This is a genomic window from Listeria tempestatis (genome assembly GCF_963575625.1).
GTDB classification, from domain to species: domain Bacteria; phylum Bacillota; class Bacilli; order Lactobacillales; family Listeriaceae; genus Listeria; species Listeria tempestatis.
In genome coordinates this window covers 56,301-97,646 of the sequence record NZ_CAUYTK010000009.1, presented here as the reverse complement: position 1 = coordinate 97,646, position 41,346 = coordinate 56,301, and the positions used below count along the sequence as shown (strand labels likewise).

The following is a 41,346-nucleotide window of genomic DNA, read 5'->3' as shown; positions in this document are numbered from 1 at the left end:
GGCAATGGGGATGGGTAGATGGAATGGGAGATTGGACAATATCTATCCCAGAGTTAAAAGAAGGGGAGGAGAGTTTTAAGAACCATTACCAAGCTGTGATTGATAAGCACAATATTGGAACGGATGAGTTTGATGCGATTTTAAAAGATGTAGAAGGTGTGGATAAAGAGTATGAGTCTCACTACGTTAGTATCCTATACAAGTTGCTAGCTTTCAATGAAAGGCTAAAAAATATATCCCAACTGATTACCCCCTCTGTTGTTACGTTGTCACAAAACGATATGACATCCGTGTTAGCTGTATTAGGGGGGAAAGAGGTTAATTATTTATACGATCGTTGTATGGAAAGTAATCAATTTTGGCAAGATATTCTAAGTAAAGATGCATCGGAAATTTCAGATGAGGAATATGCAGCATTGGCTTTGTTGTATGCAACTATGGATAAGGAAGAATTAGATAAATTTTTGAAGCTTTGTATGGATAAAACAGAGGATGTGGATTATACTCTTATCCAAGAACTTATGGGACCATCTGCAGGTCTCATGAATGAAAACTACTCTAAATGGGAGCCGAATACTGAAAAATTAAATCGTGTTATAGCGAATTTGCAAGGCATGCGAGATAATTCTATTTTGCTTTTGCAATCTGTTGATTCAGAGTCAAATAATAGTTTGTATCGAGAGCTGAAAAACTATAGTAATGATATTATGCAACGAATGACGTTATTAAATGTAGTGTGTGAAACAGAAAGTTTTCATGGAGCTTATAAGGGAGGAGAGCCGGATATTAGAGTGACGAATCAAGAGGACGGATCTGTTGCGCTAGAATTCAAGGAATTTAGAAATATAGGTTCGCCTAGTGCGGCAGTATTTTCTAATTTTGCAGATTCATCTATAACTATATCTGGTACGCAGAATGGAAATATGATTGATATCTCGGTTCTTCAAGAATCAAGAGTTGGTTTTGCAAACCATTTTGGAGCGCCGTCGCTAGTGGATGCAACCACAGATTTTACCGTGGATCAAGCAAGTGGGCTAGCTATAGATGGACTCTCAGATGCAGCAGGAGCTGCACTTGAGAGGAGTGGAAAGATTGGTATGTCCAAACTTATTGGCTATGTCCCGTTTGTTGGAGATTTAGTTTCAGCAGGAATAGATTACTATACTGATGTACAAGAACACCAAGCCAACACAACCTTTATTGAAGGGCAATTATCAAATATAGAAAATGCGCAAATATATTCCAATTTTGATTGTGTTGCATCGATTGTTACGATGGATACAGCAGCTACACAAGGAAGTACGATTTATATTGAAGTTGGGCAAGAAACACACGAACGAGTAAGGAATGTTAACGAAACATGTGGAACTAATTTTACAGTAGCTGAAATTGTTCGAAATCCGCAAAAAGTAATTGATGAGGTTATAAAGTTACGGGATATCGGTTTGGGAGATGCTTTTGACGAAGCCATAGCTAAAAAATAGAAGGCGGAGAGGGATAGTATGAAAAAAACGAATAAAATGCTAGTCATCGGCGCTCTTTTTGTTTTGCTTGCAGGGGCAATTTGGTTATACATATTAAATGAAAGAAGTGAGCCTAAAGTGGAAGAAGCAGCAGTATTTACAAAGCAAGAGCTAAGTGCAGTTCAAGTAGATGTCTTGGTAAGTTACCTTTATATGTCTGCCAGTCCGAGTATCAATGCTGTGGATAGAACGATGACTAATAAATCCATGCAACTTGACCCGACTGAAGACACAAAGAAAGCAGTGACCGTGCTGAACTATTATTTGTTTGATGATTTATCAGAATACGATAAAAATGCGTTTGAAAAGGCGAAGGAATATGGTTTTGATAAAGAACATCGTTTGACGCTAGAGTGGGTAATGGCTCATAATAAAAAAACTTTTGATATTTTATATGGATTACAAGATAATGGCTCCATATTTTCTGACAAAGATGCTATTTTGAAAACCTATACCCGTATTATAGAAAAAGATAGTAACCCTAAATAATGGTAATCAAAAAGAGTTCGCCCGGGCGAACTCTTTTTGATTATTTAAAACTCGTAATCTCCGTAGCATCCAAGCGATAAGAAGGATAGCCAGCATCTTTTGCTTTCCCAATTGAGAGAATCATAATTGGTGTGTAGCGTTTTGTGTCCATGTCGAAAGCTTTAGCGACTTCTTCACGTTCAAATCCGCCGATTGGGTTAGTATCATAGCCATAAGCGCGAGCGACGAGCATGAATTGCATGGCAACTAGGCCACCATCAATGAGGGTAGTGCGTTCTAGTTCGCTTTCAGAAGCGCTTGCAAACATTGCGCTTAAAGCTGGAAGTTGCTTATCTTTGACTTCTTGCGGCATCAAACCTTTTGCGACCGCCGTACCGTAAATTTTTTCACCATTTAGAAACGCATTTTTATCCCCAAAAAGAATAATCATCGCAGAAGACGTGTCATTTTGCGTCGTGTTAAAGCGTACTAGAGGGCGAAGTTTTGCTTTTGCTTCTGCTGTGTCCGCAACGACAAAGCGCCAAGGCTGCATGTTGACAGAGCTCGGTGCGGTTGTCGCCTCGTTTATCATTTCGAGCATTTCCTCATGGGTAATCTTCACATTTTCGTCGTAAGCGCGAATCGAACGGCGATTCTTCATCAAGTCTTGAAAATCATTATTTTTGTACATCTATATGCCTCCAAAGTTCTAATTTTATCGAACTATTGTACTTTAGCACAGAATGTTTTTATCGGCAAATAAATCGTCCTATGATAAGATAGTTTTATGAAAACTTTATCTGAGGAAAAATTATTAATAATTTTACAAGCACTCGCTGATCCAATTCGCTTAAATATATTTCGTTGCCTACTAAAAAACGGGGAACGCTCCGTAAATTGCAGCGAATATCAAATCGCCAAATCCACCTTATCGCACCATATTAAAATTTTGAAAGATGCCGATTTAATTCAGCTACGAAAGGAAGGAACGACGCATATTTATTCGGTCAACGCGGAACTAATTGCTGGCGCACAATCGTTTTTTGATGTTTTAAAGTAGAGGAGACGAAAAATGAATTATTTAGCCGATTTAGAAGAAGCGTATGCGCTAGGCTGTTTTGATGCGCGAATTATTGCCATTTTAGACCGTATCATTTTAAGCGCTGACCTCTACCAAGACCAAGATGCCGTCTTAGAAGCCCAAACTTTACTGTTCGAAGCAGCGACTTGCCAACAATTGCGCGCCAAGCAATGGCAGGCGTATGAATGGCTACGCTCAGAATATCAAAATGGCAATTTAGAAATCGACCACGATGAATTGGTCAAACAATTAATTGAAAAACACCCGTAACTTTTCCACAAGGCGAAAAGTTACGGGTGTTTTTATCCACAAGTATAAAATAGGGTGCGTCAAGCAATTGGATAAGCATTTGTGGATAATGTGGATAACTATGTGTATAAGTAGGCTAGCGGAAGCGATAAAATCCTTCTCCAATTCGAAATTCCGTTTGACTAATAACATCTGATGTAGCATCAAACACAAGTGCATGTAAGCGATTAGCTGATCCTTTTGTAAAATGTACAGCAATATCACCAAAAAATAGCGAATTGTGGATAACCTGTAGATTAAAAAGCTCTGCCCAGTATTTTAGCGCAAATTTGGGGTTATCCACACGAATGCGGATTTCTTTAAGTGTATGAAAATTTTTCGATGGTACCGCCGCTTCTTTTTTCTGGATAAGTGGATAAGCTAGGCCGTTTAATGAGCCTGAAATAGCGTAAATTGGTCCAGTCTCTTCTGCCGCTGAGATGGGTATTAGTTCATGCCCTTTTTTAAAAAGGTGTTTGCGAAGGCCATCTAAATCATCAGTTTCCATAACAAGGTGCCCTAAAATTTGTTTGACGGGTAAATAAGTAAGGGCCTCTTTTCCTAGGAAAGTTTTGGATGCGGCTGTTTTTTCAGTAATACTTAAAAATTCGATATGAGGAGAACTAAAATCTGTGACGGCTGACCGGGTGCCGGGTAGGCTACGCTTTTTATTTGTGTACAATTTTAAACCAAAATGATGCAATTGTGTGCATACTGCTTCTAAATCGTGAACGAAATGAACGGCATGACTAACGGATAATGAATTCATTTTATTTGCTCCTTTCGACAAAAGAAAAACTCTCCTTTCAGAAAAAGAAGAGTGCATAAAACAAACTCTTCTCATCTGCCAAGCTTTACGCCTGCTGGATTTAGCACAGTGCCCGTAGGTCTGTTGCTGAGATATCACAGGGCCGAGTCCCTCCATCTCTCTTGATAAGAATTCCGAGTATTTTCATTTGGATTATAAACATTAAACCATTTTTTTTAGGAAAAATCAACTTTGAGTGTTTTCAAACTGTTCAATTTGGCTAAGGCGATTTGCGTGGCGTCCGCCTTCATAGTCCGTTTCTAACCAAAGTTTAACAATATCGAGTGCAAGTCCCGGGCCGGTAACACGGGCGCCTAGTGCGAGGACGTTGGAATCATTATGTTCTCGTGTAGCATGTGCCGTAAAGGTATCAGAAACGAGAGCGCAACGAATACCGTGTACCTTATTTGCAGCAATGCTCATACCAACGCCAGTGCCGCAAATTAAAATGCCGCGTTCTACGTCGCCGGAAGCAACTTTTTGGGCAACGGTAAATGCTAAGTTTGGATAGTCAACAGAATCGGGAGTTTCTGGTCCGAATTCTTCAAAATCAATTTTCTGTTCTTTTAAAAACGTAATGATGTTCTTTCGAAGTGTTATACCTCCGTGATCAGAAGCGATGGCAACTTTTGAGATTTTCATTTAGATTCCTCCTCAAGGTTATTATATTCATTATACACGTTAAAATTAATTTATAAAATGGAAGTTTTTAAAGTTGGAAATGGCTATGAATCATCCTAAAGAACTGGTAACAAAGGGTTTTAGATAGAATTTAATAAAGTATGAAATGTTCAATTAATTGTCACAAATACGATGAAAATTTGTGATATAATTATTTTGTGGGTTTATATCCATAAATACAAAAAAGGAGATGAAGAGATATGTCAGGACAAATTAGAATGACCCCTGCAGAACTTCGTGATCGTGCTAAAACTTATGGCCAAAGTGGTCGCGAAATTGAACAATTACTACAACGTTTATCTGGGCTTCAAGAAACTTTACGTAGTGAGTGGGAAGGTCAAGCGTTCCAACGTTTTGATGATCAATTTAACCAATTGCGTCCAAAAGTAACAGAATTTGCGAACTTAATGGATCAAATTGAGAATCAATTACAACGTACAGCACAAGCGGTTGAAGAGCAAGATCAACAATTGTCTCAAAACTTTGGGCTTAATTGATTATCAAATTTTTATCCTTGTAGCATCTATAGTACATATTTTGCTACATAAAGAAAAGCCGTGTAGCCTCTTGTTACATGGCTTTTTCTGAAAAGTATACATAAACACTGAAATTGAATACAATGAACGATCGTATAGATATAAAATGACAACGGGAGTGATTGAAACATTATGAAGCGAAAAGTAAAATGGAATATTTTACTATTTTTAGTTTTGGCTATTTTACTTACGGCAGGGATTTCCTACCTAGGGCTTGGTCAAACTTTAAGTAAAAATAAGGCTACTTCATCAAATGAAAAAGATACGCACAAAATGAGTATTGCTTTCGTCAATGAGGATCAGGGTGCGGAGCTTTCTGGTAAGAAATATACATTTGGTGATGATATTCAAACGAGCGTTTTAAAAGATACAGCGCATGACTGGGCAACGGTAAGTCGTGGTGTGGCAGAAAGTGGTTTAAAACGCGATGTGTATAACTTAATGATTATCATTCCAAATGATTTTTCAAAAAAAGCGTTATCACTAACTTCCACATCGCCAGAAAAAATTCAAGTAGATTATAAAATTAATGATGTCGGTAATGATGACTTAAAGATAGAAGCTGAAAAGACGGCATCTAATTTGGTGGCAGATATAAATCAGCGGGTAATAGATGTTTATTTTGCGAGTATACTGACAAACTTACAAGAGGCGCAAGAAAATATTAGTACGCTCGTTGCGAAAGAAAAGAAACATACTTCGCGCTATGATAGCGCGGTGAAAGACCCGCTTTCTAACTATACAAATCAGTTTGAAATAGTTCAAAATTACACAGGTTCATCAAAGGAGAGTTTCTCAGGCTTTGAAGATTTGCTTAAAAATCAGGAATCTTCTCTTGCGGATGCAAGTAAAGAAAATGAAGCTTATCAAGAATCTTTAAATAGTTTGGTTGCAATGCAGGAAAAAAATGCGCCATTTGGTACAACATTTACGGACAACTTGCAAAAATATTCGGCTAGCATTTCGGCGGACTCTGTGCAGGGGCAACTTGCGGCATTAGAACAGGCGAATGCTGTTTTGTTTGCGGAACTTCAAACGATGCAAGATTCTACGTCGTTAATGTCGCAAACGCAAGCTTTGCAAAACTACATACAGGATGTAAATAGTCGGATTACGAATTTGGATCAACAACTTAATACAACAATTCAAGCGGATATTTATGAAGATGTGGAGAATGAACTTGTGAAAATTTTATCTGGCTCATCAGGTGGTGAAAGTAAAAGCTATACCATTCAAGAAATACGCCAAGATATTAATAATCGCTTTACAGATGAGTTAAGGGCGGAAATTAAAAATTTACAATATTTCAAGCCAGAAGATGCGGCACTTCTTGGAATTGATACGACTGAATACAACCATATAAAAGAACTAGCAGCTAAATTTATGTCGGAAAATCCAGATGGTTTTGATGAGGCAGAAATGAATCAAGAAACAACGGATTTAACCATCACACAACCAGTACGAGACACATATAAAGAAATTCTTGATAGATTAGCGACAGAAGGCAAGCCAATTAGTTCGCAGGTCTTCTCATTGCCGCAAACGATAAAAGATACAGAAATTAAAATAAATTATGATAGTCTGTTTCGTTTAGAGAATATAAAAGTGTTTAAGGTTGTAGGAGACGAAAGACAAGAAGTCCCTATAAAAAGCAGAAACAATACAAAAGATGGTGAAACAACCCTTACTTTTTCACAAGAGGGTGTGGCGGGAGATTATGAGGTAACTGCAACTGCTATTCTTAAGACAACAGCGGTACCTGAGGATTTCCAAATGTTTGGGACACTAGATGTCAGTATGATGGCACTTCAGTATACGGATCAGGATGTTAATCTTTCACTAGCAGGTGAATCTGATTCGAAAGATGGCAGTGGACTAAAGGTAAATAGAACATTTATTCAAAATGCTATTGCCATAAAAATGAATGAGATTGGTTCGTATTATACAGAAGAAGATTTAACTAAAGATGTTACAAAGATGTTTAAGGAACTTCAAAAAATCACACAATATTATGATCGGACAGCTGTTTTATTCCGTACGTATTATGGTTTGGATCCATTTCAATCCGACTTTCATTTAGAAGATAAACCACTCTCGGAGCAAGCGACAGATGCTTCTTATTATGCGATTTTTAACCGTGATAATTTGTTAAATAATATTGCGGAAATGGCATCGAAAAACGTGACAGATGCGTATAAAGATAAGTTAAGAAGCTTTGAAGCGCAGATTGCTGCTTATAAAGAGACGATGGCTGATATTGAAACGCGTTCGACAGATGTGGCTGAGCGATTAGCGGAAACGAGTTCAGAAGCAGCCATTCAAAATGAAAATTTAACAAAAATGTTAGAAGAAATGGCGAATTGGCAAGAGGTGAGTTCATCCTTACTTGAAGAGAATCAAGTTATTGTGGCAAACGGCTCGGATGCGGACTCTGCAATTATGACGATAAATGGTGACTTTAGTGGGCTTTTAACAAGAAGTCAAAGCTTGGCAGAAGCTACGAGTAGTAATCTCGGAGCAGCAGAAGGAGTATATAAAACTTTTGATGCAATTGATCAAGAAGCGAAAAACATCAAATCAAGCGGTGAAGGCATTATTTCAGATGCGAGCACATTATCGAAAGATTTAGCTAAAAAACTTACTGCAGATGAAACGTTCTCAGATAACTTCCAAGAGGTCATGTCAAATAGTCGTGTTGGGGACCGACCAAATGAAAATTTATATAACTTTTTAAGTAGTCCTGTTGAAAAGGTGAACGGTAAAGCAATTGCTGCTGGTGATAAAGCGACACCGTATTATCTGGTGCTAATTATGACGCTCATTGCTATTTTTACAAGTTATGTGATTTCGAGTCAGGAAAAGAAACGTATACAACGTGATGAGTTTAGTGAGGAACTTTCGATAGCAGCTAAAAACTTACCGGTTACTTTCTTAACGGTTTGTGTGGCCATTGCGGAAGGACTCATTATCGGTGTGATTTCAGGTAATATTTTTGATGCGCATCAAATTGGACTTTTCCTTTGGATAGGTATTTGCGTCATTATGATGCTCGTTTTGGTTATGGGATTCACATATCTACTGCGCCAACTTCACATGTTTGGCATGTTCATCATTTTATTCCTAGTCGGAACCTACCTTTTCCTAACAGATGCAGTGGGGTTAAATGTTGACCGTACTTCAGTTTTAGGAACATTGCAGAAATACTCGCCTTTGCAGTATATGGAATTAGTGTTAAATCGCATTTTGAACGGCGAAAACAACTTTTTAATTCTGATGTACATTTTTATAGGTGTCGCGGCTATTTTTGTAGTTCTTAATTTATTTGTTATTCGAAAAACGACTACGGGAGAGGAGGAAGCTACTCATGAAAATATATAAAAGCATTATTTTCCTCCTTTTACTTATAACGCTTATATCTGTTAGTGGAGCAACTGTTTTTGCGAAAAATGGCTATTTGGAAAATGATGGCAAGATGGAAATGAAAACGGATCGTCTTCAAAAATCAGATGAAGAAAAAAAGCAAGAAACGGAGCAAGATGAAACAATACTTGATAAACTCGGTTTGCCACTTTTCACGGATGAGCTTGATAAGAAAATAGCAAAGCAAGAAAAGGAACAAAAAGAAAAATATGAGGAGTTACAGGATAGCTTGTTTACGGGTAAAGATTTGACGGATGAGACTGCAAAAGACGCTCAAAAAACACTCTTTAATGATGACTATGTTGTGAATTCTAGTCAGGAAGTAGCTCAGAATCAAACCGATGAAAAAAAATCAAACACGATGATTGCAATTATTGCCGGAGTGGTTGTAGCACTCGCAGGAGGCATTTATTTTGTTAGTCGGCAAGTGATGGAATAGGAGGAAGGACATTGGCGAAACAAACACATTTAAACGTTACGGTTGATTTCACAAAATGGGGTGCTGCGCAAAAAGACTTGCGCATCCCCGTTCATCAGCCGATTAAAGCGCTCATTTTAAATTTGGCAGAAACACTTAAGTTTGAGGGTGCGAATGATACGAAATATTCATTAAAAGCAACAAATAAAGGGATTTTATTAAGCGATGATGACAAATTGACGGATTACCCTATTACTGATGGGGATATTTTAGAAATTTTATAAACGAGGGAGTAGAGATGATGAAAAATAAGATTGAGATTGGCGGAGTTTCTTACGAATACAACTATGAGGATACAGTGTGGTCTGTTAGTTTTACAGAATCACGGACGCGCATTAAAAATGATGCGGAGCTGGAAATTCTAGCGAAGCCTTCCTCGTATTTTGTTCCAGTAGAGATGGAGCATGCAAACGATACATATACTTTTCACTATACGGTTGCAAAAGAAACGTATAGTTTTGATGAACTGAAAAAATTTGAACGAAAAGATAGCTTGCGCGCACTGCGAAATGTAGCGGAACTTGAGGCGTTAATTGGAACGCGCTTCACATTTTTCCTTCACCCAAGCAATATTATTTTTGACGAAAACTTAATGCCGAAAATCGTTCATCGGGGATTAAAAGGGATTTTGGAGCCTTACGATTTAACGCGCGAAACGTTTTTTAAACAGTATCAATCGCTTATTGCGGCGATGTTCCAGAAAAAATATGACTTTGATAATTTATATGCGGGATCTGTTCAAAATGCGCGCGGAACGGCCTTTTTAAAGGCAGTTGTGGATGCGAAAACGACAGAGGAATTAGTAAATATTCTAGATGAGGCTTTTCAGAAGGAGAAGGAAAGTTCTAGCAGGAAGATGACGCTCGTCCCTAAAAAGACATTTAGAACGTATAAAGGTCTTGCGGTTGGTTTTATTGTTGCAGCTGTTTTGCTCGCTGCGCCACTTATTTATTTGGCGTTTATGAAAGTTCCGTATCAAAATGAGTTACTGACGGCGAATGAGGATTTCTTGAAAACGGATTATTCAAAGGTGATTGCAGATTTAGAGAATGAAAATCCAGAGAAATTGCCACAGGCGTCTAAGTATATTTTATCTTATTCGTACTTGCAAGGTGAAAAACTGGACGATAAGAAGAAAGAAAATATTATGAAAAATTTAAGCTTGAAATCGGATGAACAAGTGCTGCTGTACTGGATTTACAATGGGCGCGGCGAGTTTGATGAGTCGCTTGATGCGGGACAACGTTTACAAGATGATGTGCTAATTACTTATGCGCTTACGAAACAATTGGAAGAAGTTCGCGCGGATAAGACGCTTTCTGGAGATGAATCTGTGAAAAAACAAGCAGAAATTGAAGCGGAACTGAAGAAATACATGGAAAAACTAGACGGTTCAGATAAGGGAGAACAAACAGATGAAGGATAAAACTTTACTTATTGTTAGTAACGGGAGAGAAATTCACAAGCAACAATTAAATCGTGATAAAGTCATTCAAATTGGAAGTTCTAAGGAAGCGAATATTTTTTATCCTGGGCTTGCGGAAAGTTTAGATGTGAAATTTGAAAATGAAACGTGGTTCGCTGGCAATACAGCACTTGTTTTGGATGAAAAGCAAGACTTCGACACGGAAGAAAAAGAAAAGCTGTCACTTTACGTGACGGAAAACATGGTGCCGCAATCTTATGATGTGGCAGGCTTATTTGTTGTGACATTTGGCGCTGGGGACTTCCAAGATGTTACCATTGACGGCACAAAAGCTGATTTTGTCTTTCTGCGCGATAAAACAGAAGATGCATTTTCTGTCCAAGTTTCTGCTGGTGAAGTGTATCACAATTTGGAGCGAGTGACTGGAAAAGTGTCGCTTCAAGTTGGCGATCAGCTTTATGTGGACGGAGTGACCATTACAGTTGGTCAAGATGATATTACAATTTTAGGCCGCGATAATCGCGTGCATACAAAACTAGGCGCACTTGTTGCGGCTGACAATGCCTATAGCGTGGACTATCCAGATTATCACCGGTCGCCGCGTATTATTTACCGTGCTCCTGAAGATAAATTTACACTGGCAAAACCGGCAAATAAACCGGCAAAACCGACAGACGGTATTTTAAAAATTATTTTGCCACCGATTGTCATGATTGCGATAACCGTTTTAATTTCTATTTTCCAACCAAGAGGTATTTATATTCTTATGACGCTTGCGATGACGGGGATGACGGTCATCATGTCAACAATCGCCTACATCAAAAATCGTAAGGAATATAAGGTGGGCACTAAGGAACGTGAGGAGAGCTACGATTTATACCTAAAAAGAAAAACAAAAGAATTGCATAGTGCGAGCGAAGAACAACGTCATGCGCTACTTTATCATTATCCGAGTATTGAGGAAGTCCGCGATATGGCGGTTAGTGTAGACTCGCGAATTTATGAAAAAACGATGCTTCACCATGATTTCCTAACATTTCGTGTAGGGACGGGAACGGAACCGATTAGTTTTTCGGTGGATTACAAAGAAGAGGAATTCACGCAAGAAAAAGATGAATTGCTAGAAGCTGCCACAAACTTGAAGGCGCAGTACTACGAAGTAAAAAACATTCCAATTGCGACGGATTTAATGAATGGTCCGGTCGGTTACATTGGCCCGCGCCGTCTCGTGCTTGAGCAATTGCAAATGCTCGTCATGCAAACCGCACTGTTCCACAGTTATTTCGATTTGCAATTTGTAACCATTTTCCCAGAAGAAGAAAAAAGCGATTGGGACTGGATGCGCTGGTTGCCACATGCGAATGTGCGCGATGTTAATGTACGCGGATTTGTGTACCATGAGCGTTCACGTGATCAGGTGCTTAATTCGCTATACCAAATTTTAAAAGAGCGAAAACAAGCACTCACAGAGCGGCCAAATAAAAACGAAAAAATGTATTTTGCCCCACATTACGTGGTTTTAATTACAGATGAAAAACTAGTTTTAGACCATACTGTGATGGAATTCTTTAACGAAGATCCAGCCGAACTGGGCGTATCACTCGTGTTCGTGCAAGATGTTATGCAGAGCTTGCCAGAACATGTAAAAACGGTCGTCGATATTCGCGACCAAAAAAGTGGAAACATTATTTTGGAAAAAGGTGAGCTTGTGAATCGCGCCTTCGTCCCAGACCACTTGCCACACGATTTTGATATGGAAGCTATTTCCCGCGCGCTAGCACCCCTGAATCATTTGCAAAATCTGAAGAATTCAATTCCAGAGTCAGTCACATTCCTTGAAATGTACGGTGTTACACGCGTTGAAGAATTGAATATCGCTAGTCGCTGGAAACAAAATGAAACATATAAAAGTTTGGCAGTGCCACTTGGGCTGCGCGGAAAAGATGATATTGTTAATTTAAACTTGCATGAGAAGGCGCATGGCCCGCACGGCTTGGTGGCTGGTACGACAGGTTCTGGTAAATCGGAAATCATTCAGTCGTATATCATTTCGCTCGCGGTAAACTTCCACCCGTATGAAGTTGCGTTCTTACTCATTGACTATAAAGGCGGGGGGATGGCGAATTTATTTAAAAATATGCCACACCTACTTGGAACGATTACAAACTTAGACGGGGCTCAGTCCATGAGGGCGCTTGCTTCAATTAAAGCGGAGTTGCAAAAACGGCAACGCTTATTTGGCGAACACGATGTGAATCACATCAATCAATACCAAAAGCTGTATAAAAAAGGCGAAGCGAGTGAGCCAATGCCGCATTTATTCCTCATTTCTGACGAGTTTGCGGAATTGAAATCCGAACAACCGGAATTCATGAAAGAGCTTGTCTCGACTGCGCGTATCGGGCGTTCACTTGGGATTCACTTAATCTTGGCAACGCAAAAACCAAGTGGTGTTGTCGACGACCAAATTTGGTCAAACTCGAAATTTAAACTCGCGCTAAAGGTTCAAAATGCGAGCGATTCAAATGAGATTTTGAAAACACCAGATGCGGCCGATATCACCTTACCTGGACGTAGTTATCTCCAAGTAGGGAATAACGAAATTTATGAGCTTTTCCAAAGTGCATGGAGTGGTGCGGATTACGTGCCAGACAAGGAAGACGAGGATTACTTGGACACAACGGTTTATGCGATTAATGATCTTGGTCAGTATGAAATTTTAACGGAAGATTTGAGTGGACTTGATAAAAAAGAAGACTTAACAAAAATTCCGTCTGAGCTAGATGCTGTTATTGACCACATTCATGAATATACAGAAGCGGAACAAATTGCACCGCTACCAAGACCGTGGTTACCACCTCTTGAAGCTGAAATTTTCTTACCAGAATTGCACCCAGTTGACTTTGATGTTGCATGGACTGGTGAAAAACGCCCATTACAAGCAACGATTGGCTTCCTAGATATTCCAGAAATGCAGGCGCAAGAACCGCTTTCCATTGACCTTGCAAAAGACGGGCATGTTGCCGTGTTCTCAAGTCCTGGTTTCGGGAAATCAACATTTTTACAAACCCTCACAATGGCAGTAGCGCGCGAACATAGCCCAGAACGCTTGCATGTTTATTTACTAGATCTTGGAACAAACGGACTTTTACCGCTTAAAGATTTGCCACATGTGGCGGACACGATTATGGTTGACGAAGAAATTAAAATGCATAAATTTATTCGTCGCATCACGCGTGAACTTAAAGAGCGGAAGCAGAAGTTAAGTGAGTACGGCGTTGCAAATATTGCCATGTATGAGAAAGCAAGTGAAACAGAAGTACCAACCATTTTGCTTGTCATTGATGCATTTGATTCGGTCTCAGAATCGCCATTTAAAGATGATTTTGAAAAACTTATTGCACAAGTAGCGCGTGAAGGTGCTGGTGTCGGTATTCACCTCGCAATTAGTGCGGTCCGCCTAAATGCCATCCGAATTCAAGTGCTCGCGAACATTAAAACTCAGATTTCACTATATATGATTGACCCAACTGAACCGCGTAACATTGTTGGGAAAACAGATTTAACAGTTGAAGAAACGCCGGGACGCGGACTTGTCAAACTAGAAAACCCAACGTCATTCCAAACGGCACTACCAGTTGTTGGTGAGGATACTTTAGTTGTCATCGAAAATATTCAAAAAGAAAGCAAACAAATGAGCGAAGCATGGACAGGCGCTTTACCGGATCCAATTCCAATGGTGCCAGACGTCTTACCAATTGCCGATTATTTGGCGAACCCAAATGTTACGAACATGCTTCAAGAAGGCAAACTTCCATTTGCGGTTGATTTCGAAGATGTGCTACCAATTGATCTGGCGCTAAATAAAAATGGCAATACGCTCGTGCTTTCTGATATGAGCGATGTCATTGAACGTACCATGTTGTCGCTTACTGAAATTGCAACTCGCAATACTAAAATTGAAATTGCGCTATTTGACAATGCCAATTCGCGTTTCCAACCGTATAGTCAATCCGTCAATTTGTTTGGCGGTGACGAGGCGAGCATCACGGAAACTGTCACGCAACTAACCGGGTTACTTGATAACCGTGAACACGCTTGGCGGGAAACACAAGCAAATTCAAACGGCAACTCGCCACTCTCCACTTTCGTCGAAGAGATGAATGCTGTTGTCGTTCTTGTGACAGACGTTACTTATCTTGCTGAAAACACGCCGCTTGATGTGCAGAAGCCGCTTCAAAGACTGGTGGAGTCGGGCTCCAGAATGGGCATCTACTTCGTTACAGGTGCCATCACAGGTCAACTTTACCGCGCCTACGACGACATCTCCGGCGCCTTCAAAAAACAAAAAGTGGGCATCCTAATCGGCCGCATCAGCGACCAAAATGTGCTTGAAGTAATGAACAAACCATACAAAGAACAAATGCTACCACCATATGAAGCCTATTACATTAATCAAGGCCATGCTGAGCGAATCAAGCTTATCGCACCGATTTGAGGGGTGAAGGGAGGAATATGAAATGGAAGAAAATACTACATTTTTACCATTAGGAAGTATAGTAATTGTTAAGGGAAATACAAAAAAAATTATGATTATTGCTAGAGGTCTAGCGACTTTTATTGAAGATGAGGCTAAGTATTTTGACTACGGAGCTTGCTTATATCCAGAAGGAATGATGGGCGACAGTCTTATTTATTTCAACAATGAAGATATACAAAAAATTGTAGCGGAAGGATTTTCAGATGATGATAATGAATTGATGCTTGATAATTTGAAAATGTGGATTGAGCAAGCAGATATACCAAAAGGAAACCCTACTGAGCTTCAAAAAAATACTACAACGAATAGTAATAAATTAAACCTAGGGTAACGGGAGGAGTTTAAATGACTGATGCTGCAACTTTAAAGAGTCAAAAATCCGCCAAGCAAGCAGAACTCAATCAATGTGTGAGTGATAAAGCTTCAATTGAAGAAAAATTAGAACGTCTGAGGACAGCAAAGAAAGAAGTCGCAAGTGTCCAAACTGAAATTAAAGATTTAAAAAGTAAGGTTAAGGACAAAGCTAATCAGCCAGATACTTGGCAAGGTAAAAAATTAACAGAATTTAAAAATCTCATGGAAGGCGCCTTTAAGACAGATTACGATACGTATTATAAAAAAATTGATAACTACTATGATGAGATATGTGACGAAATTACGCGCTTAGAAAATGAGGCAAATGAAAAAGGTGGACTAATCGGGTGGCTAGGAAACCAAATTAATAATTTAGGAAATGAAATAGACAAATTAGTGCATCACTAATTTTGCAAAAGGAGATGAATGATTTTGGGATTTGAAATGATTCAAATTAACTCCATTATTTTCTTCGCTCTTGTTGGAGCAGCCCAAAAAAATGCAGGAGATTTTCTTGCAGATGCAGGTTCTATGCCAGAAATTACATCCAAGTCAGTTGCGCTAGACAATTTTGTAGACCAGTTTAAAGAGATGCAATCTGTTTTAGAAAGTTATAAAACATTACTAAAAAAAGACTTATCAACAATACATGATATTGGGAATTCGCTAGTAGAAACAGATAGTGCGTTAGGACGGGGGATACAAAATGGTCTATCAGATTAAGTATGATGATATAATGTCAGTAGGCGCGTTTACTAATTCTACTAGTAAAGCTTATTCGGATCAACTTGAAGCAATATCAAAGTCCATTAGCCCAATTATCTCGATGGATCAATTAAAAGGGCAGGCTGCTAACAGCGTGAAGACTTATTTAGCGGAAGTGCATGGAAATATTTTGGGAAGTATAGGGCAAATTATTCAAGAATATCAGGTACGTTTCTTATTATATAAGGATGGCTATTTTCAAGAAATCGACAACGATTTACATGCTCAATTAGACGAAAAAGTCTTTGATGAATTAGAGGACTTCTTTAAATCATCAAAAAGTGCTTTCGAATTGGAACAAGTGAATTTAGACAGTACAATAGAAACAATAAATGATATATTAGCTACTAAGATTTCAGCCCAAAATGTTTTACAAAGTTATGAGGATGCTTCAAAGAAAGTACACGATTTAAGGACTAAAACGGGTGAGTATGAAACAAAACACAAGAATGAAGACTTAGTAAATTTTAAAAATATGCTTCAAGCTTTAAAATTGTTAATAGCAGATTATCAGGGGAGAAACTCGAATGTTGTTACACAATATGAAGCGGGAGGAATTGCAACTGCTAACGGTGCTCAAGATTTAAGCGTGGCCCTCCAAGCTTCTGCAGCAGGTATGCAAGCAAGTCAAAGCCAAATTGAGGCTGCAGGTGGTCGTGAGGAAGCGAGATGGAAAGCATTCGAAAAAGAATTGGCGGATGCGAGAAAAGAAAAAGGCATATGGAATGCCGTATTTGCTGTAGGAGCTATTGTAATAGGTGGTGCCGCAATTGTTTTAACGGCAGGAGCGGCAACCCCACTAGTAGTAACGGCAGCGGTAGCAGGTACGGCATCCATGGCATACGGTGCTTCTAATTTAGTCGAGGCTGGACAAGATATTTACTACGGAGCAAATGGTGATGGTTTTTCAATGGCAATAAATCCACTTAGAGATACAATCTTTATGGGAAATCAGCAAGCGTATGATATATTTGGACTAGCAGCAACAACAGTTGCTGGGCTTTGCATCCCAGTTGGAGCTGGATTAAAAGCAGCTGAAACTGCAGCCAAAACGACTGGGACAACAGTAACAAGACAGTTAGTAACACAAGCCGTAGCAAAAGAACTAGGAAAAGAAGCTATTACAGGAGCAGTGGCAGGTGGAACTGGATATGCGACGAACTGGGCAGCCAATGAATTCCTGCCTCAATTTGTTGGGGAAGATGCTGCTAGGAATATCGGTATTGGAGGCAGTCTACTTACAGGGCTGGCAGCTGGATGGGGTGCATATAAGGGATTAAATAACATGAGTGTATTCCAAGTTAAGGCGGTTCCAAATAGTGGAATCCAGCCCAAGCCAGCTATTTCTCCTGAGGGTGTACAAGGTGTCGACCTTAAATCACTTAAGGAAGGTACCTTTGAAACGAGTAGCCCAAGCCAAGCAACACCTAAAAATGCGGGCAGTGCTGTAGAGACTGGTGGGGGAGTCAGTGAGACTAAAGGATTAGGTTCGGGAAATGTTGAAGATTTTAGTAATTTACAAGGTAGTAGTGTAGATGATATTTTGTCTAGAATTCCTAAAGGTGCTGATAAGCGAATGTTAGTACCTCAACAGGGTAAAGTAACAGAAGGATTTGAGTATACATGGAGAACTTCTGATGGAGTGAAAATGACTGTTAGAGTTCATGGCCCTGATGCATCAGCACCAGTAGGAAGCAATGCTGCAAATGGCTGGGTTGTACGAGTACAGAAAGGTAAAAAGTATTTAGATCCAATTTCTGGAGATTTTCAACCCCCAGGTATTTCAAGACCTAATAGTGAATTTTATAGCGAGGACCTTATAAACAACACCCATATCCCAATTCAGACACCAAAAAAATAAGAAGGAGTGATTAATTTGGACTGGCTAAATATACTAAAGAATTCAGCGGAAAGTAAAGAAGATAAGCTGGAGGCTGTTGGATATATAAGAGATATTCTAGATTATGGGGGCGAGACAGATGATACCACTTTGGCAATAGTTAATATTTTGTCCGAACAAGTTGTAAAACAAAATGATGATGACGTTAAAGAAGCGATGCTTGATGCAATTTTAGAGGGATCGAAAGCACCATTTGTTGAGAAATCCATAAATTTAGTTCCTATTATTAAGCACTTGAATGAATTTAATGATGAGTGTTTGAGTTATATATTAAGTATGTTAGGAAATTCAGGAAACAATAATTATAGAGGTATTATTGAATCTTTTAAGACTAATTTTAGATTAGAGGAAGACGTTGAAGAGGCTCTATCTGAGTTAGATTTCAGGATTAAAAATAATTTGTAGTGTATTCTAAACCGTTATTAGAAAGTACTTTCATAATCGATTTTCCTAGATTGAAAAAGTATTTAGAACTCTTCCTCTTATTTTGCTAGGTTCTAAGGGTGAGATAGAAAAGGTTTGAGAGAAGAAATTCAATATTAAAGCAAACTTGTAAACGGATGGGTATGATATACTGAAAAGGCTTGAGGAGGCAATAAAACGCTTATTATTTTGTGTGTTCTAAAGGTATATGTTCAATAAATAAAGCCAATAGCGATGTTAGGAGAGTCTAGCGGTCTATTGACTTTATTTATAGTGTTATAAAATGTAGGAGTTAGTCAATGATTTTCTGATTTTTTCCTTCAATCCGCAAATTATTAAGCTTGTTCTCTAACTTCTCGGTGTTCGGAGTCGAGGTTGCTGAAACAGTGGCAAAAAAAGCTGGAACAACAGTAACAAGGCAGTTAGTAACACAAGCTGTTGCGAAGAAACTAGGTAAGGAAGTTATTACAGGAACAGTAGCAGGTGGCACTGGATATACGACGAACTGGGCAGCAAATGAATTCTTACCTCAATTTGTTGGGGAACTTATAAAGGTATGTCTCAAATGAATGCTTTTAAAGTGAATGTAAGTTTGGATCCTAATAATATTAGATTTAGCCAAACATCTATAAATGGGTCGCAAGATATTATTTACAGCATGAAAGTAATTGTCAGAAATTATGATGAGCCTCTTCCTAGTTCTATGATAGATAGATTTACCACTAAGAAAGGAACCCCATTTAGTTGGGGAGAAGCTTTAGAATTAAGGGTTCAGAAGCAAAAAGCTAGTTTTAGAAATACTAATCCATTTGGGGCATTTGATTTAGAAAACATGAATTAATGAAAGGTGAGGAGAATGGGAAATTATTATATTAATAACTCTTCATATGAATACCCTGCTTCTTTTGAAAAGTTGATTGAATTAAATTTAATTGATTTTGACGTATGGTACTTCATTGAGTCAGAACAAGCAAGTAGAAGATATCTTGATTTGAAAAAACGATATCCTAATCGTAAATTGATTCCATTTGCAAGAAGGGATGATAATGATGATATTGCTTGCTTTGAAGTTGGAAAAGGCAGTAAAGTACAAATTATTCATGATTTTTCTTCAGAAGGTTTTGAACAAAGGGCAGAGTTTAATGATTTGTGGGACTGGGTGAAATATGTTGTTGAAGAAATGATAGATTACAATCGAAGTGAAGAAAATGATTGAAAAAGATAGATTTGAGAAGCTTAGTAAAGAGGTTTCTTATGCCCTTCGTCATGCGCCAAGAGAATACAAACTAGAGCTTGATAAGGAAGGTTGGGTACCTGTTAAACAGTTGATATCATCATTAAAAGAAACCCAACACTGGGATAATCTAACGGAATCTGATTTACGAGAAATGATTTCAAAATCTCAAAAAAAAACGGCATGAAATAGTAAATAATAAAATTAGAGCACTCTATGGGCATTCTACGCCGACTAAAATTATTAAAGAAGAGGCTTACCCACCCAAATATCTATATCATGGCACTTCGCCGGCATCTTATAATGAGATTCTGGTGAAGGGCTTATTGCCTATGAATAGACAGTATGTTCATTTATCGGAAGATATAAATACAGCAAGTTTAGTGGGGAGTAGGAAAACGAAAACTCCAATTATATTGTCAGTAGATACATTCGCCGCAAGAGAATATGGTGTGAAGTTTTACTATGGTAATGATAAGGTTTGGCTTGCTGACAGAATACCTAGTAAATATATTCTAATTGAAAGTGAATTTAATAAGGGGAAGTAACATAGGAATGTTCAAAAGGTGATGAGCAGGTGTATATCTTAACAATTTTATTATATAAAGAACAATTGCTACCGCCTATTACATTAATCAAGGCTATGCTGAGCGAATCAAGCTTGTCGCACCGATTTGAGGGGTGAGAAATGAATTAGGATTCGCCCTTATGGCAGTGAATTTGAGAAAATATGCCGCCAAAAGCGGTCATTCATTAATAAAAAAATGGGTAGAAAATCGAAAAAAGATTTTCTACCCATTTTTCTTATTCAGCTAAGATTTATGTCCCAGACTCAATTACCAGCTAAAAGGTGAGGAAATATTTGAAGAGGGATTTCAAGCGCTTCAAGCAAAAGGCATTTTTAATGCGGATAAAAAATTAAGTGATTTTGGTGGTATATTAATTGATTCGCTTTTTTCTTACCATCAAAGCGAAAAATATATTCGCATAAACCAAATGATGTTTGCTTTCTCAGATGCTTTTTCGAATGAAGTTTTTGTTTTAATTGAAGATGAAAAGGAGAAGCAATATCGCTTTATCCGCATGAATAAAGTATTTGCATTACAAATGCTCTATGAAGAGTTACCGCTTATAAGAAGAGAGCCACTTAAAGATGAAATGGGTTTAGTCAAAGAAAAACTAAGTAGTGAAGAAATGAAACGCGTGGCAGAAGCTGGGACAGAACGCCACTTTTTAAGCATCGAATTTTTCCCAACAAAAGAAAGTGGTTATGAGCAGTGGTTAGCCATTGAGTTTGAAGAAAAGCTTATCGTTATTGATGTCGAGAGAGACGAATACGCTCGCGTGAATCAACATTATTTCTTGAAAAAAATATTTGACGAGATGGGTTTCCCTTATAAGGAGGTTTAATGAATGGCACAGCAACATACTGGAGGATATGCTGCATCTGCGGGAGTCATTGATATAAATCCAGATGAAATAACGCATATTTATAAAGAACTGGTCGCGATTTTAAATGAATTTGAAACAGTCATTGTTCCTGAACTAGAAAAAATAAAAGCAAATAAATACTTAACAAAAGGTAAGGCTGAAAAAGCGATGGAAAAAGTACCAGATGCGAATGAGCGTATTTTGGAAATACAGGATCAAGTAGGGCAGGCTTCTTCGCTTGTTGTAGATATTTTAAATACGATGATAGAAACGGATCAGAAACTCGCTGAACAAATTGCGAATTCTTTAAACATAGGTGGTGAGGGTTCGTGAAAAGTTTTGAACATGACACGGCGAAAAACGGAAAAGCTAAGCAAAGTTTTGATGGTCTTTTAGACTCTGGGTCTTGGCAATTTTGGACGAATGGTGTTTTTGATGCACTAAAGGAAATGAATGAAAATTTGTGTGATGCAGAAGATGACATTCGGCGCTATGATTCAGACGGCGCTATTTCATACAGCCATTTAAGCAATCGGTCGAAACGAGACAGCGTTGGGGCTGACATTGGTGTGCTTAGCAAATTTATGGATCAGGTGGACGGGGTTGTGAATGAAAAAGTAGATGAACCCTTCCATAAAGTTTTAGATGCGTTTGTTGATGGGATGCAAGATTTAAGCATTACGACTTACACAACAACAAATCGAATTGGCGCTACCACAACAACTACAGTTTTTGAAAACAGCTATACACAAAAACAAGTTGAAGTACCCAAAAGTAAAGCGAATATTGAGGATTTACTTAGTGGCGATAATTTCTACGGGAATCAGCTAACCGACATGTATGATGAGTGGAAGCTAGCTAATCCTGACGAAAAAGATGTCAGTAAATCTGATTTCATAGTTGGTTCCGTGCACACAAGAGCATTCGAATATAAATCAATTAAAGATGAACAACAAGAGAAAGAATTCTGGGTAAATATTGTGAGTGCAGTAGTCATTATTGGCGTCGGAGTCTTTTGCCCACCAGCAGGCCTTGCGCTTGGCTTAGTGATGGGCGGGCTTGAGATGAGTTCCGCTATTTCTGGAAAAGATTGGGTTTCTGGCCGCGAATTAGATTCGGGTGAAAGGGTTTTACGAGGAGGCTTAGCGCTACTCGATATTGTCCCAGGTGTTAAGGCATTATCAAGTGGAACAAAAGCAGTTACAACAGGTGCTCGTCTAACAGGACTGGCGGATAATGTCTTTACAAGTGGTATGAAGACAGCCACAACCAAAATAGACGATGTCATCCGCCTTGGAAAATCTGAAATCGCATCACGCCTTGGCAACCTAAAAACTGTAGCAAACGACGCCATTCAAGCAGCTGGAACACGTTTAACAACGGCGCTTGATGAGGCAAGTGAAACCGTCGCGCGGTTTTCAGATAATATCAACAATGCCTTACCAAAGAGACAACTAGCGGCAGAAGGTGTTGGTGCATTACCAGCTGGTAGTGCCGCAACAAGCCTGTCTAAAGCAAGTGATGAAGTGAGAGCAGTTTTGAGCCGGATTGATACTTCTTTGGGTGGCGTTAAGCGTGGTGCAGATGATATAGTTGAAGAAGGCGCTAAGGTTGTAAACGATTTATCTGATATACCAAGTACCTATGAAGAAAGACTATCTCAAACGCCAGTTAATAATGGAGAATGGGTTGGGGTAAGAGGAGAGTCAAAATTTGTTTCTAATCTTGATGAGGTTAATGATGTGCTAAAAGAGGCTGGTATAGACGGCATTGAATATTCTGAGGCAATTCCAGATTTTGCTCCTATGTCCGTGAACGAGGTAGAAATTCCAAATATGGTAACAGACAGAAGGATTAATTTTAGAGAAGCAGATGAGTTATTGGCTGAAAAATTAGGTGTTACTAGAAAAGATATAGTAAAATTGAGAAAAGAACAAAAGCTAACTTGGCATGAGCTAAATGATATGAAAACAATGCAACTTGTTCCTACTATCATTAATAGCAAGTTTGGGCATCTTGGTGGAGTAGCAGAAATTAAAAAATTATTAAGCATGTTAGGAGAATAAATAATGGGGAAAAAAATTAATCATAAAGTGTTTGGCGAAATAGAATATGACTATGGATGGACTAAAGTTATGGAGCTTAAACTTTTTGGACAAAAATATGATATACAAGTTGTAATTGATGCAGATGATGATGCTGATTTCGAAATGATTCAAATAGAATCTTATAAAAGATTTTTTTTAGATATTGATAAAAGAATTAATGACGCAGAAGAGGCTGTATTTAATTATTATCAAAAAGAAAGCGGGGCTTATAGAGAGCAGTTTGTAAGTGCAGAAGACAAGAAGAAATTTATTCCTGAGATAACGGAAAAAGAAGAAATATATTTGCTTGTAACTCCTAAACAAATAATTTTTCCAATGGTTTTTGATGATGAAATAAGAGAAGCTGGTTTTCTTTGTGACTGTACGTGGGAAACAGAGCATGGGCTAGGAATCAAATTTTCGGACGAAGTAGTTACTGAAGTAGGATTTCAAGATATACTATTATGATAATCTGTATGACATGGTTTTAAATGGCAGAACATTGCAAGATGTGCCGCTATTAATACATAGCAGGTCCACACATAGAGGTGGGTTTGCTTTAAGAAAATAAGTAAAAAAATTACTGGATTTGGTCAACTATCAGAGAGGGAAGTAGCAACGCTAGAAGCAGAGTTAAATATTGAATTTCCTAATGACTATAAAAATTTTTTAATACAAAATAATGGAGGGTTGCCTACAAAAAATTATTTAGTGATGAACTTATTACCTTCAGAGGAAGAAATAGTCTTAGGTTCTTTACTGGGAATAAATCAAAATAAGAATTTTGATTTAAAAACTTGACATCTTGATTACAATGATGAACTCCCGCCAGCAAGTCGTATTATTGGCACTGAATATAATTCAGGTTTGTTTGTCATGATAACTGATGATAGCGAAAAGGGAATTTATTTTTGGGATAATGCACATATTTTAAATAGTTCGACTGATGAAGGAAATGTATATCGATTGGCAGATACTTTTAATGAGTTTTTAAATGATTTTTCTATTGAAGCATAAGAAAGAAAAAAACATTGTCTCTGAAATAAGCATTTTTATAATTCTATTAAAAGGCGAACATTAATAGTGTTTTGATGAAATCAGAAAGTAAAAGGAAGCGCATTTTTAGAATGTACCTCTTTTACCTTCTGATTTTTGTTTTGAGTTGGAAATATAAAGACGTGGTAAGTATATAAAGAGAGCGGTGAGAATAGGTTTGAGCCGGATTGATACTTCTTTGGGTGGCGGTGGACGCTCTGCAAGTGGTAAAATAGATGAGGTATTGCAGGTGGGGATGACATTGTTTCATCAGGGGCGAGATATGGAGATAGAAGAATTTTAGATGATTTGTATAAAGAATTAAGAGGAGAAACTCCTACTCCTCAACTAAGAGATAAGGTAAATGAGGATATATCTCTACCAATGACAGATCCAGCTATACCAGGTAAAGAGGTAACGAGTAGATTAGAAGCTGACCATATTGTATCAATGGATAAAATTGCTAAAATGGAAGGTTTTGAAAAATTAACTAGAGAAGAATAGATAGCTCTTTTAAATTATAAAGATAATTTTACAGGTGAAGAATAGAAAAAGAGTTGGAAGTACAGATTCAACAGATAATAGATGAAACTTTGAGAGGAAGGTAGTTCTTTATGGTTAATGAGGACAAATTAAACTTTTTGAATAAATATATTTTTATTAAAGACACACAAGTTGAATTAATAAAGAGTAATGAATTTGTTGGCGATGATGTTCCTCCGTTATGGAACCAGATATTAGCGATGAACCATTCGTCAGATAGGATTAATAGAATTATTCAGAAATGGAAAGATATTATTGGAGAAGAATTGAGAAATACAATTTCATATTTAGAAAAATTTTTAGAAGATGTTGAAGTTATGAGGATAGGAAGTAGATATTACATGCTTTATTCCATTAAAAGTTCAGCTAATAAAGTGCTATACTATGTAGGAGGCAATCCGTTAGAAGAAAACTTTAACAATCACGAAGGGCTGAAACGTGACTGGAGAAATTTGCCGAGTAAGTTACGCGAGTTTTATGAAAGCTTACATGATGGTTTTTATTATTTTCCCAGCAAAAGCATGGGGATAGATAGTATAGAAAACATTACTTACCTAGATGATTATGAATGGTCAATAATTGAAGATGAGGGTTTAACCCCTGAGATTGATTTATCTAGAAGTTATGGTTTTTTCAGTAATGGTATGGGTATGTATGTTGTTCTAGACTTAACAACCCAATCAATTAATAAGGCAGTTCTATGGTCAGCGAAGAAAGCGCCAAGATACAATCTTGATTTTTGGGCTGTTGTAGATGAATGGACTGTCATAGGATTTGAATAAATGGTACAAATCTTCTCGCTGAGTTTAATTACAAGTGCTCTTTTTGAAATTATTACAAAGCATACAAGCATAATTCCCGAAGTGAGTAAGAGAGATATGAAGAGCATAGTTTTATTTGTAACTGGAAATAGAAGCATCAATTGTTTGGACGACTTTGAGAAAAGGCAAACTTGTGAAAAATGAAGCTTTGTGGATCTATTTTGTCACTTACTAAATAGATAGTTTTGATTGAATAAGGATTGTATGTCAGAAAGTAAAAGAATCTAGTTTTTAGAACATGTCCTCTTTTGCTTTCTGATTTTGATTTAAGAGAGGCAGAAAGAATCTTCTTGAAACATGAGATATGTAGCCGAAGTCTGAAATCCATGACGGAGTAAAAGTAGCTGGAAAACTTAGTTTTATATTAAAAAGTGGTGTGTTAGTAGGCTGGCTATAGAAGAGGGGAACAAATGGAGATTTTATCCCAAAAAGAGAAAAAAATCCTTGTTCTAGGGATTAGTGACTACCTTTTAAGGAGTATGGAAGAGGACAGATATTACGAAAAAATAAACGTAACTTTAAATATTTGTTGGGAATGGATGGAAACAGGTATTCCTACTGGAGATGAGATTTATAAACTTTTAGATGATGGAACAGAATTTGGCGGGCTATTTATATATATGCAAATGGATGAAGAGTATGGGAATGAACTAAAGTGGGATTGCATAATAGATGCAGTTTCTTACATTTACCAACAAGCCTATCTGTTAAATAACGAAATGCATCTGCCTGCACCTATTGAAAATGTTAGTGAAGAAATTATTGAACATTGTCTTCAAACTTTTGAGAAAATAAATTCTCAAAATGAAGTTTTCATAAAAAAGGTTACAGAGTACCTAAACAGTCTAGATGAAATTGAAAAAGAAGATATAGGTGTTATTCGAAGCGTATTGAGGGGCTTAATGTGATAAATAGCAATAGTTTCATTTGAAAAGTAAAACTTTGCGAATATACTTTGTCACTTACTGAGGGTGAGGGGATTGACTTTGAAAGTGAAAAGAAAGGAATTAGATAAAATAATTGTTGATTCAATTAGAGCTGACATGAAATCAAATAAATTAAAATCAAAAGGAGGTGTCCTTTATAGAAGATTAGGAGATTATTTTATTTATATACGTTTTAGTGTGACAGGAATAAACAATGATATTCTTCGCGCGCGAGGGAACATAAAACCATTTGTTTCTGATGACATTTTCTGGGAAGTGTTTAATGTGCAATCAAATATAGATGAACCAATGAGCTTGCGTGCAAATGGTGCATTTAAGGTGGATGGCTTTGAAGCGTTCTATGAGGATGCGGAATTTAAGAGCCTAGAGAGTCTGCAAACTTTATCTAAAGAATTGTTTGAAAAGTCCTATAAATATCTGGAACAACTTGTTATTAGTTTTAATAGCTATAATGACTTTCTGGATTTTACAAAGGCTCAAACTAAAAAACAGCTCTATGATTTTGATTTAACTAATATGTTATTACAGATATACGAAAAAAATTATAAAGATGCGAAAGAAAATGCTATTCGATGCATGGAAAATAATAAGTATGGAAGATTTAGTAATGAGGGCAAGTATATCTATGAATATATTGTGGATTATTGTAATAAATTTATAGAAAGGAATTGAAAATGACAGTTACAGACATAAAAACTATTGATGCCATTAGTATAAAAGAAAATGATTTAAATATGGAGGAGAAAAATGGATAAAATTTTCAGCAATTTTAATATAGAAGATAGCCCCTCTTCCGAAATTATTACAAAGTATACAGGATTAGTCCCCGATGAAATTATATCTGTCTGGAAACAATTTGGATTTGGGAGTTTTTATCAAGGCTATTTAAGGAGCGTTAATCCAGATGAATATGTGGATTTGATTCCTGTAGTGAGTAAGAGATATAAGGAAGGTATAGTTTTATTTGCAACTGGCATGGGGGACTTAATTATCTGGGCGGACGGTTATGTAAGATTGTTAAACTTTAGATATGGTCAGCTAGTGACTTTAATTCCAAAAATAAATCTATTCTTTAAAAGCTTGGAATCTGAAAAGTTTAAAGAAGAGTATATGCACTGGTCTCCTTTTCTGAAAGCGATAGAGATGTATGGACAGCCAAAATATGATGAATGCTTCGGGTATGTCCCATTATTGGGTTTAGGTGGCGCTGAGAAGGTGGAGAACTTGGAAAAAGCAAAGCTTCGAGAGCATATTTTGCTAATTACTGAATTGATGGGTCCGATTGAATAAGAATTTATATCAGTAAGTAAGGGAAGTCAGTTTTAGAGAATTCCATTTGCTTTCTGATTTTTTGTGTGAGCAAAGGAGAAGATAGATTAATAGATGATGATGGAGGTCATTTAATTGGTAGTCAATTCAATGGTCCTGGAGATATAGATAATCTAGTCGCTCAAAACAGTCAAATTAACCGTTCTGGTGGCGAATGGTATTCAATGGAGCAAATATGGTCAAATGCTTTAAAAGAAACTCCACCAAGAAGGGTATCTGTTAAAATATCTCCAAAATATACGGGTGCATCTTTAAGACCAGATAAGTTTGAAGTTATTTATGAAATTGATGGAAAAGGTATTTTTGATAAAATAATAAAAAATCAGGCAGGTGGTTGATATGGAAATGGAAGAAAAATTAAATTATCTATACAAAGAGATTGCAGAAACAGTGAATGAAATGATACCAGAAGCATGGGAGAAGTTTTATTTTTATGCTCAGATTTCAGAAAATGGGGGAGGCACATATTTTTTTTATAATACAAAGAATAGACCAAATTCTTTTCAGTATAGCGTTGAACTTCCATTTAAATATAAGATAGATAGAAGTAAGTTTAGTGATAATAAAATGAAATTATTTGATTTAAGTGAGGAACTACGAAAAGCATTTGAAGAAAGTGGTCAAGAGTTGTGGTATTCATTTACCATGAGTCTAGATAGTGCGGGTAAATTTAAGATACATTATGATTATACTAATTGGTTTAAGACAAATTATGATTTTACGGACCAAATAGTTATATGGAAGTACAAATATTTAAATGAAAAACCACAAGATGAAGAATTACAAAAAGTCATTAATAAATATTTAGTGGAGTATCCAAACAATCCAATCTAAAGATTGTTAGCAATGTCTTTTGAAATGATTATAGTTCGAAAACATAATAAGGGAGTGCCTCCGCAACATTTATCCATGCGTCAATCTATTATCAAGTGGAGCGAAAGTCGTCACAACAGGTACTTGCCTGCTATGAATAAAGAAGCGGGGAAAATGTTTAATAAATGGGAAACATTGAGCTGTACATCTAAAATAGTATACCTTCTAAGCCTCTGTGATAAAATACTACCTTATTTGAAAGAAGATGCTAATTATAAATTTGTTGAAGAGGCAATGGATAGATGTTGGCAGTGGATAATAGAAAAAAACATTGATGCAGATGATTTATATTTTTATTTAGAGAATTTAGAAGATACGGGAATATTAACCTTAATGCAATTTACCAATGATGAGAGGAAGTTAGCTTTATGGATTTGTACTGCTAATGCACTTTTATTTACAGTGTATAATGCATATAAATTTCAAGAAGAGGTATATTTACCTGAGACAGTAGAGCAGCTTAATGAGAGAGAAATGTTTAATGAGTTTATGGATAGTTTCAGTAAAATTTATAGCAAACCAGATGAAATGGAAGAAATTTTGTATAGAAATTTGAAAGACAGCAAGTTAAATGAAATGTCTCGGCATAAGATTAGTAAATTACTAAACAAATTAAATTAACGTAATCTCGGGATACACCTAATTAAATTAATAGAGAGAAAGAAAAAATTATACGACGGCTTTAACCCGATAAATCATGGGAGAAAGTCGTCGTATTTTAAATGTAACAAACCTTGCAGTTAAGGCTCTAACAAGTGGTGGAGTGAGAGCGGTTTTGAGTCGGATTGATACTTCTTTGGGCTGTTGTAGATGAATGGACTGTCATAGGATTTGAGTAAATGGTACAAGTCCTTTTGGAAAGAATTTGGATTTGGGAGCTTTTATCAATACTATTTAAAGCATTAATCTAGAGACGAGTAAATATATGAATCATGATAAGAAAAACAGAAACCTATAAAGCTATTATCTAAATTGGCTCTATAAGTTCCTGCCTATGTTTACTCAAGACTCGTCCTATTCCAAGGCTTACCGCGGACAACTATGACGTCGCAGTCGGCGTGTTTGGCGACGAATTCGGTGACGCTACCGAGGATAAGTTGTTCGGATGGGGTGAGGCCAGTTGAACCGACGAGTGCAAGGTCGGCGCCAAAATTTTTAAGTATTTTTTTCACGAATGTGGTTTTGGGAGTTCCAAAGTGGACGAAAGTTTCAACGTGTTTGACACCGGCTTTTTCGGCCTCATTTTTGTAGATTTCTACGAGTTCTTCCCCGTAAGCTTTGGCTTTTTTAGCATAGGTTTGTTCATAATCAATGAGTGGGGCGATGCGGCGAATGTCTGCGACGAAGCCGATTCCGAGTGTGGCATCGTCTTCTTTTGCGATTATGATTCCGCGTCTTAGGGCAGCTTCTGCTTCGTTGGAACCGTCTACACCAACTAAAATTCGTTTATATGTTGTCAATTTTCTCACCCTTTCTTATATTGTTTTATACCCAGATTAAGAGATTTTTAGACGTTATTTGATTAAAAGGGGATGTGGTGTGACATTTTAGGGTAGAATAGATTTATGGAGGTGTGCTAATAAATGATTAGAAAACTTGAAGGTGTGAACATTGCGGGGCCGAGCGCGGCGGAACTTGTGGATTTTTATCATAAAAAACTTGGAATTCCAATTGTTTTTCCAGGACACGGAGATAGTATTGGGGCAAAACTTGGCTTTACGCTTGCTGAACCAGGCATCATTGTGTGGCAGGAAGAGGAGCGAAGCGCGCCAGTTGAGTTTGTTTTTTCGTGTGAAAGCTTAGATGAAACTTACGCGGAACTAAACGCGCGCGGAGTGACAGACACGCCGCCGAGGCTTGCCGAGTGGGGCGGCCGCGAACTGAATTTCCTCGATCCAATTGGCAATAAGATTATGATTTTGGAAGGCGATTACGCATAATAAAACGGTATCTTTTTGAAAAGGAGGTTGCTTTTTGTAAATGTGAATTTGTATAATAATTGTAGGCATAGCGTTTTGGACAGCAAAGCGCTATGTTTTTTTGCTCTTTGGTCTCATGATGTACAAAACGGTTAACAAACTTTGAAATGAAATGGTATGGTAAAGCGGTTTTTATCGGTGCAATATGTGAATTTTGTTAAAATTTGCACAAGTAAAGTCCAAAGATGTACACGGCTTCCACGAATTTTGGGGATGAAAGCGTGTACATTTTTATTTGGCTAAGAATTATAATGAAATAGAACAGGAGGGAACGACATGTATTTGGATGAACGTAGCGATACGCTTCTAAAGGAGATTTTAAGGCATCCAGATGTCACAAATGCTGAGTTGCAGGAGAAGTTTGGGCTTAGTCGCAGGCAAGTCGATTATAGTTTTTTGAAAATTAATAGTTGGCTAGAAGAACAAGCCTATCCTAAAATTCATCGCGGTGCTGGTGGGCGGTTTGTTACCTACCCCGACCTGTTTAAAATTATTGGTGAGGATGAGTTTGAAAAAGCCGATTGGTATATTCCTTCTGAAAAAGAACGAGCGAGTTTAATCATTCTTATGCTCACGACTCGAAATGAGGAGTTATCGTTAAATCATTTTATTAGTGAACTGGAGGTGAGTAAAAATACTGTATTACGCGATTTAAAAGCTGTTCAAAAGATGCTTGATAAGTTCCACCTTGAAGTCAAATATTCACGTATGAAAGGGTATTTGATTGTGGGAGACGAGTGGAATGCACGAACGGCGATGCTAATTGCAGCAGAACATGTGATTGAAAGTTACGGTGGCGAAGATTATTTACAGCGTTTTATGCAGATGGAAAAAGTAGAGGTTGAAGGAATTCGTTTGAAGCTCGAACAAGTGGAAACACATCTCAACTTACATTTTATTGATAGTAAAATGCAAATTTTGCCGTATATTTTAATTGCGATTTTTAGAAGGATAAATAGCAATCAGACCATTACGACAGCTTTCCAGATTGATTATAGCGAACTTTCAGATACGCGCGAATACGGCGCGGCAGAAATTCTAATCAGCGGTTTGGGAAATGTATCGAAAGAAGAACGAATGTACATTACGCTTCAAATTTTAACGACAAATGTTCTTTTGAAAGATCATCTTAAATCGGAGGAAATGCCAAAACTAAGACTTGCATTAGCAGAATTTTTAACAGAATTTGAGAAAAAAGCAGTAGTTCAACTTGTTGATAAAGAAACGCTACTAGAAAAACTGTTTGCCCATATCAAACCAGCATATTATCGCATCAAATACCGTTTAACGACTGATTACAGTATTTTAGACAGGATTGATGAGGAATTTCAGGCAGTACACTACATTGTGAAACAGTCTCTTTACCCTTTGGAAAAATTTATTGGGACGAGAATTCCTGAAAATGAAAGTATTTTCATTACACTTTTTGTTGGTGGACATTTAATTGAAACAACCGAGAAACTACAAACGCGCATGAAAGCCGTTGTAGTTTGCCCAAATGGACTTTCGATTTCACGTCTGATGGAGAAGACACTTCGAAGTCTGTTTCCGGAGATTTTCTTTTACCAAGCCATGTCAATTCGGGAATTTGAGCAGACAACGTTACTTTACGATATGGTGTTCTCAGCGGTTCCACTTACGACGAACAAAAAATTCTTTTTAATAAGTCAACTGATGGATGAAAAGGAAAAAATTGAACTTAGAAGGCGGGTACTACGCTCCGTTTATTTGATTGAAGACTATTTAAGTGTGGATAGTTTAATGAAGACCATCCAAAAATACGCGGATATTCGCGATTCAGAAAAATTAGAACGGGCACTAGCGGAAAAGCTACATCCGGCAGAGGAGAAAAAGCTAGACGACCGTGTGGGGATACAAAATCTAGCTGATTTAATCCCAAAAGAACGTATTATTCGCTTGAAAAAAGTATCAAGCTTTGAAGATGCGATTGAAATCGCGGCGAGTCCTCTTCTTGCGTCTGGTTCTATTACGACAAATTATATTTATGAGATGCAAAAAGAGCACGGGGTGCCCTCGCTAAACATTGTCCTTGGAAAAACGATTGCTATTCCTCATGCGGAAACTGAGAAAGGCGTTTTGAGTCTTGGAATGAGCATGCTTTATGTGGAAGAAGGGTTGTTTTTGGAGGACGGGACGCCGCTACATTTTATTGTCGTGATTGCGGCAGTTGATAAAAATGCGCATTTTACAGCGCTTCGTGAATTGATGGAACTTTCAGGTAAAAAGAGTGAGCTTGCCAAACTTAGGGCAGCTGAAAATACAGAGATGATGCACACAATTATTAAAAATAATACGGGAAACGAGCTACAGGAGGAGTCGTAATGGATTTAGTGAAATTTTTACACAAAGAGCTGATATGGACAGATACAACTTGCGTAACGCAAGAAGATGTTTTCAAAACGGTGGCAGATCAGGGGACGGAGCTCCACTATGTGACCAATCATTTTCTAAGGAAATTGAAGGAACGCGAAGAGATATTTCCTACGGGATTAAAACTCGATGGATACGGTGTGGCGCTTCCGCATACCGACCCAGAATGTGTGAATGAACAATTTATCGCCGTTTTGACGAGCAAGCGCGGTATACCATTCCAATTGATGGAAGATAAAAACCAAAGTGTTCGTGCAGAAGTAATTTTTGTACTTGGTTTAAATGAACCACACAGTCAACTTGAAGTATTGCGACAACTAATGAGCATCATTCAAGATAAGGGGAACGTTCAAGCGCTTAATGAGGCTAGTTCAGCAGACGACATGATTCAAACTTTAGAAAAAATAGCAGTAGGAGGAATTTAAAATGAGTAAATATACAATTTTAGTAGCATGCGGGGCAGGAATTGCGACGTCGACGGTTGTAACAGATAAGGTTGAGAATTTAGTGAAGGAACATAATATTGATGCATCTGTGAAACAAATTAAAATTTCGGAAGCGGCTGGGCTTCAAGACGGGGCGGACTTAATTGTGTCGACGACTATTTTACCAACAACATATAAAATTCCGGCAATCATTGCGACAAGCTATATTACAGGAATGGGCATGGAAGAATTGGACGAAGAAATTTTATCGTATTTAAAGTAACTGATGATTAAGGGTCGTCTAAATATTCGGAATAGATGACCCTTATTATCGAAATAAAAAGACTTGCTTGAGGGAGGAAAAAGAATATGGATAAACTACTAGCAGGAGTACAATATGTGCTGAATCTCGGGCCAACTGTTATTTTACCAATTATGATTTTCTTTATTGCACTTATTTTCCGCGTGCCAGCTAAAAAGGCAGTTCGTTCTGCGATTACAATTGGTATTGGTTTTGTTGGGATTAACTTAGTTATTAGCTTGCTTTCTGATAACTTAGGTCCAGCGGCGCAACAGATGGTGGAACGGTTTGGCATGAATTTAACAATTATCGATGCGGGTTGGCCAGCAGCGGCGGCAGCATCATGGGCATCGCCAGTTGCGGCCATTTTAATTCCAATTTGTCTGGCTGTTAACTTATTACTTATTTTCATGAAGGCAACCAAAACGCTTGATATTGACATTTGGAACTACTGGCACTTCATTGCAGCAGGTGCGACAGGTTATATCGTAACAGGCGGTAGCTGGTGGTTCGCAATTCTCTGTGCCATCATTTACGAAGTGCTTGTACTTTGGATGGCAGATAAAACACAACCCATGGTAGAAGATTTTTACGGGTTAAAAGGGATTTCGTTACCAACAGGCTCCACAGCGGCATTCGGGTTTGTCGGAATTCCAATTGGGTGGCTGATTGCTAAAATTCCTGGGATTAAAAATATCCATATCGATCCAGAAACCATTCAAAAACGCTTTGGTATTTTTGGGGAACCAATGATGATGGGGTTAATTCTCGGTATTGCGATCGGTCTACTCGCAGGCTACGATGTCGGGGCAACAGCACAACTTGGTATGTCGATGGGTGCTGTTATGTTCCTAATGCCTCGAATGGTTAAAATTTTAATGGAAGGTTTAATTCCAATTTCTGAATCAGCTCGTGACTTTATGAAATCTCGTTTTAAAGGCCGTGAATTATATATTGGGCTTGACGCGGCGCTCTCAATTGGGCATCCAGCTAATATTTCAACTGGTCTTATTCTCGTACCGATTACACTTTTCCTAGCGGTTATTATTCCGGGGAACAAGGTTTTGCCTTTTGGGGATTTAGCAACAATTCCATTTTACGTATCATTCGTTGTAGCAAGTCGAAAAGGGAACATTTTGCACTCCGTTTTAGCCGGAACAGTCGTTATTGCTCTTGCGCTTCTGATGGCAACGGACTTTGGGCCTGTTCATACGGAAATGATGAGCGGCGTATATGAATTCCCTAAAGGTGCATCTGAGGTTAGTACGCTTGATATGGGTGGTAACTTCTTTAACTGGATTATCTTGAAATTCTCCCAAATGTGGGCGGCTATTTTCTAAGAAAAATATAACTGAGGTGACACATTATGCGAGCAGCTGTGCTCTATGAAAAAAATGAAATTAAAGCAGAGGAAATTGAAGAAGCCGTTTGTCATGCGGATGAAGTTCGCGTGAAGGTGATGGCGGCTGGAATTTGTGGTTCGGATATTCATAAGATGCAGACGAGATGGAAGTATCCGCTTCCGGCTGTAATGGGTCATGAGTTTTCGGGTGTGATTACAGAAGTTGGACGTGATGTGACGAATGTGGTTGTCGGCGACCGCGTTTCAGGCATTCCGCTTCTGCCTTGTAAAAAATGCGCTTATTGTAAATCTGGTGAGTTTTCCTTATGTGATAACTACCGAATGATTGGCTCACATTTTTATGGTGCTTTTGCAGAAAATACCGTTTTGAAAGCGGACAACGTAATTAAAATTCGCGACCTCGATTTTGAAGAGGCGGCAATGCTTGAACCACTTGCGGTTTCAATGCACGGTGTTATGGGCATTCAGCCGAAAGTCGGTGATACGGTTTTAGTTTTCGGTGTTGGAACGATTGGGATTTTAACGGTGCAATGTTTGAATTTAACAGGTGTGAAGGAAATTATCGCGGTTGACATCAGCGATAAAAAGTTGGAAGATGCGCGTAAGTTCGGATGCACGCACACCATTAATCCCCAGAAGGAAGATTTGAGGGCTCGCGTTTTAGAACTAACAAATGGTTTAGGTGTGGATATTGCGATGGAGTGTGCGGGGTCGAAAGTGACGCAGGAACAGTGTTTGCTTGTGACAAAGAAGAAAGGGAAAATTGGCTACCAAGGAATTGCTTATGCGGATGTGCTCTTGCACGAGGAAGCGTTTGAAAATATTTTCAGGCGTGAGTTGACGCTAAAAGGTTTCTGGAATTCTTATTCGGCGCCGTTTCCGGGAAAAGAGTGGCATAATTCCATTGAGTTTGTTCGTCAAGGGAAAATTAAATTGAAACCACTTATCTCGCATCGCTACTCACTTGAAGACACAGGCCGTGCATTTGAAATGATTCTTGGCCGGAATGAAGATTACAACAAAGTGCTGATTTTACCACAAAAGGAAGTGTTATAAATGAAAGCAGTAGTCAAGACAGAACCTGGCTATGACAAAATGGAACTCCGAGATGTACCTGTTCCAACGGTTTATGGCGATCGTGTCAAAATTAAAGTAGCCTACACAGGAATTTGTGGTTCGGATATTCATACGTTTAAAGGCGAATATAAAAATCCCACAACACCTGTTACGCTAGGGCATGAATTTTCTGGTGAAGTTGTGGAAGTTGGTCCAGAAGTGACAAACTTCAAAATTGGGGACCGCGTGACGAGCGAAACGACATTTGAAACTTGCGGCGAGTGCGAGTATTGCAAAGAACGAGATTACAATTTGTGCAGCAACCGAAAAGGCATTGGCACACAGGTGAACGGTAGTTTTGCTGAGTATGTATTATCTAAAGAGGAGAGCTGTCATTTGCTTAGAGACAATATTTCCTACGAGGCAGCGGCGTTAACAGAGCCACTTGCTTGTTGTGTGCATGCTGCTTTGGAAAAAACGGAAGTAAGTGCGCGTGACACAGTCCTCATTTTAGGGCCGGGACCGATTGGACTCCTACTAGCACAGGTTGCGGTGGCGCAAGGTGCTACAGTCATTATGTCGGGGATAACAAAAGATAGGGCACGGCTTGAGCTGGCGCTAGAACTAGGTGTAGCTAGGATTGTTGATACACTGACAGATGATTTAGAGGACATTGTTTTAAGTATGACAGACGGCTATGGTGCAGATAAAGTATTTGATTGCTCAGGCGCTGTCCCAGCAGTCAATCAGGGACTTCCTTTAACAAAGAAAAAAGGTGATTTTGTCCAAGTAGGCTTATTTGCTGAAAAGAAAAATGCAATTGATGAGGAAGCAATTATTCAACGTGAAATAGCTTATATTGGCAGTCGTTCACAAAAACCAAGTTCGTGGATTCTCGCGCTTGATTTACTGGCTAAAGGTCACATTCATGCAGACAAAATGATTACAAAAATCTATGATTTAAATGACTGGCGTGCAGCTTTTGAAGCAGTGATGGCTGGAAATGAAATCAAAGTGTTGGTGAAGTCAAATTAAGTAACGAGAAGGAGGGTGACTGTTTTGCAACTTTTTATCAAAAAAGGACAACTTTTACAAAACCAAGCTGGCGGGCTAGGGAATTGCAAGCAGTCATCCTTCTGATTATTATAGCATAGAAGGTGGATTAGGATGAAAATAACAATTGGCTGTGACCACGGTGGTCTTCATTTGAAAGACGCCGTTGTGCGGCATTTAAAAGATAAATATGATGTAACCGATATTGGGACATACAGCACAGAAAGTGTTGATTTTCCGTCTTATGCAGAAGAAGTTGCACGTAGCGTCATAAATAAAGAAGCTGATTTAGGCATTTTAGTTTGCGGGACGGGCATTGGGATGAGTATTGCAGCGAACAAAGTACCGGGGATTCGGGCGGCGGTTGTTTCGGATTGTTTTTCAGCGCAAGCAACACGTGAACATAACGATAGCAACATTTTGTGTCTTGGGGAGCGGGTTCTAGGCGAGGGTCTTGCGCTTCGAATCGTTGATACCTGGCTTTCCGCCGAGTTTAGCGGCGGGCGGCATTCAAAACGGCTTGATTTAGTCAAAAATATGGAAAGAAGTGAGGGGTTACGGTGAGGCAAATTGCGGCATCAATTATGTGTGCGGACCAATTTCACTTGGCAGATGAGCTTAGGCGCCTAGAGGCTTCGGGCATTGAACTTTTGCATTGTGATGTGATGGACGGCATTTACGTCAATAATTTGGCGCTTGGACCGGAATATTTGACGGCGCTTCAAAGTGCCACGTCCATTCCCCTTGATATTCATTTGGCGACGGTCACGCCGCTTAAATATGTGGATATGTTTCAAGTTGCTAGACCGGAATACATTTCGTTCCATGTGGAGGCTGCAGATGATGTGATGGAAGTTATTCGGAGAATTAAATCGTATAACATTAAACCTTCGATTGCACTTAATCCTGACACACCAGTTGAGGCTATTTTTCCGTACTTGGACCATGTGAATATGGTACTTATGATGACGGTAAATCCAGGGTTTGCGGGGCAGGAATTTAGACAGGACGTACTTACAAAAACCGCTATTTTAAAAGAAAAGATGAAGGATAATCCGTATGCTCCGCTTATAGAAGTCGACGGGAATATTAACAGCCATACGGTCGGACTTATGCGGGACGCGCTCCCAGATGTCTTTGTTCTTGGGACGTCGGCACTTTTTCATCAAAAGGATTCGCATGATTATGCGACACGGGCGTTAAAAATTTGGTCAGAAATTGATTAGGAGGCAAAAGAATATGGTCCAAAATTTAGTTCAAGGAGGTGGCGACACATGGCGTTACTAGCTCCTTCGCTCCTTGCAGCAAATTATTTGGCACTCGGCGAATCAATTCGCGAAACCGAAATTGCTCTCGCCGACTATTTGCATATTGATGTTATGGACGGTCATTTTGTGCCCAATTTAACATTTGGAATTGATATGGTGGGTGCAATTGCTGGCGATACTAGAATCCCAATTGATGTGCATTTGATGCTTGATAATCCAGATTTATATATTACTAAATTTGCGGAAGCGGGTGCGAAAATTATTTCGGTGCATATTGAAGCCTGTCCACATATCCACCGTGTCATTCACGAGATTAAAGAAGCAGGCTGTTTAGCAGGTGTAGTTTTAAATCCCGGTACGCCGGCTGAAAGTTTGACGAATGTTTTAGCGGAAGTGGATCTAGTGTTACAAATGACAGTAAATCCAGGCTTTGGCGGACAACGTTTTATTCCAGGGACGGTTCGCAACATGCTTTTTTTAGACCAATATCGAAAAGAAAATGGGTTGAATTATTTGATCGAGGTTGATGGTGGAATTAACAAAGAAACGGCGGATTTATGTAAGAATGCAGGTGTAGATATTCTTGTTGCAGGGTCGTATTTCTTTAACAGTGCGAACAAAAAAGAGACAGCGGATTTTTTGAAAAAATAGTTTGTTAGGAGCATGTTTTTTATACGTGCTCTTTTTTTTGTTTGGAAAAAACGTGTTTGAGTGATATAATTAAGGAGGTTAATTAAATAAGTTAAGAAAGGAGTCTGACGTTTGGAAAGCCAAGCCAATTTAATTCGAGAACAAAATTTGAACCTGCTTTTAGCGTATACATATCAAAAAGAACAGGTTTTAAAAGTAGATATGGCAAAGGATACAGGGTTAAGTGTTGTGACGGTCAATGCGTTAGTGAAAGAGCTTGTGGAACAAAAATGGCTTAGTGAAGGTGCGCAAATTCAGCCAAAGCTCGGCAGGCCAGCTATGACCTATAATTTCAACTATAATCGCGAATACTTGGCACTGTTTGCGGTGAAAGATCAGGGCGGAAAGCTTGTTGTCGATGCAAAAATTGTCAATTTAAAAGGGGAAACAAGTTTTCAAGAAACCTTTGATTTTCAGGAAGTCGCACTCAGCAATTTATGTGAGATTGTTCGACTAGTTTTACAAAAGCAACAACACATCATCAAAGTGAGTATGTCTATTCCAGGTAAAATTTCAGACGGAAAAGTGATGTCAAGCTGGTATAGTCTTTTGGATGATTGGGAAATTGTTAACGCGCTTCAAGAGGTGGCAGAAATTCCGGTTACGATTCAAAACGATGCGCATGTTATGACGATTGGTTATAGTTTGCTGCAGCAATTGCCGCTTCTGAAGACAACGATTGTTGGGGTATTTTTCCCGCTTAAAAGTATGCCAGGCATTACCATTTTAAACGATGGGAAATTGCTTGAAGGTAGTCACGGACTTGCTGGTGAGGGCAAATTTTTACCATTTCTAATGGATGCGGGTGTCCCTAAAACAAAGGCAAAACAATTGGCTGATTTAACAGAAATTGTGGGGCTATACAATGCTGTGCTTGCACCAACGTGTTTTATTTTAGCTGCTAAAAAGGAAGATGAACCGATTATTCGCGAGCTACTTTTTTCACATCAATATTTTTCAAAACAACCGAATGCTCCGACAATTTTCATCGACTACGATTTTCAAAAAAGTGTTTGGCAAGGTCTCTTCTTTCTTGCAGCAACGGATTATAACTTTATTTTAAAGGAAAACTAAGGAGGATATGGGTATGATAAAGCTTATTATAACGGATATGGACGGCACTTTTTTAAATTCAAACAGTGAATTTAATCGTCCTTTTTTCCAAGAAGTGAATGCACTAATGAAAGAGAAAGGTGTTGCGTTTGCAGCATGTACGGGGAAACAGTGTGAGCGTGTGGAGGCGATTTTTGGCGCGGATAGTGAGGATATTTGGATTTTAGGTGATAGTGCAACGCGCATGAAGCGTAATGGATGTTATGAGTATGAATCGCTTATTCCAAATGAGCTCGGGCTTCAGATTATTCAGAAGCTAGAAGAAATTGCGACAGACTATGTGATTATTGCCTGCACAAAACAAGCCGCAATTGTAAAAAATAGTTCCCCGGAAGAAATTGTTAATTATTATGTGCGCGGCTCCTATCAAAACGTTGATTTTGTGGAAGACTATCAAGCAATTACTGATGATTTCGTGAAAATCACGATTTTTGACCCCCACGAAAGAAGTTTCGCAACAAAAGAAAAGCTCGCAGAATTTACTGGTCAAGCATACATTGTGGCATCTGAGCCGATGTGGATTGATATTTCGAACTATGGTGTCCATAAAGGGACGACAGTGCAAGCCTTGCAGGAGAAATTACAAGTAACAAAAGCGGAAACCGTTGCCTTTGGGGACGGCTGGAATGACATTGAACTTATGGAGCGAGCTGACTTTAGTTTTGCCTTACAAAACGCCTGCGATCCGCTAAAAGAAAAAGCAAACTACATTACAA

Annotated in this window: 48 protein-coding genes, 2 pseudogenes and 1 riboswitch (1 of these 51 cut by a window edge); of the genes and pseudogenes, 46 read left to right on the top strand and 4 right to left on the bottom strand. The window is 38.3% G+C overall.

Annotation, left to right across the window (positions count from 1 at the left end; translation table 11 throughout):
• On the top strand, positions 1-1,484 hold a 1,484-nt coding region (locus R8923_RS11220; protein ID WP_485872845.1), incomplete at its 5' end, for a hypothetical protein.
• A gap of 18 nt (positions 1,485-1,502) precedes the next feature.
• The gene (locus tag R8923_RS11215; protein ID WP_485872844.1) at positions 1,503-2,012 is read left to right on the top strand and encodes a hypothetical protein; all 510 of its coding nucleotides are present in this window, start codon (positions 1,503-1,505) and stop codon (positions 2,010-2,012) included.
• Positions 2,013-2,052: 40 nt separating this feature from the next.
• Here R8923_RS11215 and R8923_RS11210 read toward each other — a convergent pair whose 3' ends face one another.
• Positions 2,053-2,682, bottom strand: a complete 630-nt coding sequence (locus R8923_RS11210; protein ID WP_485872843.1) for a nitroreductase family protein — start codon at positions 2,680-2,682, stop codon at positions 2,053-2,055.
• Between the two features lie 96 nt (positions 2,683-2,778).
• Here R8923_RS11210 and R8923_RS11205 point away from each other — a divergent pair, with 96 nt between their 5' ends.
• Together R8923_RS11205 and R8923_RS11200 are read left to right on the top strand one after the other, a co-directional pair.
• Positions 2,779-3,051 (top strand): ArsR/SmtB family transcription factor, encoded by a 273-nt coding sequence (locus R8923_RS11205; RefSeq protein WP_485872842.1) that lies wholly within the window; start codon positions 2,779-2,781, stop codon positions 3,049-3,051.
• A 12-nt stretch (positions 3,052-3,063) separates the two neighbouring features.
• Positions 3,064-3,342: a hypothetical protein gene (locus R8923_RS11200; protein ID WP_485872841.1), complete on the top strand. Its 279-nt coding sequence runs from the start codon at positions 3,064-3,066 to the stop codon at positions 3,340-3,342.
• 115 nt (positions 3,343-3,457) lie between these two features.
• On the opposite strand, the gene R8923_RS11195 is transcribed toward R8923_RS11200, so the two are convergent.
• Positions 3,458-4,129, bottom strand: coding sequence for a VOC family protein (locus R8923_RS11195; RefSeq protein WP_485872840.1), 672 nt, complete (start codon positions 4,127-4,129; stop codon positions 3,458-3,460).
• Between the two features lie 68 nt (positions 4,130-4,197).
• Positions 4,198-4,300, bottom strand: a riboswitch (SAM riboswitch).
• 54 nt (positions 4,301-4,354) lie between these two features.
• Positions 4,355-4,810 carry a ribose 5-phosphate isomerase B gene (rpiB, locus tag R8923_RS11190; protein WP_485872839.1) on the bottom strand — a complete coding sequence of 152 codons (456 nt, stop codon included), beginning with the start codon at positions 4,808-4,810 and terminating at the stop codon, positions 4,355-4,357.
• A gap of 239 nt (positions 4,811-5,049) precedes the next feature.
• Between rpiB (R8923_RS11190) and R8923_RS11185 the strand changes: the two genes are divergently transcribed.
• The 30 genes and pseudogenes from R8923_RS11185 (at position 5,050) to R8923_RS11040 (ending at position 29,612) form a co-directional block, all read left to right on the top strand.
• Positions 5,050-5,346 carry a WXG100 family type VII secretion target gene (locus tag R8923_RS11185; RefSeq protein ID WP_485872838.1) on the top strand — a complete coding sequence of 99 codons (297 nt, stop codon included), beginning with the start codon at positions 5,050-5,052 and terminating at the stop codon, positions 5,344-5,346.
• A gap of 171 nt (positions 5,347-5,517) precedes the next feature.
• Positions 5,518-8,763: a type VII secretion protein EsaA gene (gene esaA, locus R8923_RS11180; protein WP_485872837.1), complete on the top strand. Its 3,246-nt coding sequence runs from the start codon at positions 5,518-5,520 to the stop codon at positions 8,761-8,763.
• Entirely contained in the window at positions 8,750-9,244 is a 495-nt protein-coding gene (essA, locus tag R8923_RS11175; protein WP_485872836.1) for a type VII secretion protein EssA, read from the top strand. The genes esaA and essA overlap by 14 nt, the downstream gene beginning before the upstream one ends.
• 11 nt (positions 9,245-9,255) lie before the next feature.
• Positions 9,256-9,507 carry an EsaB/YukD family protein gene (locus R8923_RS11170; protein ID WP_485872835.1) on the top strand — a complete coding sequence of 84 codons (252 nt, stop codon included), beginning with the start codon at positions 9,256-9,258 and terminating at the stop codon, positions 9,505-9,507.
• Between the two features lie 17 nt (positions 9,508-9,524).
• Positions 9,525-10,709 (top strand): type VII secretion protein EssB, encoded by a 1,185-nt coding sequence (essB, locus tag R8923_RS11165; RefSeq protein WP_485872834.1) that lies wholly within the window; start codon positions 9,525-9,527, stop codon positions 10,707-10,709.
• On the top strand, positions 10,699-15,207 hold the full coding sequence (essC, locus tag R8923_RS11160; RefSeq protein WP_485872833.1) for a type VII secretion protein EssC: 4,509 nt from the start codon (positions 10,699-10,701) through the stop codon (positions 15,205-15,207). Before essB ends, essC begins: the two co-directional genes overlap by 11 nt.
• A 22-nt stretch (positions 15,208-15,229) precedes the next feature.
• Positions 15,230-15,580, top strand: a complete 351-nt coding sequence (locus R8923_RS11155; RefSeq protein WP_485872832.1) for a DUF4176 domain-containing protein — start codon at positions 15,230-15,232, stop codon at positions 15,578-15,580.
• 14 nt (positions 15,581-15,594) lie between these two features.
• Entirely contained in the window at positions 15,595-16,011 is a 417-nt protein-coding gene (locus R8923_RS11150) for a DUF5082 domain-containing protein (RefSeq protein ID WP_485872831.1), read from the top strand.
• 18 nt (positions 16,012-16,029) lie between these two features.
• On the top strand, positions 16,030-16,326 hold the full coding sequence (locus R8923_RS11145) for a hypothetical protein (RefSeq protein WP_485872830.1): 297 nt from the start codon (positions 16,030-16,032) through the stop codon (positions 16,324-16,326).
• On the top strand, positions 16,310-18,229 hold the full coding sequence (locus tag R8923_RS11140; protein ID WP_485872829.1) for a polymorphic toxin type 30 domain-containing protein: 1,920 nt from the start codon (positions 16,310-16,312) through the stop codon (positions 18,227-18,229). The genes R8923_RS11145 and R8923_RS11140 overlap by 17 nt, the downstream gene beginning before the upstream one ends.
• 15 nt (positions 18,230-18,244) lie before the next feature.
• Positions 18,245-18,673 (top strand): hypothetical protein, encoded by a 429-nt coding sequence (locus R8923_RS11135; protein WP_485872828.1) that lies wholly within the window; start codon positions 18,245-18,247, stop codon positions 18,671-18,673.
• Positions 18,674-19,077: 404 nt separating this feature from the next.
• A complete protein-coding gene (locus R8923_RS11130) occupies positions 19,078-19,260 on the top strand; it encodes a hypothetical protein (RefSeq protein ID WP_485872827.1) in 183 nt (60 codons plus the stop codon).
• Positions 19,248-19,532: a hypothetical protein gene (locus R8923_RS11125; protein ID WP_485872826.1), complete on the top strand. Its 285-nt coding sequence runs from the start codon at positions 19,248-19,250 to the stop codon at positions 19,530-19,532. The genes R8923_RS11130 and R8923_RS11125 overlap by 13 nt, the downstream gene beginning before the upstream one ends.
• Before the next feature lie 15 nt (positions 19,533-19,547).
• Positions 19,548-19,907, top strand: coding sequence for a hypothetical protein (locus tag R8923_RS11120; protein WP_485872825.1), 360 nt, complete (start codon positions 19,548-19,550; stop codon positions 19,905-19,907).
• Positions 19,900-20,473 (top strand): annotated as a pseudogene (locus tag R8923_RS11115) (RNA 2'-phosphotransferase). The gene R8923_RS11120 and the pseudogene R8923_RS11115 overlap by 8 nt, the downstream one beginning before the upstream one ends.
• A 289-nt stretch (positions 20,474-20,762) precedes the next feature.
• Positions 20,763-21,335: pseudogene (locus tag R8923_RS11110) on the top strand (DUF5081 family protein); the annotation flags it as partial.
• A gap of 3 nt (positions 21,336-21,338) precedes the next feature.
• Positions 21,339-21,689: a hypothetical protein gene (locus R8923_RS11105; protein ID WP_485872824.1), complete on the top strand. Its 351-nt coding sequence runs from the start codon at positions 21,339-21,341 to the stop codon at positions 21,687-21,689.
• Positions 21,686-23,422, top strand: coding sequence for an HNH endonuclease (locus R8923_RS11100; RefSeq protein WP_485872823.1), 1,737 nt, complete (start codon positions 21,686-21,688; stop codon positions 23,420-23,422). The genes R8923_RS11105 and R8923_RS11100 overlap by 4 nt, the downstream gene beginning before the upstream one ends.
• Positions 23,423-23,425: 3 nt before the next feature.
• Entirely contained in the window at positions 23,426-23,911 is a 486-nt protein-coding gene (locus R8923_RS11095) for a DUF6985 domain-containing protein (protein ID WP_485872822.1), read from the top strand.
• A 99-nt stretch (positions 23,912-24,010) separates the two neighbouring features.
• The gene (locus R8923_RS11090) at positions 24,011-24,244 is read left to right on the top strand and encodes an SMI1/KNR4 family protein (protein ID WP_485872847.1); all 234 of its coding nucleotides are present in this window, start codon (positions 24,011-24,013) and stop codon (positions 24,242-24,244) included.
• 75 nt (positions 24,245-24,319) lie between these two features.
• Positions 24,320-24,460, top strand: a complete 141-nt coding sequence (locus R8923_RS11085) for a hypothetical protein (RefSeq protein WP_485872821.1) — start codon at positions 24,320-24,322, stop codon at positions 24,458-24,460.
• Positions 24,461-24,656: 196 nt separating this feature from the next.
• The gene (locus R8923_RS11080; protein WP_485872820.1) at positions 24,657-24,782 is read left to right on the top strand and encodes a hypothetical protein; all 126 of its coding nucleotides are present in this window, start codon (positions 24,657-24,659) and stop codon (positions 24,780-24,782) included.
• A gap of 5 nt (positions 24,783-24,787) precedes the next feature.
• Positions 24,788-24,982, top strand: coding sequence for a hypothetical protein (locus tag R8923_RS11075; RefSeq protein ID WP_485872819.1), 195 nt, complete (start codon positions 24,788-24,790; stop codon positions 24,980-24,982).
• 110 nt (positions 24,983-25,092) lie between these two features.
• A complete protein-coding gene (locus R8923_RS11070; protein ID WP_485872818.1) occupies positions 25,093-25,803 on the top strand; it encodes an SMI1/KNR4 family protein in 711 nt (236 codons plus the stop codon).
• 449 nt (positions 25,804-26,252) lie between these two features.
• The gene (locus tag R8923_RS11065; RefSeq protein ID WP_485872817.1) at positions 26,253-26,750 is read left to right on the top strand and encodes an Imm6 family immunity protein; all 498 of its coding nucleotides are present in this window, start codon (positions 26,253-26,255) and stop codon (positions 26,748-26,750) included.
• A gap of 72 nt (positions 26,751-26,822) precedes the next feature.
• Positions 26,823-27,461, top strand: coding sequence for a hypothetical protein (locus R8923_RS11060; RefSeq protein ID WP_485872816.1), 639 nt, complete (start codon positions 26,823-26,825; stop codon positions 27,459-27,461).
• 75 nt (positions 27,462-27,536) lie between these two features.
• The gene (locus R8923_RS11055; protein WP_485872815.1) at positions 27,537-28,079 is read left to right on the top strand and encodes a T6SS immunity protein Tdi1 domain-containing protein; all 543 of its coding nucleotides are present in this window, start codon (positions 27,537-27,539) and stop codon (positions 28,077-28,079) included.
• 65 nt (positions 28,080-28,144) lie between these two features.
• Positions 28,145-28,456, top strand: a complete 312-nt coding sequence (locus R8923_RS11050) for a DNA/RNA non-specific endonuclease (protein WP_485872814.1) — start codon at positions 28,145-28,147, stop codon at positions 28,454-28,456.
• Positions 28,457-28,463: 7 nt separating this feature from the next.
• Entirely contained in the window at positions 28,464-28,952 is a 489-nt protein-coding gene (locus R8923_RS11045) for an immunity protein YezG family protein (protein WP_485872846.1), read from the top strand.
• 12 nt (positions 28,953-28,964) lie between these two features.
• On the top strand, positions 28,965-29,612 hold the full coding sequence (locus R8923_RS11040; protein WP_485872813.1) for an Imm6 family immunity protein: 648 nt from the start codon (positions 28,965-28,967) through the stop codon (positions 29,610-29,612).
• 377 nt (positions 29,613-29,989) lie between these two features.
• Here R8923_RS11040 and R8923_RS11035 read toward each other — a convergent pair whose 3' ends face one another.
• Positions 29,990-30,451, bottom strand: a complete 462-nt coding sequence (locus R8923_RS11035) for a universal stress protein (protein ID WP_485872812.1) — start codon at positions 30,449-30,451, stop codon at positions 29,990-29,992.
• Between the two features lie 123 nt (positions 30,452-30,574).
• On the opposite strand from R8923_RS11035, the gene R8923_RS11030 reads away from it, so the two are divergent.
• From R8923_RS11030 to R8923_RS10975, 12 genes are all read left to right on the top strand, one after another.
• On the top strand, positions 30,575-30,931 hold the full coding sequence (locus tag R8923_RS11030) for a VOC family protein (RefSeq protein ID WP_485872811.1): 357 nt from the start codon (positions 30,575-30,577) through the stop codon (positions 30,929-30,931).
• A 315-nt stretch (positions 30,932-31,246) separates the two neighbouring features.
• Entirely contained in the window at positions 31,247-33,313 is a 2,067-nt protein-coding gene (locus R8923_RS11025) for a BglG family transcription antiterminator (protein ID WP_485872810.1), read from the top strand.
• Positions 33,313-33,786 (top strand): PTS sugar transporter subunit IIA, encoded by a 474-nt coding sequence (locus tag R8923_RS11020; RefSeq protein WP_485872809.1) that lies wholly within the window; start codon positions 33,313-33,315, stop codon positions 33,784-33,786. The genes R8923_RS11025 and R8923_RS11020 overlap by 1 nt, the downstream gene beginning before the upstream one ends.
• Before the next feature lies 1 nt (position 33,787).
• A complete protein-coding gene (locus R8923_RS11015; RefSeq protein WP_007476945.1) occupies positions 33,788-34,069 on the top strand; it encodes a PTS sugar transporter subunit IIB in 282 nt (93 codons plus the stop codon).
• Positions 34,070-34,155: 86 nt separating this feature from the next.
• Complete coding sequence (locus R8923_RS11010) at positions 34,156-35,427, top strand: PTS galactitol transporter subunit IIC (RefSeq protein WP_485872808.1); 1,272 nt, start codon at positions 34,156-34,158, stop codon at positions 35,425-35,427.
• A 26-nt stretch (positions 35,428-35,453) separates the two neighbouring features.
• Positions 35,454-36,506 carry a galactitol-1-phosphate 5-dehydrogenase gene (locus tag R8923_RS11005; RefSeq protein WP_485872807.1) on the top strand — a complete coding sequence of 351 codons (1,053 nt, stop codon included), beginning with the start codon at positions 35,454-35,456 and terminating at the stop codon, positions 36,504-36,506.
• Positions 36,507-37,541: a zinc-binding dehydrogenase gene (locus R8923_RS11000; protein ID WP_485872806.1), complete on the top strand. Its 1,035-nt coding sequence runs from the start codon at positions 36,507-36,509 to the stop codon at positions 37,539-37,541.
• 132 nt (positions 37,542-37,673) lie between these two features.
• Positions 37,674-38,123 (top strand): ribose 5-phosphate isomerase B, encoded by a 450-nt coding sequence (gene rpiB / locus R8923_RS10995; RefSeq protein ID WP_485872805.1) that lies wholly within the window; start codon positions 37,674-37,676, stop codon positions 38,121-38,123.
• Entirely contained in the window at positions 38,120-38,785 is a 666-nt protein-coding gene (locus tag R8923_RS10990) for a ribulose-phosphate 3-epimerase (RefSeq protein ID WP_485872804.1), read from the top strand. The genes rpiB (R8923_RS10995) and R8923_RS10990 overlap by 4 nt, the downstream gene beginning before the upstream one ends.
• 48 nt (positions 38,786-38,833) lie before the next feature.
• Positions 38,834-39,478, top strand: coding sequence for a ribulose-phosphate 3-epimerase (gene rpe, locus R8923_RS10985; RefSeq protein ID WP_485872803.1), 645 nt, complete (start codon positions 38,834-38,836; stop codon positions 39,476-39,478).
• 111 nt (positions 39,479-39,589) lie between these two features.
• A complete protein-coding gene (locus R8923_RS10980; protein WP_485872802.1) occupies positions 39,590-40,591 on the top strand; it encodes an ROK family protein in 1,002 nt (333 codons plus the stop codon).
• A gap of 13 nt (positions 40,592-40,604) precedes the next feature.
• Positions 40,605-41,346, top strand: partial view of an HAD-IIB family hydrolase gene (locus R8923_RS10975; protein ID WP_485872801.1) — the 5' portion only. The gene runs 59 nt beyond the window's last position; 742 of the gene's 801 nt are visible here — the first part of the coding sequence; its start codon is at positions 40,605-40,607; the stop codon falls past the right edge of the window.

Excerpts from the sequence above, each read along its gene's own strand:
- R8923_RS11085 (WP_485872821.1), top strand. The coding sequence starts at position 24,320 with ATGATAACTGATGATAGCGAAAAGGGAATTTATTTTTGGGATAATGCA.
- rpe (WP_485872803.1), top strand. The coding sequence starts at position 38,834 with ATGGCGTTACTAGCTCCTTCGCTCCTTGCAGCAAATTATTTGGCACTC.
- R8923_RS11030 (WP_485872811.1), top strand. The coding sequence starts at position 30,575 with ATGATTAGAAAACTTGAAGGTGTGAACATTGCGGGGCCGAGCGCGGCG.
- R8923_RS11215 (WP_485872844.1), top strand. The coding sequence starts at position 1,503 with ATGAAAAAAACGAATAAAATGCTAGTCATCGGCGCTCTTTTTGTTTTG.
- R8923_RS11205 (WP_485872842.1), top strand. The coding sequence starts at position 2,779 with ATGAAAACTTTATCTGAGGAAAAATTATTAATAATTTTACAAGCACTC.
- R8923_RS11045 (WP_485872846.1), top strand. The coding sequence starts at position 28,464 with ATGGAAGAAAAATTAAATTATCTATACAAAGAGATTGCAGAAACAGTG.
- R8923_RS11120 (WP_485872825.1), top strand. The coding sequence starts at position 19,548 with ATGGGAAATTATTATATTAATAACTCTTCATATGAATACCCTGCTTCT.
- R8923_RS11125 (WP_485872826.1), top strand. The coding sequence starts at position 19,248 with ATGTCTCAAATGAATGCTTTTAAAGTGAATGTAAGTTTGGATCCTAAT.
- R8923_RS11145 (WP_485872830.1), top strand. The coding sequence starts at position 16,030 with ATGATTTTGGGATTTGAAATGATTCAAATTAACTCCATTATTTTCTTC.
- R8923_RS11185 (WP_485872838.1), top strand. The coding sequence starts at position 5,050 with ATGTCAGGACAAATTAGAATGACCCCTGCAGAACTTCGTGATCGTGCT.
- R8923_RS11140 (WP_485872829.1), top strand. The coding sequence starts at position 16,310 with ATGGTCTATCAGATTAAGTATGATGATATAATGTCAGTAGGCGCGTTT.
- R8923_RS11055 (WP_485872815.1), top strand. The coding sequence starts at position 27,537 with ATGGATAAAATTTTCAGCAATTTTAATATAGAAGATAGCCCCTCTTCC.
- R8923_RS11105 (WP_485872824.1), top strand. The coding sequence starts at position 21,339 with ATGGCACAGCAACATACTGGAGGATATGCTGCATCTGCGGGAGTCATT.
- R8923_RS11150 (WP_485872831.1), top strand. The coding sequence starts at position 15,595 with ATGACTGATGCTGCAACTTTAAAGAGTCAAAAATCCGCCAAGCAAGCA.
- R8923_RS11040 (WP_485872813.1), top strand. The coding sequence starts at position 28,965 with ATGTCTTTTGAAATGATTATAGTTCGAAAACATAATAAGGGAGTGCCT.
- rpiB (WP_485872839.1), bottom strand. The coding sequence starts at position 4,810 with ATGAAAATCTCAAAAGTTGCCATCGCTTCTGATCACGGAGGTATAACA.
- R8923_RS11070 (WP_485872818.1), top strand. The coding sequence starts at position 25,093 with ATGGTTAATGAGGACAAATTAAACTTTTTGAATAAATATATTTTTATT.
- R8923_RS11005 (WP_485872807.1), top strand. The coding sequence starts at position 35,454 with ATGCGAGCAGCTGTGCTCTATGAAAAAAATGAAATTAAAGCAGAGGAA.
- R8923_RS11000 (WP_485872806.1), top strand. The coding sequence starts at position 36,507 with ATGAAAGCAGTAGTCAAGACAGAACCTGGCTATGACAAAATGGAACTC.
- R8923_RS11095 (WP_485872822.1), top strand. The coding sequence starts at position 23,426 with ATGGGGAAAAAAATTAATCATAAAGTGTTTGGCGAAATAGAATATGAC.
- R8923_RS11065 (WP_485872817.1), top strand. The coding sequence starts at position 26,253 with ATGGAGATTTTATCCCAAAAAGAGAAAAAAATCCTTGTTCTAGGGATT.
- R8923_RS11020 (WP_485872809.1), top strand. The coding sequence starts at position 33,313 with ATGGATTTAGTGAAATTTTTACACAAAGAGCTGATATGGACAGATACA.
- R8923_RS11025 (WP_485872810.1), top strand. The coding sequence starts at position 31,247 with ATGTATTTGGATGAACGTAGCGATACGCTTCTAAAGGAGATTTTAAGG.
- essC (WP_485872833.1), top strand. The coding sequence starts at position 10,699 with ATGAAGGATAAAACTTTACTTATTGTTAGTAACGGGAGAGAAATTCAC.
- R8923_RS11010 (WP_485872808.1), top strand. The coding sequence starts at position 34,156 with ATGGATAAACTACTAGCAGGAGTACAATATGTGCTGAATCTCGGGCCA.
- R8923_RS11200 (WP_485872841.1), top strand. The coding sequence starts at position 3,064 with ATGAATTATTTAGCCGATTTAGAAGAAGCGTATGCGCTAGGCTGTTTT.
- R8923_RS11195 (WP_485872840.1), bottom strand. The coding sequence starts at position 4,129 with ATGAATTCATTATCCGTTAGTCATGCCGTTCATTTCGTTCACGATTTA.
- R8923_RS11155 (WP_485872832.1), top strand. The coding sequence starts at position 15,230 with ATGGAAGAAAATACTACATTTTTACCATTAGGAAGTATAGTAATTGTT.
- R8923_RS11015 (WP_007476945.1), top strand. The coding sequence starts at position 33,788 with ATGAGTAAATATACAATTTTAGTAGCATGCGGGGCAGGAATTGCGACG.
- essB (WP_485872834.1), top strand. The coding sequence starts at position 9,525 with ATGAAAAATAAGATTGAGATTGGCGGAGTTTCTTACGAATACAACTAT.
- rpiB (WP_485872805.1), top strand. The coding sequence starts at position 37,674 with ATGAAAATAACAATTGGCTGTGACCACGGTGGTCTTCATTTGAAAGAC.
- R8923_RS11210 (WP_485872843.1), bottom strand. The coding sequence starts at position 2,682 with ATGTACAAAAATAATGATTTTCAAGACTTGATGAAGAATCGCCGTTCG.
- esaA (WP_485872837.1), top strand. The coding sequence starts at position 5,518 with ATGAAGCGAAAAGTAAAATGGAATATTTTACTATTTTTAGTTTTGGCT.
- essA (WP_485872836.1), top strand. The coding sequence starts at position 8,750 with ATGAAAATATATAAAAGCATTATTTTCCTCCTTTTACTTATAACGCTT.